Source organism: Pseudomonas sp. 5Vm1k (assembly GCF_056161485.1).
Genome location: NZ_JBSPCZ010000001.1, coordinates 455,243 through 511,296, shown reverse-complemented (window position 1 = coordinate 511,296; position 56,054 = coordinate 455,243). Strand labels below are relative to the sequence as shown.

Below are 56,054 nucleotides of genomic sequence, written 5' to 3'. Positions count from 1 at the left end.
TGATGCCTTCTTTCTCGCGGCTGTTGGCCGACAGGCGCATTTCTTCGAGGGCGTCGTGGACCAGCAGATGGGCGAGGGTGCCTTGCTTGGTCGCGGTGGCGCTGGCTTCTTTAAGGGTGGTGGCTTTCTTCAGGTGGACAATTTCGTTACGCAGGCGACGTTTGGCGCCCATCAGTTCGAAGCCTTTGGCGATCCAGATGGTCCAGGTGATGATCGAGGCGATGGCCAGGCCGATCATCACGATTTTCACGATAATATCGGCGTTCTGGTACATGCCCCAAGGCGACAGGTCGTGGGCCATGCCCAGGGTGTTGTCGGGTTCGAGGACTTCAGGTGCGTCTTCAGCTGTGGCGTCCACGGCGTGAGCCGGGTCGGTAGCGGCCGGTGCAGCAGTCGGAGCAGCGTGATCAGCAGAGGCCGGAGCAGTCGCGGCGGCTGGAGTGACGGGGGCTTGTGCATCAGCGAAAGCGGCGGTCGGCGCCAGCATCAGGCTGAGCAGCAGGGCGGCCACAGCGCTCCAGGCGCGAGGTCGTTTGGTTGGCGAAGCGGGAAATAGATTGCGTGTCATGCTGGCCGGACCTGAGAGAAAAATAGGGTAAATGTTCTTCCAGGCCTCGTAGGGCCGAGAACAAAAGTGGCTGGCATTATTGCAAGTAATTCTTGTTAACAAAAGTAATGGCTTCTCTTTTTTTCTTCCATTACTAGCCGCTCGTCCTTTACGGGCGCTAGTCTGTACCTTTCCTGAGGGAGTTTTCTGATGTCCGCGCCATCTGTTTTGATCGCCGGCTGCGGTGATGTCGGCAGTCGTCTGGCCACGCAATTGCTGGCTTCGGGGTGGGAGGTTCACGGCTTGCGGCGTGACGTCTCACGCTTGCCCGAAGGGGTGATTGGCGTTGCCGGCGACTTGTTCAATAAGGACTGTCCGGAAACCTGGCCAATCGGTGCGGTGGATTACCTGGTGTATTGCGCAGCGGCCACCGATCACGATGAAGCGGGTTATCGCGCCGCTTATATTCAGGGGTTGCAGCACGTGCTGGAGTGGCTGGGCGATTACGGGCAGGTGCCCAGTCGGCTGTTGTTCGTGTCCAGCAGCAGTGTTTATGGCCAGCAGGAGGGCGAGTGGGTCGATGAGACCTCGCCGACCGTGGCGGCTGGTTATTCAGGGCGGGTGATGCTGGAGGCCGAGCAAATTGCCCTCAACAGCGGCATCCCGGCGAGCATCGTGCGCCTGACCGGCATTTATGGCCCGGGCCGAGAGTTTCTGCTGACTCAGGTTCGACGCGGTTATCGCGTGGCGATTGATCCGCCGTTATATGGCAACCGCATTCACTCGGACGACGCGGCGGGGTTGATGGCGTATCTGCTGGAGGCTGATCAGCGGGGGGCTGCGCTGGATGACGTCTATATAGGCGTCGACGACGCGCCTGCGCCATTGGCGGAAGTGGTGGGCTGGTTGCGTGAGTATCTGGGCGTGACCGAATGGGCCGAGGACGAGAGTGTGCGTCGCACGGGCAGCAAGCGTTGCAGCAATGCCAGGGCGAAAGCCTTGGGTTGGGAGCCGAAGTATCCAAGCTATCGCGAAGGCTACGCCGCGATTCTTGAAGGTCGCTGCTGACTCACCACCCCCCCCAAAACAACTGTGGGAGCGGGCTTGCTCGCGAAGGGGCCATAACATTCAACATCTTCGTTGACTGTTACACCGCTTTCGCGAGCAAGCCCGCTCCCACATGGGGTCTACTTTGCTGTCAGATCACGGTCACTGCTTCTCGAGCAACCACTGCCGCTGGCCCGGTGTAAACGAAGGCATTTCATCCGCCTGAGCCGTGTTCACAGCCTGGAAGATTTCCAGCTCTTTACCCTTGCGCGCAAAGATCCAGGTATTGCCCTGGCCGTTCAGTTGCAGCCACATGTTGTCGTTGCCGCCGCTCATCGACGCGCAATCGCCCGCCAGACACAGGGCATAACGGTCCGCGCCCGGCAGGCCGGCCACCTGGCCATCCGCCTGGAATTGCACCGTGCTGCCTTCACCCTGACCGTTGACGACTTTCCAGCTGCCGCCCATATAGGCCGAGTACAGCGCACGTTCGAAGCTGGCGCCAATCGGCGCGCCTTCCGGGACCGGAATCAAGGCGCGGTCGAAGACTTGCGCGGGCTCGTTGTCGTTCGCAACCTGGCTCAATTGCTTGCCGTCACGTCGCAGCTCGCTGGCGGAGCTGCCATAAAAGTCGACTTTCCAGGCGCCGGACTCATCGGCCAGCAGCTTGCCTTCGACGTTTTCAAAGCCATTGGTGTAGCGGGCCTGACCGGCCTTGGTATTGACGTCCCATTCCAGGTTCGGACCGTAAGCCTGGAGCGCTTCGCGCAGGGGGCCGCCCTTGGAGGCAGCATCGATGGCCACCTGGTTGATCCAGGTGCCGCTGATGTCGCGGTCGGCAGGATTGCTGGCGCAGCCGCCGAGGAAAACGGCGAGCAAGGAGAGGGCAAGCGCTTTGCGCATGGTGGAATCCTTTCAAAACGAAAACGGCGCAGCCTGGGAGGCTGCGCCGGATGTATTACTCGATGACCAGAATGGCGTCCATTTCTACCTGCGAACCCTTTGGCAGGGCTGCTACGCCGATGGCGGCGCGGGCAGGGTAGGGCTGGTCAAAGTATTTGCCCATGATCTCGTTGACCTTGGCGAAGTGGCTCAGGTCGGTGAGGAAGATGTTCAGTTTGACGATGTCCTTGAACGAACCGCCGGCAGCTTCGGCCACGGCTTTCAGGTTCTCGAACACCTGGACGGTCTGGGCTTCGAAGCCTTCGACCAGTTCCATGGTTTTTGGGTCCAGGGGAATCTGACCCGACATGTAAACGGTATTGCCAGCCTTGATCGCCTGGGAATAAGTACCGATGGCGGCCGGGGCCTTGTCGCTGGTGATAACAGTCTTGGTCATGAATGACTCCTTGTAATGGATGGGCTACGCACGCATGCGGGTGATGCGAATCACCCCGGTCAAGGCGCGCAGTTTCTTGATCACGCGGGCCAGGTGCACACGGTCGTGCACGCTGACCACCAGTTGGACCACGCTGATGCGACCATCGCGTTCGTCCATGCTGATTTTTTCGATATTGCCGTCGGCCGCGTTGACGCTGCTGGCCAGCAGGGCGATCAAGCCGCGCTGATGTTCCAGTTCGACGCGCAGCTCGACGTTGAATTCGCCGGTGACATCCTTGGCCCACGAGAGCTGGATGCATTTTTCCGGGTTGTGGCGGATTTCGCTGATATTGCGGCAGTTGTCCAGGTGCACGACCATGCCTTTGCCCGCGGACAGGTGACCGACAATCGGGTCGCCCGGGATCGGCGTGCAGCACTTGGCGTAGCTGAGTACCAGGCCTTCGGTGCCGCGAATCGCCAATGGGCCTTCGGCGCTCGGCAGTTGTTCGCCTTCGCCCAGCAGGCGGCGGGCGACTACATAGGCCATGCGATTGCCCAGGCCGATGTCTTCGAGCAGGTCTTCAATCAGTTCCAGGCGATATTCGGTGAGCATCGCCTTGATGCGCTCGGCCGGGATTTTGTCCAGGGTGCTGTCGAAACCGTTGAGCACCTTGTTCAGCAGGCGTTCGCCGAGGCTGATGGATTCGGAGCGGCGTTGCAGTTTCAGCGCGTGGCGGATGTGGGTCCGCGCCTTACCGGTAACCACAAAGTTGAGCCACGCCGGGTTCGGCCGCGCGCCGGGGGCACTGACGATCTCGACCGTGGAGCCGCTTTGCAGCGGTTCGGACAGCGGTGCGAGACGACGGTTGATCCGGCAGGCGATGCAGCTGTTGCCGACGTCGGTGTGCACCGCGTAAGCGAAGTCCACCGCCGTGGAGCCTTTGGGCAGCTCCATGATCCGGCCTTTAGGCGTGAACACGTAGACCTCGTCCGGGAACAGGTCGATCTTCACACTTTCGATGAATTCCAGCGAGTTGCCGGCGCGTTGCTGCATTTCCAGCACGCCTTTGACCCACTGGCGGGCACGGGCGTGAGTACCTTTCGGTTGCTCGTCGCCGCTGGATTTGTACAGCCAATGGGCGGCGATGCCGTTGTTGGCCATCTCTTCCATTTCACGGGTGCGGATCTGGATCTCGATCGGTACGCCGTGCATGCCGAACAGCGTGGTGTGCAGCGATTGATAGCCGTTGGCCTTGGGGATCGCGATGTAATCCTTGAAACGCCCCGGCAACGGTTTGTACAAATTATGCACAGCACCTAGCACGCGGTAGCAGGTATCGACCTTGTCGACGATGATCCGGAACGCGTACACGTCCATGATCTCGTTGAAGGCTCGACGCTTGCCGCGCATTTTTTTGTAGATGCCGTAGAGGTGTTTCTGGCGCCCGCTGACTTCGCCCTGGATTTCATCAATCGCCAGGCAGTGGCTGAGGGACTCTTCGATCTTGTTGACGATTTCCTTGCGGTTGCCCCGGGCGCGCTTGACGGCCTGGTTGATCCGCGCGGAACGCATCGGGTGCATGGCCTTGAAGCCGAGGTCTTCGAACTCTATGCGGATGGCGTGCATGCCCAGCCGATTGGCGATGGGCGCATAGATTTCCAGGGTTTCCTTGGCGATGCGTCGGCGTTTTTCGCCGGACAGCACTTCCAGCGTGCGCATGTTGTGCAGGCGGTCAGCCAGCTTGACCAGGATCACGCGAATGTCGCGGGCCATGGCCATGGCCATTTTCTGGAAGTTTTCGGCTTGGGCTTCAGCCTTGGTCTCGAAGTTCATCTGGGTCAGTTTGCTGACCCCATCGACCAGTTCGGCCACGGTTTCGCCGAACTGCGCTTGCAGCGCTTCTTTGGCAATCCCGGTGTCTTCGATCACGTCATGCAGCATGGCCGCCATCAAACTCTGATGGTCCATATGCATGTCGGCAAGAATATTCGCCACCGCAAGAGGATGCGTGACGTACGCCTCGCCGCTGCGGCGGCGTTGGCCGTCGTGGGCTTGTTCGGCGTAGAAATACGCTCGGCGGACCAGGTTGACCTGGTCCTTGCCGAGGTAGGTCGATAAGCGATCGGCGAGGGCGTCTATGCTCGGCATGATGACTCCTGCCGTTCGCTGTGACCCCGCGCCGTGCTACGTCGACCAGGCATAGGCTTAGACGGCCTCGTTGGACTCGTCCTCGAACGCTGCGAACAGCGGTTCGTCTTCGACGATTTCAGCATTGGCGATGAACTCATAGCTCATCAGGCCTTCAGCGATTTCACGCAGCGCTACAACGGTAGGCTTGTCGTTTTCCCACTGAACCAGTGGCTCTTTGCCGCCGGTGGCCAGTTGACGGGCACGTTTGGTGGACAGCATGACCAGCTCAAAACGGTTTTCCACGTGGTTCAGGCAGTCTTCAACGGTTACGCGGGCCATGGTATTCCTCGGAGCGAATGCAATATGCGCGCTGCCCGGTTGGGCGAGCGGACTCAACAGTTTAAAAAATCACCAGCGATTAGGGAAGCGCTGATTTTTTGACCAAGCCCTTCAACGCGCTGCAAGTGCCAATGTAAAGCCCTGGCAGCGGTTTTGGGAAGAGCTGTTTAGCCGAGCAATTCGGCCAAAAGTTTTCCGTTACGTTGCTGTTGACGCTTCTGATGCAGCTGATTGGCGCGGAAAATCGCCTTCAGATCGTGCAGCGCGTGGGCGAAATCGTCGTTGATGATCAGGTAGTCGTAGTCGACGTAATGGCTCATCTCGCTGACCGCTTCACGCATCCGGCCATCAATGATCTCGTCGCTGTCCTGGCCGCGATTGGTCAGGCGCTGGTGCAAGGCCTGCAAGGACGGCGGCAGAATGAAGATCGAGCGCGCCTGGGGCATCAACTTGCGCACCTGCTCGGCGCCTTGCCAGTCGATTTCCAGAATCAGGTCGTGGCCTGCGTCCAGGGTCTGCTGCAAGTGGCTTTGCGAGGTGCCGTAGAGATTGCCGAATACCTCGGCGCGCTCCAGGAAGTCACCATGCTCGCCCATCTTCACAAACGCTTCACGCGTGACGAAGTGGTAGTTCACGCCATCGACTTCACCGGGGCGCATGGCGCGGGTGGTGTGGGAAACCGAGACGCGAATCTCCTGATCGGAGTCGGTCAGGGCCTTGACCAGGCTGCTCTTGCCCGCGCCCGAAGGGGCGGAAATGATGTACAGGGTGCCGGTGCTATGGGTCATGTCGGGTTTGCCTTACTCAATATTCTGCACTTGTTCGCGCATCTGCTCGATCAACACTTTGAGGTTGACCGCAGCCTGGGTGCTGCGCGGGTCGAAGGCTTTGGAGCCCAGTGTGTTGGCTTCGCGGTTGAGCTCCTGCATCAGGAAGTCCAGGCGCCGACCGGCCGCGCCGCCGGACTTGAGCACCCGGCGAACTTCGATGATGTGCGTGCTCAGGCGATCCAGTTCTTCGGCGACGTCGCTCTTTTGCGCGAGCATGACCATTTCCTGTTCCAGACGCTGCGGGTCCATCTCGGCTTTCATGTCGGCAAAGCGGTCGAGGACTTTCTGGCGCTGGGTGGCGAGCATCTGCGGGACCAGTTCGCGCAGGGTCACGACGTCTTCTTCGATGGACGTCAGGCGCTCGCTGATCAGGCGTGCCAGCTCCGCGCCTTCGCGCTCGCGGCCGGCCTTGAGTTCTTTGAGGCCTTGATTGAATAGCGCCAGCGCCTCGGCATTCAAGGCTTGCGGATCAGTGGCGTCGCCCACCAGTACACCGGGCCAGGCCAGCACTTCCAGCGGGTTCAACGCCGCCGGGTTCTTGATCAGGCCGGCAATCGTTTCGGCGGCCGCAACCAGTTGCGCGGCGCGTTCGCGATCCACTTGCAGCGGTTTACCGGTGCTTTCTTCGGTGAAACGCAGGGTGCATTCCAGTTTGCCCCGGGAAATTCCCTGGCGCAGTGCTTCGCGAACCGCGCCTTCGAGGTCGCGAAAGGATTCCGGCAGGCGCAGGTGCGGCTCCAGGTAGCGGCTGTTGACCGAGCGCAGTTCCCAGCTCAGGGTGCCTTGGACGCCGGCTTTTTCGACGCGGGCGAAGGCGGTCATGCTGTGCACCATGGAGGTACCTCGCAATGCAGGCCGACGCGAAACCCTTGGGCTTCGCGGACCCGATATCAATGAATGTAAGCCGACTGGCAGCAAAGGCGCAGGATTGTAGCGCAGTGGGGCGGATGCGCCCAAACACACCCTGTGACAAACGGCTGCAGACTGTCGGTTAGGCACTTTTCGCGGCCTTCAGCCGTCGGCCGGATTTTTTAGAAGTGCCCAGTCGTGGCTGGCGGCTCTATAATGCTCCGCAGTTTTCCGTCCCCAGTACAGGTATTCCCTATGAAACGTCCAAGTGGTCGCGTTGCCGATCAGCTCCGCTCGATCCGCATCACCCGCAACTACACCAAGCATGCCGAGGGATCTGTACTGGTCGAGTTCGGTGATACCAAAGTCATCTGCACCGTCAGCGTCGAGAACGGCGTGCCGCGTTTCCTTAAAGGTCAGGGCCAAGGCTGGTTGACCGCTGAATACGGCATGCTGCCGCGCGCCACCGGCGAGCGTAACCAGCGTGAAGCGAGTCGCGGCAAGCAAGGTGGCCGCACCCTGGAAATCCAGCGCCTGATCGGCCGTTCCCTGCGCGCTTCGCTGGACATGTCCAAGCTGGGCGATGTCACCCTGTACGTCGATTGCGACGTGATCCAGGCTGACGGCGGCACTCGCACTGCCTCCATCACTGGCGCCATGGTTGCGCTGGTCGATGCCTTGAAAGTGATCAAGAAGCGCGGCGGCCTGAAAGGCGGCGACCCGCTCAAGCAAATGATCGCCGCTGTTTCGGTCGGCATGTACCAGGGCGAGCCTGTGCTTGACCTCGACTACCTGGAAGACTCGGCTGCCGAGACCGACCTGAACGTCGTGATGACCAGCACTGGCGGCTTCATCGAAGTCCAGGGCACCGCCGAAGGCGCACCATTCCAGCCGGAAGAGCTGAACGCCATGCTCGAACTGGCGAAGAAAGGCATGAACGAAATATTCGAATTGCAAAAGGCTGCACTGGCTGACTGATCGTTTCGACGTCCGGCAAAGGAGAGCGCCATGAGTGATGAGCAGCAGCTACTTCCCACCCCGAACCCCGAGGTTCGTCAGTGGGCAATGTTTTGTCATCTCTCGGCGTTTCTCGGGGTCTGGTTGCCGTTCGGTCACTTGATCGGGCCGTTGATACTCTGGCAATGGAAGCGGGAAACCGACCCGTTCATCGACGCCCAGGGTAAAGAAGCGCTGAACTTCCAGATCACCGTGGCCCTGGTCTCGGGCATCTGTTATCTGCTGATGCTGGTGTTGATCGGTTTTGCGCTGCTGCCGCTGGTGTTGATCGTGGCGATGGTGCTGTCGATCATTGCCGGGCTCAAGGCCAATGATGGGGTGCCTTACCGTTATCCCTTCACCTGGCGATTGGTGAAGTAAGCACGCCGAAAATCCCCTTGTGGGAGCGGGCTTGCTCGCGAATGCGGTGGATCAGTCGAGGTAGTTGTTGCCTGACACGACGCCTTCGCGAGCAAGCCCGCTCCCACATTGAGGAATCAGCGGGCACAAAAAAGCCGACAGCGATGTCGGCTTTTTTGTATCTGCGAAACGACGCTTAGATGGTCAGCGTCCAGTCGTAGTCCACGATCAGCGGTGCGTGTTGCGAGAACCGCGGCTGACGTGGCAGGCGTGCGCTACGTACAAAGCGGCGCAGACCCGGTGTCAGCAACTGGTAGTCAAAACGCCAGCCCAGGTTGAGCATCTCAGCCTGTTCGTTGTCCGGCCACCAGCTGTACTGGTCGCCTTCACGGCTGACTTCACGCAGGGCATCAACATAGCCCATGTTGCCGACAATCTCGTCCATCCAGGCACGTTCAGGTGCCAGGAAGCCCGGTGATTGCTGGCTGTCGCGCCAGTTCTTGATATCCAGCTTCTGTTGCGCCACGTACAGCGAGCCACAATAAATGTACTCGCGACGTTTGCGTCGCTGTTTATCCAGATAACGGGCGAAATCGTCCATTAGCTTGAACTTCTGGTTCAAGTCTTCATCGCCATTCTGCCCCGAAGGGAGCAGCAAGGTCGCGATGCTGACCTTATCGAAATCGGCTTGCAGGTAGCGCCCGTAGCGGTCGGCCGTCTCGAAGCCGAGACCGCTGATGACTGCCTTCGGTTGCAACCGCGAGTACAAAGCCACGCCACCCTGGGCGGGAACTTCGGCTTCGCAGGCATAAAGGAAGTAGCCATCCAGTTGGAAGGCTGGATCGTCCAGTTCAAAGGCGGAGGCGCGGGTGTCCTGCAGGCAGATGACGTCGGCATTCTGTGCTTGCAGCCAACTGAGCAAACCTCGCTCCACTGCAGCCTGAATACCATTGACGTTCACACTGATGATCCGCATAAATGGCCCCAAAAATCGCGTGCGTGTATGATACACGGCGTCAACCTAATTAGCTAAATCCGTGGTATTTGGGGTTTTTTTCATGCAAGCGTATCAGCGCGATTTCATTCGTTTTGCCATCGATCGCGGCGTTTTGCGCTTCGGTGAGTTCACCCTGAAGTCCGGGCGTACCAGTCCTTACTTCTTCAATGCCGGCCTTTTCAACAGCGGTTCGGCCCTGGCGCAACTGGGTCGTTTCTACGCGGCAGCCATCGTCGAAAGCGGTATTCCCTTCGACGTTCTGTTTGGCCCCGCGTACAAAGGCATCCCATTGGCGGCGACTACCGCAGTGGCATTGGCCGAACATCATGACCGTGACCTGCCATGGTGTTTCAACCGCAAGGAAGCCAAGGCCCACGGCGAAGGTGGCAGCCTGGTCGGCGCCCCGTTGACCGGCGATGTGCTGATCATCGATGACGTGATCACTGCCGGCACCGCTATCCGTGAAGTGATGCAGATCATTGCTTCCCAGGACGGCGCCAAGGCCGCAGGCGTGCTGATCGCCTTGAATCGTCAGGAGCGTGGCAACGGTGAGTTGTCGGCGATCCAGGAAGTGGAGCGTGATTTCGGGATTCCGGTGATCAGCATTGTTTCGCTGAATCAGGTGCTGGAATTCCTGGCGGACGATCCACAGCTCAAGCAGCATCTGCCGGCGGTTGAAGCCTACCGCGCACAATTCGGCGTTTGATGCCAAGACCCGGCCAGTGACCGGGTCTTGTCATTTCAGCACTAGTGGAAAAGCCCATCCATCTTGTCAGGTCAAGGGCTTGCGCAGCAGGATATCGATCGCAAATACGCCCAGGACAGTCCCGGACACCCAGCGTTGGGAGCGCATTGCCAAGGGGCGCGTGGCCAGGAAGTTGCTGACCCTGGAGGCGGCCAGGACGATGATGCCGTTCACCGAGACGGCAATCACGATCTGTACCAGCCCGAGTTGAATGAACTGCTGTAAGGTCGATCCTGCGGAAGGATCGATGAACTGGGGAATCAGGGCGGAATACATCAACGCAATCTTTGGATTCAGCAGGTTCGTCACCAGCCCCATACTAAACAGCCGTTTCGGCGAGTGAGGCGGTAGCTGGCGCGCCTCGAAAGGGGAGGTACCCTTGGGTTTGAGCATGTTCCAGGCCAGGTAGCCCAGATAGAACGCGCCCGCGATCCTGACTACGTCGTAGGCCATCGGCACGGCCTTGAACAAAGCAGCCAACCCCAATGCCGAAGCCAGCAGGTAGCACACAAAGCCTAGGGCCACACCCGCCAGGGAAATCACCCCCGCCAGTCGTCCTTGGGAAATCACCCGCGAGGTGAGGTAAACCATATTAGGTCCGGGTGTCAGCACCATGCCCAAGGCAATGATGGCGACACCCGCCAGGTTTTCCAGCGCAACCATTAGCGTGCTCCTTCGTTTACAGGGGTATGGGCCGCCGGCTGCTGCTTGAGCCAGCCGAGACTGCCGCGAAACAGCGCATGCTGGGCGCGCTGGGCCACTGGCCGAACGACGATCTCGTCGACATTGACATGGGCCGGCATATCGGCGATCGAGGCCACTATATGGGCGACATCCTCGGCGCTCAAAGGCCTGTCGACATTCTCGTAGATGCCCTTGACTCGCTCGGCATCGCCGCGAAAACGATTCAAGGAAAACTCCTGCGTATGCACCATGCCGGGTAGCACTTCGGTGATGCGCACCGGCAGGCCCGCCATTTCCAGTCGCAAGGACTGTGTCAGGGCTCGCTGAGCGCTTTTGGCCGCGCAATAACCACCGCCCCCTTCATAGCCGGCGAGTGCCGCCGTGGAGGTGACATTGACGATGCACCCTTGGGATGCGATGAGCCGAGGCAATAGCAGTTGGATCATCCGCAAGGTCCCGAGCACGTTGCTGTTGAACATGTCAGTCCAGTCCTCGGTAGTCGCCGTGCCTACCGTATCCAGGCCAAGGGCTCCGCCCGCACAGTTCACTAGAAGATCGCAGCTGGCGACCTGTGCAAGGTTCTCTTCCCGCGCTTGGGTCACGTCCAGCACGATAGCGTGCCCGCCGGTTTCTCCGGCGATCCGCTCAAGCCGATCTCCCCTGCGCGCCACCAGGAATACCCGCCAGCCACGACTGGCCAAAGTACGGCCGCATGCCTCTCCAATGCCACTACTGGCCCCCGTAATAACGGCTGTTCTCACGATTGAACGCTCCATGATTTGGATAACTGTTGGAAGATCTTCCCTACGTCGCGTGCCAGCGCGCAACCCTCGAAACTGCGCAGGCGAAGGCGGGTCCTGGCGCCCTCATAGACACCGCTGGCGCTGTGCTCCAGATCCTGAGGCTGGGCCCAATATAGGGTTCCCAGGCTCTCGCGCGGCGAGCTGGCGCGCCGGGCGATCACCCACGCACCCCGCTCGCGGTGTAAGGGGCGGCCCTCATTGCTGCGTCCGCGAGCAAGGTCCCTGTAGCGGGTGGACGCCCCTGTCTGGAGCTCCCAGGCGATCCCCAACAGGTCAATATCCCTCACCTCCCGCCAGAGGAACGGAATTTCGGCACCGCCAACCCGGGCACCAATTTCCAGAAACAGCAATTCGTCACCCTGCTCGAACAGTTCGAGGTGGAAGACGATTTCCCGCGCTGGAGCGAAGGCCATGAGCAATTGCCCGACGCGCCGGGCAATCCGTTGCTCGTCCTCACCTTCCTCCAGCTCAATGCTGCCCAGAGGGCTGTCCGGGCCGAAGTCGGCGCAACTATTCACATAGCGCGATGCCGTGACTACCACGATCCGTTCCCCATCCCACCAGCCGTCTACGTGCAGGATGGGGGCGGCGCAGTAGACTTGAACCATCATCGGCTCCATTGCCTGCTGCAACTGATCAAGATCCCCGGGACCGCGAAGGATCTTTACGCCGCGACTCGCCGTTCCATAGCGCGGCTTGAGCACCAGCGGATAGCCGTGACTGGCCGCTAGTCGCTCCACGGCTTCGCAGGAATCGGCGGCCACTGCGGGCAACACGCTAATCGACGTCTGCCGGCCAGCAAATTCCAGCATGGTGAGCTTGTCGCGAAACCGTTCGGTCCAGGCAACGGAATCTCCCGGTATTCCCCATTGCTCGCGAATCGAAGCAGCGTTAAGCAGGTCGCCTTCATTGAGGGCGACCACTAGCGCCGGAACGCCGTACTGCAGGATCAAGCGCCCGGCCTCAGCCTTTACGCCCTCGGCATCGTCCAGAGAGGCCAGCGTCGAACTCGACGCCAGTCGCTCGCTCGGCAGCGATGCGAGGGATTCGGGTGTGCAGATCGCCCGAATCATCATCCCATCAGGCAACTCGTATCGGTCGTAGAGGGCTTGGCAGCCGACCCAACGATGCAAGCAGAGCACGTAGCTCATGCCTTGGACTCCACGATGAAGTGAACCGCCTCCACCAGTTCGTCTCCAATTCTGACGGCTTCTTCACGCGTGGAGCCCGTTGCCAGTACATACCCTGAGACACAGTCGGCAACGGTGTCGAGCGGTGGAATCTGGTCGCCCTTGTGCTTCTGGATGACCACGGCACGCTCGGACTTGCCCAGTTCGAACAAAAACGGCAGGAACACCAGTGGGGTCTCGCCCTGCCTGGTGTGACGTACGTCTACGTCGGGCTTGAGGTCGAGCTCAACCTTCGTCACCTTGCCAGGCGTCGGGACGAAGAATTGAATCGCGGCACCGGCCTTCGGTTCGGGCGACACCTCTGGCAGAGTGTCGATACCCAGGGGCACGGTCAGGAACATCCGGTTCAGGTCCAGGCCAAACGCGCGCCTCACCAGTTCCGGGGCACCCGAGCCGGCCAGACGGGCGTGGGATTCAAGTACCCGAGGGCCTTTCGGGGTAAGCACGAACTCGCTGTGGGACGGACCTTCCTCCAGCTCTACGGCGTCGAGCAGGCGGCAGGTCATTTCCTTCAGCTCTTTCAGCCATTTCTTGGCTTCAGTGCTCGGAGTGCTGACCTCCCACTCGACGTACTTGTCGTTCATGCGGTACTGGGAATAGCCGATCGGCAGGTGGCGGCGCTTGAAGGAGAAGGAGTCCACGCTGACGACCGGCCCCTCCAGATATTCCTCGATGATGATGTATTTGACGTCAGCGTTCTGTAGCGCCTGCCAGGCCTTCGTGGCGGAAACTTCGTCATCGCAGGGATGGATATGCAGGCTGGCCACACCTTCTGCCGGCTTGAGTACCGATTTGCCATGCTCTTTAACGAAGGCAATGGCGTCCTGCGCACTGGTCACATGACGGTAGGCTACGGGGCTCAGGTCATGTTTGGCCAGCAGATCACGCATGGCCACCTTGTCCTTGAGCAGGCGCGCGGTCTTGTAGGAAACCCCGATGAGACCGAAGTGTTCGACCACCTTGCCCGTCGATTCGCCTGCCACTTCGGTGGTGGTGATGATGCGATCAAACGGACGTTCGCGATGTAGGGGTTCCAGCACCTTGATGATCGCGTCAGCGTCATCGATCCTGGCATGCACCACCTGTTCGCAATGGGCGACGATTTCCTGTTCGTAGTCCCCCTCTTGGTGCACCAGGACTACGTCGATGCCCAATTCCTTGGCGCCATGAATGGGCGCGGGGCGGCCACCGATTACTGCGATACGCTTGTTCATGCGTGAACTCCATGTTTGTCGTGATGGGTCTTGAAGAAAGGCTTAACTGCCGTACACCCTGCGCAGCCAGCGTACGTTGCTGTCAGGCATGGGTTTGAACGCCTTGCGTCGGTGCAGCACGCGGGCGTTCTTGAAAATGAAAAAGTCACCTGGCTGTAGCACCACCTCTATACCCTGGGCATCGCGCAGGCATTGGCGCAGGATCCCAAGGGCTTCGGCGCTGTCCGGGTCGAGCGCCGCCACGATGCCGTCGTCGAAGCGCAGGCGATTACCGCTATTGCCCTGTTCGAGGATCGGCAGCACCCTCTGCTGGCCATCGAAACCCTCGTTGGACGCAGGGGCACCGAAGGTGTAGGCAGGCTTCTGCAATTGGGTGATCGCCCAAGCGGGCAGCTGTGAAAGGACGTGATCCACACAGACGATATCGGTGGAGGCGCGTTCGAGGTTGCGCACGGCGGTAAAGGCCAGGTAGTTCGGTACGGATGCCGTGACATCCTGGCCCTGGTTCTCGAAGGGCCAATTGGGATTATCGGTGTGCCAAAAAAACTCGACGTCCGCGCCCCACGAGCTCGTGGTGCCTGCGGCCTCCGGCACCGGAACCACGTTCCTGACCAGCTTGCCGAGGTTCTCGTACTCAACTGCATGCGGCCGGACACCCAGCAATCGCAGCATGCCGAACTGCAGCAGATCAAAATCCAGGATGCACTGGGCATTGGCCAAGAAGCCATTGCGCGGCGTGACGACATCCGTGGAGATCGAAATGCCCCGCAGTAGCAGCGCCTTGTGCGGGCTGGTGGGGAACGCACGGATCGCTTTGACAATATCGCCGTCCAGCACGGTGCTCAGCCAGCCCTCACCGATCTCTCCCACGCTGTCAGCGCGGTGCGGCGTTTCGGCCAACCTTTCGCGACAAGCCTCCAGTCCGGTCAGGTCGGGGTCATCGATGATCATGACCTGGACCACCGAAGCCTGCTGAACATCCATGGCCATAATGCTCATGATTTGCGTTTCAGGTATGAGCTGGCCTTGGGGTCCGGCCGGTGTGCGAACGCAGCGGTTCGGCGTAGATACATTCCCAGCGGCAGGATCAGATAAAGCAGAACGTAATTCATGGTGCACCTTCCCTAGTGAATGAATTGATCAGTCCAGCGGCACGGTCTCGCGCCAGTCGACCGTTTCCTCGAACTGAGGCTGCTCCGACTTTTCCAGGTAGAAGTCGCCGATCGCCAACACATCCATGTTGGTGCGCATGAAGCAGCGGTAGGCCTCGAACGGGGTGTTCACGATAGGTTCGCCACGCACGTTGAACGAGGTGTTGACCAGTACAGGGCATCCCGAATGCTGGTAGAAGCGCTCAAGCAGCGCGCGGAACCGCGGGTTGCGTTCCCGGTCCACGGTCTGCACCCTGGCCGAGAAGTCCACATGGGTAATCGCCGGCAGATCGCTGCGCGCCACCTTGAGCAGGTCGATGCCGGTCAGCCGCGCATGCTCCTGTGGGATCGCCTTGCGAATGCCCTCAGCCACAGGTGAGACCACCAGCATGTATGGGCTCTCCTCGACAATGTCGAAGTACTCCGCCGCTTTTTCCTCAAGCACCACGGGCGCGAAAGGGCGGAAGGACTCGCGAAACTTGATGCGCAGATTCATGGTCGACTGGGTGTCCAGGCGGCGCGGATCTCCGAGGATCGAACGGGCGCCCAGCGAGCGTGGACCGAACTCCATTCGTCCCTGGAACCAGCCGATAACCCCGCCGCCCTCGATGCTGGTGACCACGCGGTGGTCAACCTCCTTCTCCGAGAGCCTGTGGAAAACGGCACCGCAGGCTTCCAGCTCGTCCCTGATCTGCTCTTCACTGTATTCGGGGCCGAGCAAGGCTCCGCTCATGCCATCGAGGACGCCAGTGGGCAGTTCGCGACGGGTCACCCCGCGATGTTTGCGGTCGGTCAACAGCGCGGCGCCCAGCGAGCCACCCGCATCGCCCGCCGCCGGTTGAATCCACAGCCTATCGAAGGTTCGTTCGCGAGAGATCACGCCATTGGCCACACAGTTGAGGGCGACACCCCCGGCCATGCACAGTGATTTCTCGCCTGTGAGCTCACGGGCAGTCTTGGCCAAACGCGATACCACTATTTCGGTGACTTTCTGCACGGACGCAGCCAAGTCGAATTCGCGTTCAGTCAGTGGCGCCTCGGGCAAGCGCCGGGCGCCACCGAACAGCTGTTCGAAGGCCTCGCCCGTCATCACTTCCCCCTTGATGAACTCGAACTTCGTCCAATCGAGCCTGAAACTGCCGTCGGGCTTCACGTCGATCAGGTGCGAGAGGATCGTGTCGACGTAGGTTGTCTTGCCATAGGGCGCGAGTCCCATGAGCTTGTATTCGCCGGAGTCCACCTTAAAGCCGCAGAAATAAGTGAACGCCGAGTAGAGCAGGCCTAGCGAATGGGGGAAGGACAGCTCTGCGACCAGTTCGATGCCGTCTGCTTTGCCGTGCCAGAGGGTGGTCGTTGCCCATTCGCCGACACTGTCGATGCACAGGATCGCGGCGCTCTCGAACGGGCTTGGGAAGAAGGCCGAAGAAGCGTGGGACGCATGGTGGCCGTGCACTTCGACGCGGCGGTCGTCCCGGTCACCCATTGTTTTCAGATGACGCACGACCTCGCGGTCCATCCGTCGTTTGGTTGACAGCCAGTCGCCAAGCACCGGCGCGTAAGTGCGCGCGGCCGAAAATCCCGCCACGGCGGTTGTCGAGAGCACCCGGCGGAACTTGAGCGCCGGGTCTTCGTAATAGGCGACATGGTCAACTTCCGCCAGTTTGATGCCGGCGTGCGCCAGGACATACTCAATGGCCCGTTGTGGAAGGCCCGGGTCATGGCGGACCCGGCTAAAGCGCTCTTCCTGGGCGGCGGCAACGATCTTTCCGTCCACCACCAAGGTCGCCGCGCTGTCGTGATAGAAGGCAGAGATGCCAAGCGTGCACGTCATAGCAGCGACCTCACTTTCTCGCGAAACTTGTCCAGCATTGTTTGCTCCTTGGGTGGATTGAGCGCGACGAATCCAGTACGGATACGCGCCCATATTTCGTCACGGTCACTTCTAGGAAATGCGCCGAGGTAAGCATCGAGGCTCGCGGCAGCCCATGCCGTATGCCCGGTGGAGATATTGTCGATGGAGTTGTGCAGATCGACGAACATCGTCGGGTAGCCATAGGCGATCAAGGCTTTGTGGGTGCGCCGATAGCCACCTCCGACACCGGACAGCTCCATCGCCAGGTTCAGCCCGAGGATCTCCGGGCAGTAGGTTTGGGGATATCGTCCGATCGACAACCAGAACACCGGCAGTCCGAAGTTTTCGCCGTTGAAGCAGGCTGCATTGGCGTAGTCAGGGTGGGCGGTGGCCGGCAATTCGCCATGTACCGCCGTGAGCAAATGGCGGTAGATGACGGGATGGTTCAGACTCTCAATACCGTTGCCCAGCTCATCGAAAAGCGTCTCGAACAGTCGGCTGCCGTACGCTGTGGAGGCCACCGCCGGATGGGCGAACCCGGCCAGCCATGCACCGTCGATCATCGTCAACGGTGCCAGGGACAGGATATCGGCGACCACCTCTTCGCGGGACGGTAGCTCTTCGTCCTGTTCCAGCGCTTGATTGGACGCCTCGTGTTGGCCTTGCAACCACTGCCGCAGGACACCGGGAGCCCATTGCTCCGGCAAGGGGCAATGCCCCTCGGCGACCCCGCGCGAGGCCTTGGCCAGCCAGCGCGTCACGTAGTGTCGGCTATAGCATTCTTCTGCAGGCGTGAGTTCCACGCGCAGCATGCGCGGGTATGCCTGTCGTGGGCTGAGGCTGGCGACCAGGATCGGCGCATCGTTGTCCTCCCGAATGGCCCCGATGAGCATGCCGTCGTCTTTCCATATCTGGCAGGCTGCCGATTGCAAAGGCGCATCGGCGTAGGGCAGGCCGGCGATCCAGCGATGAAGAATGGCAATGTCGTCGCGACTGAAGATGCGGAACATCTTGCCCCGAGGCGCAATCAGGCTGGTGAGCAGCGGACTCGACTCCGGTTGGCCCGCCCTCACGTAGGCGCTGGCGGCGAGGTGGTCGAGAAACTTCAAGGAGTCGTCGACCTCCAGCAAGGGCTTCATTGGCACCTTGTTCAGTCGCGTCTTCTCATGATATTGACAAGCATCCAGCCGACGAAGACTGATCAGGTGACGCGCCGCCTCCCTCGGATCGAGCCAGCGCTCAAGCACATTGAGCAGAGCCTCGCTCATCACCTCGGTTTGCCAACGCGCCCACAGGTAACCCTGGCGTACGCCCGTGTGGCCGGACTCTCCCGCGTGCATGAGGAATTCCCGCACTGCCGTTTCGGCGAGCGCGGCGAGGTCATCGGTACCACCGGCAGGGTCGCGACGCAGATCGAGAAACTGGCAAGCGGACGGCTCATCGTCGGCGATGAATTCGAACGAGGGCAGTAGCCCGCAATGACGCAAATATAGGTTTGCACCCAAGACCTGAGCGATCAGCGACTCCGGAAAGTGCCCGAGCACGGCCAGGGTCGAGGCAAAGTTGAAGGCCCCATCCGAGATCCTTGGGTCAGCTACCGCCCGCAGGAGGTCTTCGCCGGCATCTGCCAGCGAATACTGACGCAGCAACTCCTGGTAGCGCTGGATGCGACTGGCCCCCGGCTGACCGACACCAACATCCGCCGCATGGACTCTCAGCGCTGCCATCGCATAACGCGCTTCGTTGTTCCAGCTGCCACACACTCCATGAATCAGGTACTGGCTGCCGATCAGTAAGGGCATCGCCTCCAGCGCCGCCTTGGCACGCAGCGCCCGGGCATCCGCTTCGTTAGCCTTGATCGCCTCAGCCAACCTGCGGAATCCGTCGCGCATGGGCCTAAGCCGCTCGAATGCGACGCCCGGCAGCGCGGCCAGGGCCGTCTCACTGGCGAAGTCGGCGTCTGTCGTGTCTCCTCCAGGTACCGCGTCGAGGCAGGTACGCAGAGTGGCCGACGTAAACATGCGCCTAACCTCTTCCCCAGCCTGAGCCCCAAGGAAGCTAGAAAAGATCTGCCTATTAGTCTTCATTAGTGCATCGGATAGATGGAGGAATTGTTCTTCTTTTTCTTGGCTTTTTTATTTTTCTTAAACAGTGAGCCAAGTGCTTTGCGAATTCGCTTTAACATACAGTCTCCTCAATGCTTAATGCAGGTTTCGATGAATAGCGCGTGCCACAACATCATTACCAAGGTCAGTAAAGTGTGCACGGTCGACGAAAATCCACTCATCGGACGGACGCTCACGCAAATCATCGACCAAGTTTGCAAATCGAATGCCCAGCGCATAACAACCGTTAGCCAACTTATCGGCATAACAATCAGCGACGGCGGCATCAGATATATCGCCATACAAGTGTTGCCAGGTGCCCAGTTGGGAAATCCGGTCAAGCTCATCGAACAGTTTCTGCTCTTCGGCGCACGGCTTTCTTACCCAAGTCGCCAAGGGCTGCATAACGAAGGAGAGTTCCGCACCCAAAGAGTCCGCAAGCCGTTTCCAAGTGGCCAGGCAATTGAGGGTATCTTGAGTGGCGCGCGCTAGCGTTTGGTCAATCGGTGGTACTGAGGTGGTTTCAGCTGGCCACTTTGGAAGTTTGACAGGTGGTAGTTCGGCGCCATGTTCCTCAGCGACTTCATCAAACTTTTCGTAATACTCTCCGCAGAAATAGAACGGCGGTAGATCGCCGCGGATGAACTCAGGAAGGCGGGCCATAACCAGCGTGTTGAAGCCCCCCATGACCACGATCCGGCGCACTTTGGGCAAGCGGTGGACATGCAGCATGAACAACATCAGTTCCTGGGTCGCATTGAAGCAATGTCCCGCGAAATTCAGCCATGGCGTAGCGTCGGGATCATGCAAGGAAAGGCGGCTCACCACAGAGGCGGCATCGCTGGAGGCCCCGTAACCCAAGGCTGGCGAAGCCCCGACGAGCAAGTTGACCTCCGGTGTCGTACTGGCCTCTAGGCTGCCGACACTGATCGGCCGGCCTTCGGCATCATGTGCGAAACGAAATCCCAGCCGATCGGTATTGATCGACGCTGATCGATAGTCGGCGGCATTGAAGCTCATGACATAAGGCAGGTACTGGGAACGGCCACGGCTTGCGAATCGATCATAGTCGATCATCTGCGGCGTCAGCTTCACACGTTCCAGGCTGGAATCATCAAGTGCAATGCGTTTACGACTTTTGAACATGACCAGGCCACTCCTTGATTAAGAATCGGAATTCCATTTGACCAGGGAAACTTTTTTCAGGGCAAACGCCAACATACAATTATCGAAGTAATAATTGCGAAATTACGAAATTTCTAACAGCGAACAACGGCCACTACTGAGCCGCACCGTTCAATGTGAAAATCGAAATTAATATAGATGAGATACGGGAGCGGAAATCGCGCCGCTATAAGGTGCGGTGCAATAAGAAGGGATTGGGTGGGTATTCAATATCGCCCAGAGGCGTGATATGGAAGCGTTGTATTCTGCAACGTGGCGTTGCCGAGAGTTCCCAAGCATTTGTATATCCCTATACTTTATTCCCTCCGGTCCTCGGAAGGTGCAATCATTGTCTCGATTCTAAGCGTTAAATCTTTGGTGTCAATACGTAACAACTCGTATTTCATCGATGAATATTCATGCGGGGCGGTAAGGCCAATTGCCATATGAATAGTTACTGCTCGGTTATGCATACGCATGGATACAATGTATGGAGTGACATGACGCACTTTTACGAGAAATCCAAACAAATAAGTCAATAAAGTCTGATAACTGGCGCGTTCGCCATTGGACTTCTGAATAGGAATGTGATTCGCGATATTTTTGCTTTCCGCAGGTCAGCATGCCAACTTCGACCTCATCCGACATCCCGCCGGTATTGGTCCGTGGTCAGGTATTCGTGCGCGCAAAAAAAATCGCAGGCTTCGTCAGGTCCGACGGATTATTCATACGTCCGTAGGAGCTGCGAAGGCTGCGATCTTTTTAAGGCGTTACTCAGGGACGCTTGCGATTACTGATCAAAGTACCTACACCCGTATCGGTGAAGATCTCGAGCAGAATCGCATTCGGAACCCGACCGTCAATGATCAGCGCACTGCCCACGCCGCCTTGCACCGCTTCCAGCGCGCAACGGATCTTTGGCAGCATGCCGCCGTAGATCGTGCCGTCGGCGATCAGATCGTCGACTTGCTGGGTGGTCAGGCCGGTGAGGACCGTGCCCGACTTGTCCATCAGGCCGGCGATGTTGGTCAGCAGCATCAGCTTTTCAGCTTTCAGCGCTTCGGCCACTTTACCGGCCACCAAGTCAGCGTTGATGTTGTACGACTCACCATTGGCACCCACGCCAATCGGCGCAATCACCGGAATGAAATCGCCTTTGACCAGCAGGTTCAGCAGGTCGGTGTTGATCCCGACCACTTCACCCACCTGGCCGATGTCGATGATTTCCGGCTGGGTCATCTCCGGCGTCTGCCGGGTCACGGTGAGCTTCTTCGCACGAATCAGCTCGGCATCTTTACCGGTCAGGCCGATGGCGCTGCCGCCATGACGGTTGATCAGGTTGACGATGTCCTTGTTGACCTGGCCGCCGAGGACCATTTCCACCACGTCCATGGTTTGCGCGTCAGTCACGCGCATGCCATCGATGAAGTGGCTCTCGATCGAGAGGCGCTTGAGCAGGTCGCCGATTTGCGGGCCGCCGCCGTGAACGACCACCGGGTTAATGCCGACGGCTTTCATCATCACGATGTCGCGGGCGAAGCCGGTTTTCAGCTCCTCGCTTTCCATCGCGTTGCCGCCGTATTTGATCACCAGCGTCTTGCCGACATAGCGGCGAATGTAAGGCAGCGCTTCGGACAGGACCTTGGCGGTGTTGGCGGCGGCTTCGCGTTCGAGGGTCATTCAGGGCTCCGGTGCATCAAAAAATCAGAACGGTAGTTGGAGATCAGGGGCAACACGCTTCAACTGGACTTTGAAAACGTCCTTGATGCGCTGCAATTCAGCCTCGTCATCAGCCTCGAAGCGCAGCACCAGCACCGGCGTGGTGTTGGAGGCGCGAACCAGGCCCCAGCCTTTGGCGTAGTCGACTCGCACGCCGTCAATGGTGGTCAGGTCAGCGCCTTCGCCCCACTTCGCGTCGTGCAATGCATCAATGATGCTGAATTTGCTCTCTTCGGTCACATGGATATTGATTTCAGGCGTAGAAATATCGTTCGGGAAGGTCGCAAACAACTCTTCCGCAGTGGATTTTTCCTTACTGAGGATCTCCAGCAGCCGCGCGGCGCTGTAAATACCGTCGTCAAAACCGAACCAGCGTTCCTTGAAGAAGATGTGCCCGCTCATTTCGCCGGCCAACAGGGCGCCGGTTTGTTTCATTTTCTTTTTGATCAACGAGTGACCGGTCTTCCACATTAGCGGACGACCGCCGTATTCCTTGATCAGCGGCGTCAGGCGACGGGTGCATTTGACGTCGAAGATGATCTCCGCGTCCGGGTTGCGTTCCAGTACGTCGCGGGCGAACAGCATCAGCAGGCGGTCTGGGAAGACGATGCTGCCGGTGTTGGTCACGACGCCGACGCGGTCGCCGTCGCCGTCGAAGGCCAGGCCCAGGTCAGCGTTGGTTTCCTTGACCTTGGCGATCAGGTCGACGAGGTTTTCAGGTTTGCCCGGGTCCGGGTGGTGGTTCGGGAAGTTGCCGTCCACGTCGCAGAACAGCGGGATCACTTCGCAGTTCAGTGCTTCGATCAGCTGCGGGGCGATGACGCCGGCCGCGCCGTTACCGCAATCGACTACCACTTTCAGGCGGCGGGCCAGTTTGATGTCCTGGACGATTTCGGTGTTGTAGCGATCGAGGATCTCGACCTTGGTGATGCTGCCCTTGCCGCTGCTCAGGTTGTTGGTCTTGAGGCGTTCGTGCAGGGCCTGGATCTGTTCGTTAGCCAGGGTATCGCCGGCGATGACGATCTTGAAGCCGTTGTAGTTCGACGGGTTGTGGCTGCCGGTGAGCATTACCCCGGATTTGCCAGCCAATACGTTGGCGGCGTAGTACAGCGCCGGAGTGGGCACCAGGCCGACGTCGCTGACGTGGCAACCGCTGTCGGCCAGGCCTTGAATCAGGCGTTCGACCAGTTCCGGGCCGGACAGGCGACCGTCGCGGCCAACGCTGACGTTTGGTTCATCCTGGGCCAGGCTTTGGGCGCCAATGGCGCGGCCGAGCCAATAAGCGGTTTCACCGTTCAAGAATTCCGGGACGGTGCCGCGAATGTCGTAGGCGCGGAAGATGCTGTCGGGGAACTTGGGTGCGACTTGGGCTGGGCTGCTCATCTGTGGGAATGCTCCATTTCTAAAGTGACTGGACTTGCCCCCGAAGTGTTCGTGGGCAGGCTCAAACTGAAGGGTATGACGGCGTTTTCCACAGAGAGTTCGTGGTGTGCAAAGGCCATGACCCCGATGCCAGCAAGCATTTTGCCTGCCAATACCTTGATTTTCAGTGGTAAACCATCCAGATGACGTCTGTGCAATTTTCATCCTGAAATGCAAAACGCTGACGTGCGGCCGGGCAGGGTGCCGAGCCGCACCGCGGTGTATCAGTGACTGCCGGAATGACCGAAACCGCCGGCACCGCGCTCAGTTTCGACGAACTCTTCGACCATCTCGAAGTGCGCTTGAACCACCGGTACGAGAACCAGTTGAGCCAGGCGTTCACCGACCACCATGTTGAAGTCGGTCTGGCCGCGGTTCCAGCAGGAGACCATCAGCGGGCCTTGGTAATCGGAGTCGATCAAGCCGACCAGGTTGCCCAACACGATGCCGTGTTTATGGCCCAGGCCGGAGCGCGGCAGAATCAGTGCGGCCAAACCTGGATCGCCGATATAGACGGACAGGCCGGTCGGGATCAGCACGGTTTCGCCCGGCTTGATCACGGTGTCTTTTTCCAGCATGGCGCGCAGGTCGAGGCCGGCGGAGCCAGGGGTGGCGTACTGCGGCAGCGGAAAGTCGGTACCGATGCGGGGGTCGAGGATCTTGGCTTGCAAAGCGTGCATGTAAATTAAACCTGGTTCAGACGGTCGGCGATAAAAGTGATCAGCTGGCGAGCAATCTTGCTCTTGCTGGTCTGGGCGAAAAGTGTGGCGTGCAGGTCACGGTCGATCACGCTGCAGGCGTTTTCTTCGCTGTTGAAGCCAATACTCGGGTTGGCGACGTCGTTGGCGACGATCAAATCGAGGTTCTTGTCTTTCAACTTGCGGGCTGCGTAATCGAGCAGGTGTTCGGTTTCAGCGGCGAAACCGACACTGAACGGACGGTCGGGACGAGTGGCGATGGTGGCCAGGATGTCTGGGTTACGCACCATCTGTAGCAACAAGCCGTCGCCGTTCGTAGGGTCTTTCTTGAGTTTTTGTGGGGCGACGACTTCCGGGCGGTAGTCCGCGACCGCTGCCGAGGCGATAAACAGGTCGCACGGGATCGCGGCTTCGCAGGCGGCGAGCATGTCGCGGGCGCTGACTACGTCGATGCGGGTGACACGATCCGGGGTCGGCAAGTGCACCGGGCCGGTGATCAGGGTCACGCGGGCGCCGGCTTCTACCGCAGCTTCGGCCAGGGCAAAGCCCATTTTCCCGGAGCTGTGGTTGGTGATGTAGCGCACCGGGTCGATGTTTTCCTGGGTCGGGCCGGCGGTAATCAGCACGTGTTTGCCAGTCAGCGCCTGACGCTGGAAGCAGTCCGCCGCGCACTGGGCGAGGTCGGTGGCTTCGAGCATGCGACCCATCCCGACGTCACCGCAGGCTTGGCTGCCGGAGGCTGGGCCGAAGGATTTGATGCCGCGGCTTTCGAGCAGTTGCAGGTTGGCTTGGGTCGCCGGGTCGCGCCACATGGCCTGGTTCATCGCCGGGGCCACGGCGACCACCGCGTCGGTGGCCAGCACCAGAGTGGTCAGCAGGTCATTGGCAATGCCTTGGGCCAGACGGGCGATCAGGTCCGCAGTGGCGGGGGCGATCAGCACCAGGTCGGCCCATTTAGCCAGCTCGATGTGGCCCATGGCAGCTTCCGCCGCGGGGTCCAGCAGGTCGAGGTGAACCGGGTGCCCGGACAAGGCCTGCATGGTCAGCGGGGTGATGAACTCGCTGCCGCCACGGGTCATGACCACGCGCACTTCGGCGCCCTGGTCGATCAGGCGGCGAACCAGGTCGGCGCTCTTGTAGGCAGCAATGCCGCCGCCGACGCCCAGAACGATGCGTTTCCGATACAGCCGCTGCATAGGTCTGCCTTTCATTTCGTTGATGACTGCATGGCGAAACCCCCTCCCCAGGGATGCATTCGCCCGCAAAAAAGATGGGCTACGATATCACAGCGACCGCTACGGAACAGCGGCGCCCACAGACATGGAGGTGCTATGAGTATTCGCGATTGGCCGGCGGCGGAACGGCCGCGGGAGAAGCTTCTTGAACAAGGTTCGGCGAGTCTTTCTGATGCTGAACTGCTGGCAATCTTTCTACGGACCGGCGTGTCCGGCAAAAGCGCAGTAGATCTGGCGCGACACCTGTTGAGTCAATTCGGCAGTCTGCGCACGTTGCTGGAGGCTGATCTACGGGCGTTCAGCAGCCAATTGGGCTTGGGCCCGGCAAAGTTCGCTCAGTTGCAGGCGGTGTTGGAGATGGCCCGGCGGCATCTGGCCGAGCGATTACGCCGAGATTCGGTGCTGGAGAGTCCTTTGGCTGTGCGCGACTACCTCAAGGCAATGCTGCGCCATGAGCCCCATGAGGTGTTCGGCTGTCTGTTTCTCGATTCCAAGCACCGGGTACTGGCGTTTGAAGCGCTATTTCGCGGTTCCATCGATAGCACCAGCGTTTATCCACGGCAGGTGGTCAAGCGCGCCCTGGCGCACAACGCCGCTGCGCTGATCCTGTGCCACAACCACCCGTCGGGTAACACCGACCCCAGCCAGGCCGACCGAATGCTCACCAAGCGACTTCAAGAGGCGCTGGAGTTGGTGGACGTGCGGGTGCTCGACCATTTCATTGTCGGGGATGGTGAGCCGCTGTCGATGGCGGAGTATGGGTGGATGTAAGCCTTAGCAAGCCTGCTCCCCCGTAGGAGCTGTCGAGTGAAACGAGGCTGCGATCTTTTGACTTTGATTTTTTAAGATCAAAAGATCGCAGCCTCGTTTCACTCGACAGCTCCTACGGGAGGCGGGGCAGTTACTTGAGGCTGACTTTGGAGTAATCCTGCCGACCGAACGGGCTCACCGAGTAACCCTCGATATCCTTACGGGTCAACGCGAACGCCGTCGGGTGCGCCAGCGGCAGCCACAATGCCTGCTGCTGAATCTGCGCCTGGGCCTGTTCATACAGCTTGGTGCGCACGCCTTGTTCGCTGGTGGTCTTGCCGGCGCTGATCAGCTTGTCCAGGTCCTGGCTGCAGTAACGGGCGAAGTTGGTGCCGGACTTGACTGCCGCGCAGGAAAATTGCGGCGAGAGGAAGTTGTCCGGGTCGCCATTGTCGCCAGCCCAGCCCATGAACAGCAGATCATGCTCGCCAGCCTTGGCGCGACGGATCAGCTCGCCCCACTCGATCACCCGGATCTCGGCTTGAATGCCGATTTCCGCCAGATCAGATTGCAACAGTTGCGCGCCGAGGCTCGGGTTGGGGTTCAGCAAACTGCCGGAAGGGCGGGTCCAGATGGTGGTCTGGAAGCCATCCTTGAGCCCGGCCTTGGCCATCAGCGCCTTGGCTTTTTCGACGTCGTGCGGGTAACCCGGCAAGCCTTTGGCATAGCTCCAGGTGTTCGGTGGGTAGGGGCCATTGGCGGGCTCGGCGGTGTCTTCGAACACGGCTTTGATGTAGTTGGCCTTGTCGAACGCGAGGTTGATCGCCTGGCGGACTTCAGGCTTGTCCAGCGGCGGATGCTGACTGTTGATGCCGACGAAAGCGGTCATGAAGGCGTCAGTCTTTTCCACTTTCAGCGTCGGCTCTTGCTTGGCGGCCACCACATCCAGTGGCTTGGGCGACAGGGCGATCTGGCACTCGTTGCGGCGCAATTTCTGCAAACGTACGTTGGCGTCCGGGGTGATGGCGAAGATCAGCGGGTCTACCGATGGCTTGCCGCCGAAGTAGTCAGCGTTGGCCTTGTAGCGAATCGACGCGTCTTTCTGGAATCGCGTAAAGACGAACGGGCCACTGCCGATCGGCTGGCTATTGAGCTTCTCCGGGGTGCCGGCCTTCAGCAGTTTGTCGGCATATTCAGCCGAATAAATCGAGGCGAAGCCCATGCTCAAGGTCGCGAGGAAGGTCGAGTCCGGGTGATCGAGGGTGAAGCGCACAGTCAGCGGGTCCAGAGCGTCGATCTTTTTGATCAGCGCCGGCAGTTGCATCGACTGGGCGTGGGGGAAGCCGCTCTGGGCGACTTTGTGCCACGGGTGGGCCGGGTCGAGCATGCGGTCAAAGCTGAACTTGACGTCTTCGGCGCTCAGATCGCGGGTCGGGCTGAAGTACTCGGTTTTGTGGAATTTCACTTGCGGGTGAAGTTTGAAGACGTAAGTCAGGCCGTCAGGCGTGACCTCCCAGCTGTCCGCGAGGCTGGCGACCACTTTGCCGCTGGCGGTATCGAAGTCCACCAGGCGATTCATCAGCACATCGGCCGAGGCATTGGTGGTGGTCAGCGAGTTGTATTGCACCACATCGAACCCCTCAGGGCTGGCCTCGGTGCAGACGGTCAGGGCGGCGGCTTGGGCCAGCGGGCTCAGTAACAATGGGGCAAGCAGCAGCGGTAGGGCAGCGAGGCGCATGGTCGGATTCCTTTACAGATCGAAGGCCCATCTGCAAGTGCAGTCTGGAAAAGGCCTACCCTAGTGGGCTCTTTTGCAAATGACTATCCCCATTTTCATTTTGCGGTGACTATAGGCGCCTGATTTGGGTGTGCGCGGTTTCACAAAGCCCTGGATTGGCGTGTTGGCCGATGCTCTGCGACGAGCGGTCGCCATCGACGATAGCCTTTGTCCAAGGCGCTCGTAGCCCGAAAAATGGGCTTTTTGTGAATTCATCGCACACTGAATGTTGTTGCTCTCGGGTCTTTCTGGTATAAAGCAGCGCTCTTTTCTAGGGGCCCGGTTCCTTCACTGTAGGTGTAGCCGGTAAGACCTCTAAAGAAACGCGGCGCCTGGCGCCAAATGACTGAGAGATTAAGCGGCCAACCCATGCCGGGTTGGGCATGTGGTTTTAGAGGGCTGAGGCATGTCGAGAGTATGTCAAGTTACCGGTAAGGGTCCGGTGACTGGGAATAACATTTCCCACGCAAACAACAAAACCCGTCGTCGTTTCCTGCCGAACCTGCAGCATCACCGCTTTTGGGTTGAAGAAGAGAAACGTTTCGTGCGTCTGCGCGTATCTGCCAAAGGCATGCGTATCATCGACAAGCGTGGCATCACTGTCGTGCTGGCCGAAATCCGCAAAGCTGGCAAGATCTAAGGGAGCTAATCATGCGTGAATTGATTCGTTTGATTTCGAGCGCCGGTACTGGTCACTTCTACACTACCGACAAGAACAAGCGTACTACCCCGGACAAAATCGAGATCAAGAAATTTGATCCGGTTGTTCGCAAGCACGTGATCTACAAGGAAGGCAAAATCAAGTAATTGATTTTTCCGACTTATGAAAAAGGCCCGTATCGCGAGATACGGGCCTTTTTTATTGCCTGCAGGTTTTGCGTTGCCTGTTCGGGCCCCTTCGCGAGCAAGCCCGCTCCCACATGGGATCGCGGTCTAATGTGGGAGCGGGCTTGCTCGCGAAAGCGTCGGCCCAGACAACAAAATCCTCAAGCCTTCTGTTCAAACACCACATAAATCTTGCGGCACGCTTCCAGCACTTCCCAGGTACCACGGAAACCCGCCGGGATCACAAAGCGATCACCCACCCGCAACGTCTTGCTGTTGCCATCGTTATCGCGCAGCACCGACACGCCCTGAACGATTTCGCAGTATTCATGCTCGGTGTAATTCACTAGCCACTGGCCGATTTCGCCTTCCCACACGCCGGCGCTCATCTGCCCGCACGGGCTGTTGTAGTGGTTGTACACGGCTTGCTCGGGGTCGCCCTTGAGCACTTTCGCCGGGTCCGGCCGATAGCGATCGGGCTGGGTGGTGGCCTGGCTGAAGTCGACGACGTCCTGGATGTTCATTTTGTTGTAATCCCCCGTGATTGCGGCGTATGTGACTGGAAAGGCCAAAGTCTATGTTTATTAAAATGAACACCGCAAGGCCGTTTACCGACCTTGTGTCAAATATATTGAAACAACCCCGGCCACTGGTTTAGGGTGGCAGGTGCCTTGGGCCGATAGCAGGCTGGCCGGGCAGAATTCCTGACAGCGCCCGCGAATAACGCGGGGCACTCGTATTCAACAAGAGGAGGACACTCGTATGACCACCCTGACTCGTGCCGACTGGGAACAGCGGGCTCGCGATCTGAAGATCGAAGGCCGCGCCTACATCAATGGCGAATACACCGATGCCGTCTCCAGTGAGACCTTCGAGTGCATCAGCCCGGTCGATGGCCGTCTGCTGGGCAAGATCGCCAGCTGTGACGCCGCCGACGCCCAGCGCGCTGTGGAAAACGCTCGCGCCACCTTCAATTCCGGCGTGTGGTCGCGCCTGGCGCCGACCAAACGCAAAGCCACCATGATTCGTTTCGCCGGCTTGCTCAAACAGCACGCCGAAGAGCTGGCCCTACTTGAAACCCTGGACATGGGCAAGCCGATCAGCGACTCCCTGTACATCGACGTTCCAGGCGCGGCGCAAGCCCTGAGCTGGAGCGGCGAGGCCATCGACAAGATCTACGACGAAGTCGCCGCCACCCCGCACGATCAACTGGGTCTGGTCACTCGTGAGCCGGTTGGCGTCGTTGGCGCTATCGTGCCGTGGAACTTCCCGTTGATGATGGCGTGCTGGAAACTCGGCCCGGCACTGTCCACCGGTAACTCGGTGATCCTCAAGCCATCGGAAAAATCGCCGCTGACTGCCATTCGTATCGCTGCGCTGGCCGTTGAAGCCGGTATCCCGAAAGGTGTGCTGAACGTCCTGCCAGGCTACGGCCACACCGTCGGCAAGGCCCTGGCCCTGCACAACGACGTGGACACCCTGGTGTTCACCGGTTCGACCAAGATCGCCAAGCAACTGCTGATCTACTCCGGCGAATCGAACATGAAGCGCGTCTGGCTCGAAGCTGGCGGCAAGAGCCCGAACATCGTGTTCGCCGATGCTCCGGACCTGCAAGCCGCCGCTGAATCCGCCGCCGGCGCCATCGCCTTCAACCAGGGCGAAGTCTGCACCGCCGGTTCGCGTCTGTTGGTCGAGCGCTCGATCAAGGACACCTTCCTGCCGCTGGTGATCGAAGCGCTGAAAACCTGGAAGCCAGGCAATCCGCTGGATCCGGCGACCAACGTCGGTGCGCTGGTGGACACCCAGCAGATGAACACCGTGCTGTCCTACATCGAATCCGGTCACACCGACGGCGCCAAACTGGTGGCCGGCGGCAAGCGCATTCTTCAGGAAACCGGTGGCACTTACGTTGAGCCGACGATTTTCGACGGCGTGAACAACGCGATGAAAATCGCTCAGGAAGAAATTTTTGGCCCGGTGTTGTCGGTCATTGCTTTCGACACCGCCGAAGAAGCCATTGCGATTGCCAACGACACGCCATACGGCCTGGCCGCTGCGGTGTGGACCAAGGACATCTCCAAGGCACACCTGACGGCCAAAGCGCTGCGTGCCGGTAGTGTGTGGGTCAACCAGTACGACGGCGGCGACATGACTGCACCGTTCGGTGGTTTCAAACAATCGGGTAACGGTCGCGACAAGTCGTTGCATGCGTTCGACAAGTACACCGAGCTGAAGGCGACCTGGATCAAGTTGTAAGCACCACACAACGCAGATCCCCTGTGGGAGCGGGCTTGCTCGCGAAGACGGTGTAACAGTCAACATTGATGTTGAATGTACTGGCCTCTTCGCGAGCAAGCCCGCTCCCACATTTGTTTTGTGCCGTCTGAAAATAATATCCACAGGAGCGTGGAACATGCGTTGGGCGACTTATTTCGCCGTGTTGGCGTCTGTCTTGAGTGTCGGCCTGGCCCTGGGCGTCAGCATGCCGCTGGTGTCGTTTCGCCTGGAAAGCTGGGGTTACGGTTCGTTTGCGATTGGCGTGATGGCGGCGATGCCGGCCATTGGCGTGTTGCTGGGGGCGAAGGTCTCCAGTCACTTGGCCGCGCGGTTTGGCACGGCCAACCTGATGCGGCTGTGCCTGTGGGGCGGGGCGGTGTCCATCGGTTTGCTGGCGTTGTTGCCGAGCTATCCGATCTGGCTGGTGTTGCGGCTGATGATCGGGGTGATCCTGACCCTGGTCTTCATTCTCGGCGAAAGCTGGATCAACCAACTGGTGGTCGAGCAGTGGCGCGGGCGGCTGGTGGCGTTGTATGGCAGCAGCTATGCCTTGAGCCAACTCGGCGGGCCGTTGCTGTTGGGAGCCTTGGGCACCGAGCACGATTACGGCTTCTGGGTCGGTGTCGGTTTGCTGCTCACGGCTCCGTTGCTGTTACTGGGGCGTAGCGGCGCACCGTCCAGTGAAGCCAGCAGCGTGACCTTTGGTGATTTATGGACTTTCTGCCGAGGCCTGCCGGCGATTGCCTGGGCGGTGTCGCTGTTCGCTGCGTTCGAAGCGATGATCCTGACCTTGTTGCCGGTGTATTGCCTGCGCCAAGGATTCACCGCCGAGATTGCCCTGGCGATGGTGAGCACCGTGGTGGTCGGCGACGCGTTGCTGCAATTGCCCATCGGCGCCTTGGCGGATCGACTGTCACGGCGCAGTTTGTTCACCGGGTGCGCCGTGGTCCTGTTGCTGTCGAGCCTGGCGATTCCGCTGCTGATCGATACGTTGTTGATCTGGCCGTTGTGGGTGCTGTTCGGCGCCAGTGCCGGTGGCTTGTTCACCTTGTCGCTGATCCTGATCGGCGAGCGCTACCGTGACGACGCGCTGGTGCGGGCCAATGCCCATATCGCGCAGTTGTGGGGGATTGGTTGTCTGGTCGGGCCGCTGGCGGCAGGGGCGGGCAGTCAGTGGGTCAGCGGGCATGCGTTGCCGTTGTTGATGGCGGCGGGGGCGTTGGGGTTAGTGATTCTGTTGATGCGCCAAGGGGCATTTGGCGCGGTGCAGCCAGCCTAGGTGTGAACACAAAACTGTGGCGAGGGAGCTTGCTCCCGCTGGAGCGCGAAGCGGTCCCAGCATTCTTTCAGTCATACCTTGCCTTTAGGTTACGACTGCTGCGCAGCCGAGCGGGAGCAAGCTCCCTCGCCACAGGGACATGGGTTGCTCCTAAAGCATCCGCTCCAATCCTACGGTGGTGCTCATCCACGCATTAAACCGGCGCCACCAACTCCCCGGTTCCTTGGTCAGCGTATGCAGTTTGCCGTTGTCCTCGGTCACCCAGACAATCTGCCCATTCTCCAGTTTCGCCTCATAACTCAGCGGTGGCGCCATGCCCTGCAGGGCCAGTTCGCGCACGTGCGCGGCCAGTTCCGGGCTGTCGACCAGCACGCCGACTTCGGTGTTCCACAGCACCGAACGCGGGTCGAAGTTGAATGAGCCGATAAACGATTTCTGCTGATCAAAAATCATCGCCTTGCTGTGCAAGCTTGAATCCGAGCCCTGATAGGCCGAGCGCCGGAACAGATGCGGACCACTGCCGCTCCCCGCGCCGGGCTGGCGCCGCAATTCGAACAGCTTCACGCCATGCTCCAGCAACGCCTTGCGATACGGCGCGTAGCCGCCGTGTACTGCCGGTACGTCGGTGGCTTCCAGCGCGTTGGTCAGCAGGCTGACCGAGACACCCGCATCGGCGCGTCCGGTCAGGTACACCAACCCTGGTTGGCCGGGCACAAAGTAGGCGGAAATCATGATCAGTTCTTTGCTGACGCCGTTCAGTTCGGGCGCCAACTGTGTGGTCAAAAGCAATTGCGGATCAGGTTCGCCCTTGGACAGCACCTTGCTCGGCGCGTCCCACAACGCCTGGTTCCAGGCCCAGATCAGCTCTCGGCGCCAGATTTCCAGGCGCGGGTGTTTGTCGTAAATCATCAGCTGTTGATACAGCGCGTGGTTCTGTTTGCGGGTTTCTTCCAGGGATTCTTCCAGGCGTGTGCGGGTGTTTTGCAGGTCCTTGGCCGTCGGTTTGCTGGAGAGGAATTCGTCGATCGGCTTGCTTAGGGCGCTGTTCCAGTACTGGTCAAAACTATGGCCCAACTGCTCGGCCACCGGTCCGACGCTGAGCATGTCGATATCAGTGAAATTCAGGTTCGGCTCGGCATCGAAATACTCGTCCCCCAGGTTGCGCCCGCCGACAATGGCCGCGCTGTTGTCCGCCAGCCATAGTTTGTTGTGCATGCGCCGGTGTTGCAGCGACAGGTCGAACAAGCGGCCCATGGTCCGTGTCACCCCGGTGCTGCGCCCCAGGTGCAGTGGGTTGAACAGCCGAATCTGAATCTGCGGATGGGCCGCCAGGGTCGCGATGATCTGGTCCAGGCCATCGCTGGTGGTGTCGTCGAGCAGGATCCGCACCCGCACGCCACGATCGGCAGCCTTGAGCAATTCCTCCACCAGCATCCGCGTGCTGATGCCGTCGTGGACGATGTAGTACTGCAAGTCGAGGCTGGTTTGCGCGTTGCGAATCAGCTCGGCGCGGGCCATGAAGGCTTCGGTGCTGTTGGAGAGCAGGCGAAAGCCCGATTGCCCCTGATGGGGCGCGGCTTGGGCCTGGATTGAGCGGCCAAAGCTTGAATCCGCCGCTGGCAAGGCCTGGCTCGGTTCGCGCGGCACGTCGAGGCTGGCGCAACCACCGAGGAACGAGGTGAGTAACAGAAAAGCGAGCAGGGGCTGTCTGAGGCTCACGTGGGATCGTTCCGATTGGCGGCAGTTGTCGGCATATGGACGCGCGATTCCGGATAAAGGTCAGTCGGTGATGTAATCAGTTTCCGCCAGCAACTTGATTGCCGCTGCGCCAACCTTGCGCACGGCGTCCTCGATCTGCGCTGTCGGTTTGGCAGCGTAGTTCATGCGCAGGCAATTGCGGTATTTGCCCGAGGCCGAAAAAATGCTGCCGACGGCAATCTGTACGCCTTGATCGTGCAGCGCACGATTCAGTTTCAGGGTATCGAAGCCCTCCGGTAGCTCGACCCACAGCATGAAACTGCCCTGTGGACGACTGGCCCGGGTGCCAGCGGGAAAATAGCGCGTGACCCAATCGATCATTGCATCTCGATTGCGCTGGTATTGGGTGCGCATCCGCCGCAAATGCGGTTCGAAGTGACCGCCCTTGAGGAAGTCGGCGATAGCGATTTGCGCTTGTGGCGCGGTAGAGCCGGTGCTGATGTATTTCATGTGCAGCACCCGTTCCAGATATCTACCCGGCGCCACCCAACCGATGCGCAACCCTGGCGCCAGGGTCTTGGAAAAGGAACTGCAGAGCAGCACGCGGCCGTCTTCGTCGAAGGATTTGATCGTGCGTGGGCGCGGGTAGGTGTAGGCCAGTTCGCCATACACATCGTCTTCGATGATCGCCACATCGAAGCGCTGTGCCAGGTTCAACAACGCCCGTTTACGCGCCTCCGGCATGATGTAGCCCAACGGGTTGTTGCAGTTGGGGGTCAACTGTATGGCCTTGATTGGCCATTGTTCCAGGGCAAGTTCGAGCGCATCGAGGCTGATGCCGGTAATCGGGTCGGTCGGGATTTCCAAGGCCTTCATGCCCAGGCCCTTGAGGGTCTGCATGGCGCCGTGAAAGCTTGGCGAGTCTACGGCGACGATATCGCCAGGCTCGCAGATAGAGCGGATGCTGGTGGACAGTGCTTCATGGCAACCGGTGGTCACCACCAGGTCCGCGGCGCTCAACTGGCAGCCGGAGTCGAGCATCAGGCGGGCGATTTGTTCGCGCAGTTCGAGGTTGCCGTGGATGTTGTCGTAATACAGGCCGGGCATGTCCTGACGTCGGCTGATCCGCGCCAGCCCGCGCAGCAGCGGTTTCATGGTCGGCGTGGTGACGTCCGGCATGCCCCGGCCCAGTTGCACCACGTCTTTGCGCGGCACGGCGCGGATCAATTCCAGCACCTGATCCCACTGGGAAATATCCACCGGGCGTTGCGCCGGGCGACCGATGGCGGGCAGCTCCGGCAGCTCGCGGCCAACCGGTACGAAATAGCCGGATTTCGGTTTCGGTGTCGCCAGTCCGCTGTCTTCCAGCACCCGATAAGCCTGCTGCACCGTGCTCAGGCTGACCCCGTGTTCAACGCTCAACGCCCGCACCGACGGCAGCCGGTCGCCGGGGCGATAGAAGCCCTGTTCGATACGCGTGCCGAGCAATTCGGCGAGATTGACGTAAAGGGTCATGGCACTGCCTCGGTATGAGTGATTCGGTTAACCAGTACAGATTGGGCAAAAATCCGCGATTCAGAGCATTAAGCGGCGAATCTGTATGGAGATAATACAGTTGCTTTGAATCTGTAATGAATTTCGCCGTCCGCGCATCATGAAACCTCTGGCTACCCAAGTAAACAGGAGCAATCAAAATGAACGGCTTGAGCGATGTGCGGCTGACATTACGCAGTCAGGAACTGGCAGCAGAGCAGAACCACGGCACCCGTGAGGCGCGCATGCGCAACGCGCCGTCCTGCCTAGGGCGCTGGGGCCTGTTCTGGCATCGTCTGCACTCGCGCAAGGCGTTGCTGAACCTGACCCCGGAACAGCTGCGAGATGTGGGGTTGAGTCGGGAGCAGGCGGTAGAGGAGGGGCTTAAGCCGTTCTGGTGGATCTGATAGGTGCCGCGTTCTTCAGGTCCATTCGCGGGCAAGCCTCGCTCCTACAGGTACCCAGCGCATAACCTGTAGGAGCGAGGCTTGCCCGCGAAGGCGTCCCTAACAGGCGCCAAAAATCCTTCAAACCAACTCTTTAAGCCGATGCCAAAGCATTCCCAGCGCCAACAACGGCGAACGCAAATGCCGGCCACCGGGGAAGGTGATGTGCGGCACCTGCGCAAACAGATCAAACCCGCCACTGTGCTGGCCACTGATGGCCTCGGCCAACAACTTGCCCGCCAAATGCGTGGCATTCACCCCGTGACCGGAATACGCCTGGGCGTAATACACATTCGGCTGATCCTTGAGCCGGCCGATCTGCGGCAAACGGTTGGCGCCGATGCCGATCATGCCGCCCCATTGATAATCGATCTTCACCCCGGCCAGTTGCGGGAACACCTCCAGCATCTTTGGCCGCATATAGGCTGCGATGTCTTTCGGGTCCCGACCGGAATAATGGCAGGCGCCACCGAACAGCAAGCGGCGATCCGCCGAGAGCCGGTAGTAATCCAGCGCCACGCGTTGGTCGCAGACCGCCATGTTCTGCGGCAATAGGGCGTGGGCCTGTTCTTCGCTCAACGGCTCGGTGGCGATGATGTAGCTGCCGGCGGGCAGCACTTTGCCACTGAGTTCGGGATTGAGATCGTTGAGATAAGCGTTGCAGCCCAGCACCAGAGTCTTGGCGCGCACAGAGCCTTGGGCGGTGTACACCTTCACTTCGGTGCCGTAATCGATGCGGGTGACTGCGGATCGTTCGAACAATCTTACGCCCAATTGCTGCGCGGCCGCCGCTTCGCCCAGTGCCAGGTTTAGTGGGTGTAAGTGCCCGGAGCCCATGTCGATCAAGCCGCCGACGTAACGTTCGGAACCCACCACACTGTGCATTTCGTTGGCTTGCAGCAGACGGGTTTCGTAGCGGTAACCGAGGCTGCGCAGTTCTTCGGCATCTTCGGCGAAGCCTTCGAGGTCGCGAGGTTTATTGGCGAGGTCGCAGTAGCCCCAGGTCAGGTCGCAGGGGATCTGAAAACGCGCGACTCGCTGTCGGACGATTTCTACCGCTTCCAGGCCCATGAGTTTCATCTGACGCACGCCGTCGGTGCCGATGACGTTGGCAAACTGATCGAGACCATGGCCAACGCCGCGAATCAATTGCCCGCCGTTGCGCCCGCTGGCACCCCAGCCAATCTTATGTGCTTCCAGCAGCACCACGCTGAGGCCGCGCTCCGCCAACTCCAGCGCTGTGTTCAACCCGGAAAACCCACCGCCGACCACGCACACGTCCGCAATCAACTCACCCTGGAGCACCGGATGATCGGGCTGCGGCAGGCTGCTGGCGGCGTAATAAGAGGCGATGTGCCGGTGGCTCGGGGCAGGTTGCTGAACACGGGCGTTCATGTGCGTCATCCAGAGGCGTGTGTTTGAAAAAGTTGACGGAGCATAAGCCGGACCTTCCGGCGTGGGCAACATTGGTCGGGCGGTGCTGTCTGGATCGAGGCTTTTGCGTCAGAATCGCGCTCTATTCCGCTTTTGGTCACCGCTTCGATGAGCTGCAACAGTCAGAAAATTCGCACCTTGCGGCAACAGATTCCCTCGTTCGAGTGCGTGCCCGGCTGCCATGATTGCTGCGGCCCGGTGACTACATCGCCGGAAGAAATGTCGCGCCTGCCGCGCAAAACCCGCGCCGAACAGGATGCGGCGATGGATGAGCTCAATTGTGTGCACCTGGGGCCTGACGGCTGCACCGTGTATGACGAGAGGCCGCTGATTTGCCGGCTGTTCGGCACCACCAAAACCTTGCCCTGCCCCAACGGGCGCGGGCCGGTGGAGCTGATTCATCCGCGGGTGGAGAAGCAGATTCATGAGTACATGGCTTCGACCCGACAGGTGTTGGTTTAAATCCGGTATTCATTCAGTTGGACCGAGGCGCGGCCTTCGCGAGCAAGCCCGCTCCCACAGGGGAACGCATTTCAATGTGGGAGCGGGCTTGCTCGCGAAGACGTCCGCCCAGGCACCGCTGGACTCAATCCGGAATCGGCAAACTCAAACTCTCTTTCACTTCTTCCATCACGATATAGCTCTTCGACTCCCGCACATGCGGCAGTTTAAGCAGAATATCGCCCAGCAATTTGCGGTACGAAGCCATCTCGGAAATCCGCGCTTTCACCAAATAGTCGAAATCCCCTGACACCAAATGGCACTCCAGCACGTGGGGCAGTTTCAGCACCGCGCGTCGGAACTCTTCGAAAGTATCGCCGGATTTGTAGTCGAGACTGATCTCGACGAACACCAGCAGACTACCCTTGAGATGCTGCGGATTGAGCCGGGCGTTGTAGCTCATGATGATCCCTTCGCGCTCCAGGCGCCGGACCCGCTCGGTGCAAGGCGTGGTCGACAGGCCGACCTTTTCCCCCAGCTCGGTGAAGGAGATGCGCCCGTCCGCTTGCAGGATTCGCAGGATGTTGCGGTCGATCTTGTCCAGCTCACGTTTGGTCTGAGTGTTGGTACGCATAGGGGATGCGCCTCCGTGAAAAGGGTTATTGCCGAGAATTGTCGCCAAATATAGGCACTTATATAGTGAAAAGCACTGGCTAATCTTTTTTAAACTGCCCACAACTTCGGTCTGAACAACAAACGTCAGCGGCATGCCGCGATGAGGGACACAAAAATGCGCGTTATGGTCTTGGGTAGCGGCGTCATCGGTACCGCCAGTGCTTACTATCTGGCACGTGCCGGATTTGAAGTGGTGGTCGTGGACCGTCAGCCGGCTGCGGCCATGGAGACCAGTTTCGCCAACGCCGGGCAAGTCTCTCCAGGTTATGCATCGCCGTGGGCTGCGCCGGGTGTGCCGCTCAAGGCCATCAAATGGCTGCTGCAACGTCACGCGCCGCTGGCGATCAAGGCCACTGCCGACATCGACCAATACCTGTGGATGGCGCAGATGCTGCGCAACTGCACCGCCAACCGTTATGCGGTGAACAAGGAGCGCATGGTCCGCCTGTCCGAGTACAGCCGTGACTGCCTCGACGAATTGCGCGCCGAAACCGGCATTGCCTACGAAGGCCGCAGCCTCGGTACGACCCAATTGTTCCGCACTCAGGCTCAGCTCGACGGCGCCGCGAAAGACATCGCCGTACTGAAAGAGTCCGGCGTGCCGTTCGAACTGCTCGACCGTGCTGGTATTGCTCGGGTTGAGCCGGCCCTGGCCGCCGTCACCGATATCCTCGCCGGTGCCCTGCGCTTGCCGAACGACCAGACCGGCGACTGCCAGATATTCACCACCCGCCTGGCCGAAATGGCCGTGAATCTGGGTGTGGAATTCCGTTACGGCCAGGACATTCAGCAACTCGACTTCGCCGGTGATCGCATCAACGGCGTGTGGATCGACGGCAAGCTCGAAACCGCTGACCGTTACGTCCTGGCACTCGGCAGCTACTCGCCACAACTGCTCAAGCCACTGGGCATCAAGGCCCCGGTGTATCCGCTCAAGGGCTACTCCCTGACCGTGCCGATCACCAATGCCGCGATGGCCCCGACTTCGACCATTCTTGACGAGACCTACAAGGTCGCGATCACCCGTTTCGACAACCGTATCCGCGTCGGCGGCATGGCTGAAATCGCCGGTTTTGACCTGTCGCTGAACCCGCGTCGACGCGAAACCCTGGAGATGATCGTCAACGACCTTTATCCTCAGGGCGGCGATCTGGCCCAGGCAAGTTTCTGGACCGGTCTGCGTCCGACCACCCCGGACGGCACGCCGATCGTTGGCGCAACGAAATTCAGCAACCTGTTCTTGAACACTGGCCACGGCACGCTCGGTTGGACCATGGCTTGTGGTTCCGGTCGCTTGCTGGCTGACCTGATGGCGAAGAAAACGCCGCAGATCAGCGCCGAAGGCCTCGATATTTCTCGTTATGGCCGCAAAATCAAGGAGTCCGCAAAACATGGCAATCCAGCGCCAGCTCACCAATGAACGCATGAGTCAGATCGTTGCCCACAACGGTACGGTGTACCTGGCAGGGCAGGTCGGCGATGACATGAGCGCCGGGATTGAACAGCAGACCCGTGAAACCCTCGCCAACATCGAGCGTTTGCTCGATCTGGCTGGCACCGACAAGAGCCACATACTGTCGGTGACGATTTACCTGAAGGACATCGACGCGCATTTCGCGGGCATGAATTCGGTGTGGGACAAGTGGCTGCCAAAAGGCGTCGCGCCAGCCCGTGCCACCGTTGAGTCGAAGTTGTGCGAACCGGAAATCCTGGTTGAGTTGTCGGTGGTTGCCGCGCTGCCGTAAAGCGCCGCAACGACCTGTTAGAAACGATCCCTCTCCCGGTGCTGTTGGCGGTTCACGCCGCCAGCCAGCGCCGGTTTTTTATTCCCATGACCGCCTAGAAGTCTGCCGCCATGCGTCCTGCCCGTGCCCTGATTGACCTTCAAGCCCTGCGTCACAACTACCAAATCGCCCGTGAAGTCACGGCGGGGGCCAAGGCCCTTGCGGTGATCAAGGCCGATGCCTACGGCCATGGCGCGGTGCGTTGCGCCCAGGCGCTGGAAGCCGAGGCGGACGGGTTTGCGGTGGCCTGCATTGAAGAGGCCCTGGAGCTACGCGCCGCGGGTATTCGTGCGCCGGTGTTGCTGCTCGAAGGCTTTTTCGAAGCCGATGAGCTGTCGCTGATCGTCGAGCATGACTTCTGGTGCGTGGTGCATTCGCTGTGGCAGCTCGAAGCGATCGAGAAAGCCACGCTGAGCAAGCCGATCACGGTCTGGCTCAAGCTGGATTCGGGCATGCACCGGGTCGGTTTGCATCCAAAGGATTATCAGGCGGCCTATCAACGGCTGCTGGCCAGCGGCAACGTCTCGAAGATTGTGCTGATGAGCCACTTCGCCCGGGCCGATGAGCTGCACGAGCAGGCCAGCGCCGAACAGGTTGCGGTGTTCGAAGCGGCGCGTCAGGGTTTGGCCGCCGAGGTCAGCTTGCGCAACTCGCCGGCGGTGCTCGGTTGGCCGCAGATCCCGAGCGATTGGGTGCGTCCGGGCATCATGCTCTACGGCGCCACGCCTTTCGAAGAGGCCAACGCCGTGGCGTCGCGCCTGCAACCGGTGATGACCCTCGAATCCAAAGTGATTTGCGTGCGTGAACTGCCAGCCGGCGAGCCTGTTGGCTATGGTGCGAAGTTCATTACCCAGAAGCCGATGCGCATTGGCGTTGTGGCGATGGGTTACGCCGATGGCTATCCGCGTCACGCGCCCACCGGCACGCCAGTGTTGGTTGCCGGGCAGCGCAGCCAATTGCTCGGCAGGGTGTCGATGGACATGCTCTGCATCGACCTGACCGATGTGCCGCAAGCCGGCCTCGGTTCGACCGTCGAGTTGTGGGGCAAAAACATCCTGGCCAGTGAAGTGGCCATGGCCGCAGACACGATTCCTTACCAGATATTCTGCAACCTGCGCCGGGTGCCGCTGCTCTATTCCGGGGCCTGAGCCAAAGCGCTGTAAACCGGAAGTCGCCTCGCTGAACAGGATTCAGGCCCAAGTGTTGTAAATACTGAACGCTGTCGCCATGATAACGCTCAATATTCCTACAACCTGAATCCCTGGAGGCTCCAGCATTGGACGTCGGTGAACGACTGCAATCCATCCGTAAGCTCAAAGGTCTTTCGCAGCGTGAACTCGCCAAGCGCGCGGGCGTCACCAACAGCACCATTTCGATGATCGAGAAAAACAGCGTCAGCCCCTCGATCAGTTCGCTGCGCAAGGTTCTGGGCGGGATTCCCATGTCCATGGTCGAGTTCTTTTCCGAAGAGATCCTGCAGGAAAAACCGACTCAGATCGTCTACAAAGCCAACGAGCTGATCGATATTTCCGATGGTGCCGTGACCATGAAACTGGTCGGCCGGGCGCACCCGAGCCGGGCCATCGCATTCCTCAATGAAATCTACCCGCCTGGCGCCGACACGGGTGACGAGATGCTTACCCATGAGGGCGAGGAAACCGGGATTTTGGTCGAAGGGCGGCTAGAGTTGGTGGTCGGGGCTGAAACTTTTGTGCTCGAAGCCGGCGACAGCTACTACTTTGAAAGTACCAAGCCGCACCGTTTCCGGAATCCGTTTGACGCGCCGGCGCGACTAATCAGCGCAGCCACGCCAGCGAATTTCTAAGAAAAGAGGCGTCCTGCCAGCACTGCCGAGGCGCCCGAGCTGTTTTCCACCGCACAACAAGACCCCTTCGACTTTGGGGTTGTTTCAGTGTGGCGGGCTTGCCGTTATACTTGCGCCCGCCTGCGAACCGTGGCCGTGGGCGTGAATAGCCACCATTGAGGGTGAACGCGTGAACCTAATTATGAAAATGCTGGCTGCACCAGCAACTGTATTGGCCCTTTGGGCTGTGAGCGCACAAGCTTCCACCACTGACGACATTGCCAAACGCCTTGAGCCAGTTGGCCAGGTCTGTGTAACGGGTCAAGAATGCAAAGGGATGGAAGTCGCTGCCTCGACAGGCGGCGGAGCAGCAAAAACCCCTGACGAAATCATTGCCAAGCATTGCAATGCTTGCCACGGCACCGGCCTGTTGGGCGCACCGAAGATCGGTGATGCCGCCGACTGGAAAAAACGCGCCGATAAAGAAGGCGGCACCGCTGCCGGCTTGGCAAAAGTCGCGTTGGCAGGTCTGAATGCCATGCCACCAAAAGGCACGTGCAGTGACTGCGAAGTGAAAGACCTTGAAGGCGCCATCCAGAAGATGTCCGGCCTGAAATAAGCTTTCAGCTTCAGCAAAAAGCCGCTTGCGAGCGGCTTTTTTGTGCCTGCTGTTTCCCGTAGGAGCTGCCGCAGGCTGCGATCTGTTGATCATTTTTTTAGCAATCAACATCAAAAGATCGCAGCCTGCGGCAGCTCCTACAGAGGTTTTGGTGTTGGCCGATCAGCTTTTTTGTGGCCAATGCAGCAAAGACCCGGCAAGCTCGGTCCAACCCCAATTCACGGAACGTGCGGGAGGATCAGATGGTGCAGTTGTGTTCTATCGAACAAGCGGTCGATGACGTACTGGCGCGGTTACCGGCGCATATTCACATGGGCTTGCCCTTGGGCCTGGGTAAACCCAACCACTTCGTCAACGCGCTGTTCCAACGCATCGTGCAGCTGCCCGAACGGCGACTGACGATCTATACCGCCCTGTGCCTCGGTCGTCCGTCCTTGGGCGATGGTTTGCAAAAGCGCTTCCTCGAACCCTTCATCGAACGGGTCTTCGGCGATTACCCGGAGCTGGATTTTCTCGCGCAGTTACAAAAAGACAGCCTGCCGGCCAACATCCACATTCAGCAATTCTTTATGCAACCCGGCAGCCTGCTGCACAGCGCGCAGGCCCAGCAGGACTATGTCAGCAGCAATTACAGCCACGCCGCCCGTGACATCAACGCAGCCGGCCTGAACCTGGTGGCGCAACTGGTGGCCAGCCATGCCGATCACCCGGATCGCCTGAGCCTCAGTTGCAACCCGGACATCACCCTCGACCTGTTCCCGATGATCGCCAAACGCCGCGAAGCGGGGGAAACGGTCCTGATCGTCGGCCAGGTGCACAACGATTTGCCCTACATGCCGGGGGATGCGGAAGTCGGCATGGACGCGTTCGACCTGCTGATTGACGCGAAGGACAGCACCACGCTGTTTTCCACGCCGAACATGCCGGTGGGTTTCCAGGATCACTTCATCGGCCTGCACGCCAGCACGCTGGTGCGCGATGGCGGCACGTTGCAGATCGGCATTGGCTCCATGGGCGATGCATTGACCGCAGCGTTGCTGGCGCGCCAGGCCGATAACGTCGGTTACCAGGCGTTGCTGGCGGATCTGAATCTGAGCCAATGGGCGCAGCTGATTGATCGTGAAGGTGGCGTCGAGCCGTTCGCCAAGGGCCTTTACGGCTGCAGCGAAATGTTCGTCAACGGCTTGCTGGTGCTGGCGGACGCCGGAATTGTGCGGCGCAAGGTCTACCCTGACGTGCCGACCCAGCAACAGGCTAATGACGGCAGCCTCGACGAGGCGGCACAAACCGACGGCATCTCGGTGCACGGCGGGTTTTTCCTCGGGCCGCGAAGTTTCTATGAACGCCTGCGCGAGTTGCCCCAGAGCAAGCGCCTCGAATTCAACATGACCCGTATCAGCTACATCAACGAGCTCTACGGCCAGGAAGAACTCAAGCGCTTGCAGCGCCTCGATGCACGGTTTATCAACACCGTGTTCACCATGACCCTGATGGGCGCTGGCGTGGCGGATCAACTGGAAGACGGGCGGGTGCTCAGTGGCGTCGGCGGGCAGTACAACTTCGTCGCCCAGGGGCATGCCCTGGAAGGCGCGCGATCAGTGCTGATCCTGCGCAGTTGGCGTGAGTCGGGCGGCGAGGTCAATTCGAACATTGTCTGGGAGTACGGCCACTGCACGATTCCACGGCATTTGCGGGACATCGTGGTCACCGAATACGGCATCGCCGACCTGCGGGGCAAGAACGATGCGGCGGTGATCGAGGCGTTGCTCAACATCAGCGACTCACGCTTCCAGCCGGGGCTGATCGAACAGGCTCAGGCGGTCGGCAAGTTGCCGAAGAGTTTCCGCATTGACCCACGGTTTGCCGACAACCATCCTCAGCGTTTGCAGGACATCAAGGCGCGGCACCCGAACCTGTTTCCGGAGTATCCGCTGGGCTGTGATTTCACTGAGGTGGAGCGGGATTTGCTGCGGGCGCTGAACTGGCTGAAGAGCAAGTTCAAGCTCACGGAGATTCTGGAGTTGGGCAAGGCTGCGCTGGATGCGCCGGAGGCCGCGCAATACCCGGAACATCTGGAGCGGATGCAACTGACCAATCCGGAGGGGCTGAAGGAGGATTTGTTTCAGCGGCTGCTGCTCACGGGCCTCAAAGCCACCGGGCAGCAGTGAGGACGCCTTCGCGGGCAAGCCTCGCTCCTACAGGTTTCGCGCGTTATTTGCGGTCGCGTATAACCTGTAGGAGCGAGGCTTGCCCGCGAAGAACTATGACGCGGTCCATCATGAAAACCGCATCGCCTGCATCGCGAGCAAGCTCTGCTCCCACAGGGGGATGTGCAGTGTTGCGGGTTATTCGATGAAGGTCACAACGCCGCCAGCCAGGGATTGCACCCGAGCCAACGATTCAACCCGATAACCCTGCGCATCCAGCTCCGCACGCCCACCCTGGAACGACTTCTCGATCACGATCCCCAAACCGGCGACGGTCGCGCCGGCCTGTTTGATGATCGAGATCAGCGCCTGCGACGCCTTACCGTTAGCCAAAAAGTCATCGATGATCAGCACGCGATCGCTGCTGGTCAGGTGGCGCGGGGAGATCGCCACGGTGCTTTCGGTCTTCTTGGTGAACGAGTAAACGGTCGCCGACAGCAGGTTTTCAGTCAGGGTCAGGGACTGCTGCTTGCGGGCGAAGATCACCGGCACGCCGAGGTTCAGGCCGGTCATGATCGCCGGGGCGATGCCCGAGGCTTCGATCGTGACGATCTTGGTGATGCCCGAATCCTTGAACAACGCAGCGAACTCGTCGCCGATCAGCTTCATCAGGGCCGGGTCGATCTGGTGGTTCAAAAAGGCGTCGACCTTCAAGACCTGATCGGAAAGCACGATGCCTTGTTCGCGAATTTTCTGGTGCAGTGCTTCCATGAAGCGTTCCTCTACTGGCGCCGTATGCGCCTAGCTTGTCAAAAAGAGTTCGGTTAAAAAGTATTCGGTTAAAAAGTGCTCAATTCTAGCGCTTTAACATCGCCCGTATATCCGCCAATGCGGTATTGCCGCGAACGGCTTTGACTTCAACAGGCGTGTCGTCGTTGCCTTCCCACGCCAGGTCGTCCGGCGGCAGTTCATCGAGGAAGCGACTTGGCGCGCAATCGATGATCTCGCCGTATTGCTTGCGCTTGGCGGCGAAGGTGAAGGCCAGGGTCTGACGCGCCCGGGTAATCCCGACGTAGGCCAGTCGGCGTTCTTCTTCGATGGTGTCGGCTTCGATGCTGGAACGGTGCGGGAGGATTTCCTCTTCCATGCCCATGATGAACACGTAGGGGAATTCCAGGCCCTTGGAGGCGTGCAAAGTCATCATCTGCACACCTTCGGCGCCGTCTTCCTCTTCCTGCTGACGTTCCAGCATGTCGCGCAAGACGAGTTTGCCGATGGCGTCTTCGACGGTCATCTCGCCTTCTTCGTCTTTCTCCAGGGTGTTTTTCAACGCCTCGATCAGGAACCAGACGTTACCCATGCGGTAATCGGCAGCCTTGTCGCTGGAGCTGTTGGTGCGCAGCCAGTTCTCGTAGTCGATGTCCATGACCATGCTGCGCAGGGCCGAGATCGGGTCTTCGCCGGCGCACTGCTCGCGGACCTTGTCCATGAAACGCTTGAAGCGCGACAGGCGATCGGTGAAGCGCGTGTCCAGATGCTCGCCCAGACCGATTTCGTCGGTGGCGGCGTACATCGAGATTTTGCGTTCGGTGGCGTAGTTGCCGAGCTTTTCCAGGGTCGTCGAACCGATTTCCCGGCGCGGCACGTTGATCACCCGCAGGAAGGCGTTGTCGTCGTCCGGGTTCACGATCAGGCGGAAGTAGGCCATCAGGTCTTTCACTTCCTGACGTCCGAAAAAGCTGTTGCCGCCGGACAGTCGGTAAGGAATCTGATGGTGCTGCAACTTCAGCTCGATCAGTTTGGCCTGGTAGTTACCGCGGTACAGGATCGCGAAATCGCTGTACGGCCGGTCGGTGCGCAAGTGCAGGGTCAGCAGTTCCACGGCCACGCGCTCGGCTTCGGCGTCTTCGTTGCGGCAGCGGATCACGCGGATTTCATCGCCGTGACCCATCTCGCTCCACAGTTGTTTTTCAAACTCGTGGGGGTTGTTCGAGATCAGCACGTTGGCGCAGCGCAGGATGCGGCTGGTGGAGCGATAGTTTTGTTCGAGCATCACGACTTTCAAGGACGGGTAATCGTCCTTGAGCAGCATCAGGTTTTCCGGACGGGCGCCGCGCCAGGCGTAGATCGACTGGTCATCGTCGCCTACCACAGTGAACTGATTACGCGTGCCGATCAGCAGCTTCACCAGCAAATATTGGCTGGCGTTGGTGTCCTGGTATTCGTCCACCAACAGGTAGCGAACCTTGTTCTGCCACTTTTCGAGGATGTCGGCGTGTTCCTGGAACAGCTTCACCGGCAACAGGATCAGGTCGTCGAAGTCCACCGCGTTGAACGCCTTGAGCGTGCGCTGGTAGTGGGTGTAGACGATGGCGGCGGTCTGTTCCTTGGGGTTGCGCGCGTTCTCCAGGGCTTCGGGCGGCAGGATCAGGTCGTTTTTCCACGAGCCGATCATGTTCTTGATCTCGTCGACGCCGTCGTCGCCCGAGTATTCCTTCTGCATGATGTCGGTCATCAAGGCTTTGACGTCGGTCTCGTCAAAGATCGAGAAGCCCGGTTTGTAGCCCAGCCGCACGTGTTCCTTGCGGATGATGTTCAAGCCCAGGTTGTGGAAGGTGCACACCGTCAGGCCACGGCCTTCGCCGCCCTTGAGCAGGGTGCCGACCCGTTCCTTCATCTCCCGCGCGGCCTTGTTGGTAAAGGTCATGGCGACGATGTACTGGGCACGGATGCCGCAGTTCTGGATCAAATGCGCGATTTTACGCGTGATCACGCTGGTCTTGCCGGAGCCTGCACCGGCGAGCACCAATAGAGGGCCGCCGACGTAGTTCACGGCTTCTTGCTGCCGGGGATTGAGTCGGGACATACGGAATCAGGGAGTCGTTTATGAAATGGGCCGGCATTTTAACAGGCTCAGCGAATTGTGCTGCTCTCTCCGACTTGTGACGCAGCACGCGATCTCTATTTGCCGGTTTTGCTACTTTCACGCAGGATGCGCGGAGAATTTGCGGCTAATGTACGTAATTCCAGATACACAGCCGTGTTTGATAACCGATGTCATTTGGTCATTGGTTACCGGCGCGGCATAATGCCCGCCGCCTACATCATTGCAGAGTCTAGGGAGCTAGCTTGTCTACGCCTGTCGAACCCTTGCGTTTGCTGCTACTGGCCGAAGAGCCAGCGTGGGCAGCGTTGTTGCGCGAGTGTCTGGCTCCAATGGGGAGCTCGGCAGTGCTGATCAGCGCGCCGAGCTGGGAGTCGGTCAGCAGTCTGTTTGAAGACAACCGCAGTGCGGTGTTGTTGACGATCCCGGCGCTTCAGCCTCTGCCTGGCCGTTGCAGCCTGCCGACGGTGTTGTTGCTCGAGCACGAGCCGCTGACCCCGCCCGACGGTGTGAGTGACTGGCTGGTGCGCGATGTGCTCGATCCCGGCATGTTGCGCCGCTGTCTGCGTCATGTGCGCGAGCGCGGCGTGCTGGAAAACACCCTGCAACGCCTGGCCGAGCAAGACCCGCTGACCGGCATCGCCAACCGCCAGGGTTTCCAGACCTTGCTGGCGGCGCGTCTGGCGGAAAACGACGGCCGCGGTCTGGCCCTCGGTCACCTTGACCTCGATAACTTTCGTCACGCCAACGACGCCCTCGGCCATCAGGCCGGCGACCGTTTGATCCTGCAAGTGGTCGCGCGGCTGAAAAGCCAACTCGAGGCCGGCGATCAACTGGCACGCCTCGGCAGCGATGAATTCGCCCTGCTGATCGACACCCGCCGCGCACCGCAACGTGCGGAATGGATGGCCGAACGCATTACCGAAGCCTTGTCTGAACCTTATTGGGTCGACGGCGAAAGCCTGTTGATCGGCTCCAGCCTCGGCATTGCCCATGCGCGAGCCCAGGCTGGCGCCGACCCTTTGATGTGGCACGCGCACATCGCGATGCAGCAGGCGAAGAGCACCCAAGGCTGCACCTTTCACATCTTCAACGAACGCATCAATCGCAATGCCCGCAGCATCGCCGACCTCGAAAGCGAGCTGCGCCGGGCCTTGCGTCGCGACGAACTGGAATTGCATTACCAGCCACGCCTGAACCTTGAGGACGGCCAGATCGTCGGCCTCGAAGCGCTGGTGCGCTGGCGTCACGCCGAACGCGGCTTGCTGCCGCCGAGCGAATTCGTGCCGCTGGCCGAGCAGAGCGGCTTGATCGTGCCGCTGGGTTACTGGGTGATTTCCCGGGCGCTGCGCGACATGCAGGCGTTGCGTGAACGGGGGTTACCGGCGCTGCACATGGCGATCAACCTGTCGTTCCGGCAGTTTCAGGACAGCCAGTTGCTCTCGACCCTGAGTCGCCTGATCGCCGAGCGCGGTGTGGAAGCGCAATGGCTGGAATTCGAACTGACCGAAACCGCCGTGATGCGCCGCAGCGACTTGGTCAAACAGACCATGGACGCCCTCGGTCGCCTCGGGGTGCGCTTCTCTCTCGACGATTTCGGCACCGGGTTCTCATCGTTTGTGCACCTCAACAGCCTGCCGATTACCTTGCTCAAAGTCGACAAGAGCTTCGTCGGCGGCATGGAAGAGCGCGAAGAGAACCGCAAGCTGGTGCACGCGATGATCAATCTGGCGCACAACCTCAATCTGGAAGTGGTGGCCGAAGGTGTGGAAACGCCGGAGCAGCTGGATTTGTTGCGTGGGTTTGGGTGTGATCAGGTGCAGGGTTATCTGATCAGCAAGCCGTTGCCGTTGGCGGAGTTGGTTGAGTATTTGACGTTTGGCTCCAGCCAGCAGCCCGCCATGGAAGTCGTGAGCTAACCCAGTACCCAATGTGGGAGCGGGCTTGCTCGCGAATGCGGGGTGTCATTCAGCATTGTTGTGACTGACACTCCGCATTCGCGAGCAAGCCCGCTCCCACAAGGGATCTCATTCCCACAGAGGGATCTCAGTCAGGTTGGGCGACCTGAAAACGCTGCTGCGGCGCAGGCTCCCGCCGAATCATCCGCTTCATCTTCCACTCAAACGCCAGCGTCAAACTCACCGCCGCGCACGCCAGCCCCAGCGCCAAACCCCACCAGACGCCCGTCGGCCCCCAGTTCAAATGGAAGGCCATCATCCACGCGGCTGGCGCGCCGATCAGCCAGTAGCAACCGAGCCCGACCAAGAAAGTGGTCTTGGCGTCCTTGAGCCCACGAATGCAGCCCATGGCGATGGTTTGCGTGCCGTCGAACAGCTCAAACCACGCCGCCACGGCCAACAGGCTCACAGCCAGATCGATGACCGGGCGGAAGGCCGGGTCGTTATGGTCCAGGAACAAGCCGATCAGCTGATTCGGCAGCAGCCAGAAGACCATGGCGAAGGCCAGCATCGAAGCACCACCAAACGCAATCCCGACCCGACCGGACAGCCGTGCATCGAGCAATTGCCCGGCGCCATAGTGCTGGCCGATGCGCATGGTGATCGCATACGACAACCCCGCCGGCACCATGAACGCTACCGAAACGATCTGCAGGGCAATCTGATGCGCCGCCAATTGCGTGCTGCCCATGGTGCCCATGCACAGCGCGGCGAACGCGAACAGCCCGACTTCCACCGCATAAGTGCCGCCAATTGGCAGACCCAGGCGCCACAGTTCTTTCAGGTACTGGCGGTTCGGCCGCGACAGGCCCTGGCGCAGAGGGTATGCGTCATAGGCCGGGTGCCGACGAATGTGCAGCGCCAGCGCCACGGCCATCAGGTTGGCGACAATCGCAGTAACCAGGCCAATCCCCACCAGACCCATTTTCGGCAAGCCGAACATCCCGGTGATGAACGCGTAGTTGAGAACGAAGTTGGCCACAGTGCCGCCCAGGCTGATGACCATCACCGGCGTGGCTCGGCCGATGGCGCTGGTGAAACCGCGCAGGGCCATGAAGCTCAGATAACCGGGCAGGGCGAACGGCAGGAACGTCAAGAACAGCCCGGCAGAGTGGACGTTGGTTTCGGTCTGGCCAAACATCAGCAACACCGGTTTGAGGTTCCACAGCAGCAACCCCGCCACCAGCGCCATCAGCCAGGCCAGCCACAGTCCGGCTTGGGTCAGCCGCGCCGCGCCGACGATATCGCCCGCGCCCTGACGGATCGCCACCAACGTGCCGACCGCCGCAATCACACCGATGCAGAAAATCGACACGAACGAGTAAGTCGCCGCGCCCAGACCGCCGCCGGCCAGCGCCTCGGGACTCAGGCGCGCCATCATCAAGGTGTCGGTGAGGACCATCAACATGTGCGCCAACTGCGAGGCAATCAACGGCCCCGCCAGCCGCAGGATGGCCCAGAGTTCGGTACGTGCTGGATGCTGCATGGTCATCACGCTCCCTTATGAAATGAACTGGAAAGGCTCGATTCTCGGCGCTTGGCGGGGTTTGCACAAAGGGATAAAAAGGATGGGTGGCATGATTAAAACTCATCCAGCGGACTTTCTGATAAGTTTGCCCAATCCCGCTGCCCCATCCCACGATAGGAGCTTTCTGCATGTCTCGTCGGCTTCCTCCCTTGTATGCCCTGCGCGCATTCGAAGCGGCGGCGCGGCACAGTTCGTTTACCCGGGCGGCCGAAGAACTGTCGATTACCCAAAGTGCGGTCAGTCGGCATATTCGTACGCTCGAAGAGCATTTCGCCTGTCGGCTGTTTCACCGCAGTGGGCGCAACCTGCAATTGACCGAGTCGGCGCGGCTGATCCTGCCCGGCATCCGCGAAGGCTTCACCGCGCTGGAGCGTGCCTGCAACACCTTGCGCGCCGAAGACGACATCCTGCGTATGAAAGCCCCGTCGACCCTGACCATGCGTTGGCTGCTGGCGCGGCTTAGCCGCTTTCGGCACTTGCAGCCGGGCAACGAGGTGCAACTGACCAGCGCCTGGATGGACATCGATACGGTGGACTTCAACCACGAACCGTTCGACTGCGCCGTCATCCTCAGTAACGGGCGCTTTCCACCGGATTGGGAGGCGACTCTCCTGTTTCCCGAAGAGCTGATTCCCGTGGGCGCGCCGAATCTTCTGAAGGATCAGCCGTGGGACGTTGCGCGCCTGGCCAGCACCGAGTTGCTGCACCCGACCCCGGACCGCCGCGATTGGCGCAGTTGGCTGGAACGCATGGGTTTGACCGATCAGGTGTCGCTCAAGGGCGGGCAGGTGTTCGATACCCTGGAGCTGGGCATGATCGCGGCCGCCCGAGGTTACGGCGTGTCGATGGGGGATTTGCTGATGGTGGCCGAGGACGTGGCGCAAGGTCGCCTGAGTTTGCCGTGGCCGACCGCCGTCGCCAGCGGTGAGCATTATTACTTGGTGTGGCCGAAAACCCGCCCCGGTGGCGAACGTTTGCGCCGGCTCAGCGATTTCCTGCAAGGGGAAGTCCGGGCCATGGAATTGCCGGATGTTGAACGCTTGAGCTGAAACGATATAGTGGCGATGCGCTATAACCTGGCTAATAACTCAAGTATTGAGTTTTGCCGCCGAAAATCTGCAGGTGGAACCTTCGTGCAGGTTTCGCGTTGTTCCCATTATTCGAAATTTTGCTGAGCGTAGAGCCGGATCAAGGAGGATCCGGTCGCTCGGCCAGGAGCTGTCATGTCTCAACCCCGTGCCCGGATTGCCTCACAGCTTGGTCTTGCGCTCGCCGTGATTCTGGCGATTGTCATCAGCGGCAGCACTGTGTTCGCCCTGCGCTCGCTGGACACCGCCAACCTCGCCACCCGCGAAGAGCACCTGGCCAGTGAGGCGCGGTTGCTGGCGGATCAGCTCAGTACGTTCCACGGCACGTTGCGCGAAAGCACCCAGCGCCTGAGTGGTCTGTTCGAGAAGCGCTTCAGCGCGGGCATCAGCGTGCATCCGGACGAGCCGGTGACGGTGGCGGGCGTGCAGACCCCGGGCCTGCACCTGGGCAGCGAAGTGTTGAACAACAACTTCAAGGAAGTCGACGAGTTCAAGCAAATGACCGCCGGCGTGGCCACGTTGTTTGTGCGCAGCGGCGAAGACTTTGTTCGTGTCAGCACGTCCCTGAGCAAACAGGACGGTACCCGGGCCATCGGCACTTTGCTGGACCACGCTCACCCAGCCTATGCACGCTTGATCGCGGGGCAGAGCTACGTCGGTCGCGCCTTGTTGTTCGAACGTTCCTACATGACTCAGTACACCCCCGTAAGGGACTCGGGCGGTAAGGTGATTGCCGTACTGTTCGTAGGATTCGATTACACCGACGCGCAGAACGCGCAGTTCGAGAACTTGAAACGCTTCCGCATCGGCAAGACCGGCTCTTTGGCGTTGCTGGATGAGCAGGGCAAATGGCTGGTGCCGATTGCTGGCGTGCAAGCACTGGATAAAGCCGCCCCGACCATCACTGCTTTGGCGAAGACACCGGGTAAAGGCGAGTTCTGGAGCGACAAATCGGAAGACTTCTACAGCCTGGCCGTGCCCTTTGAAGGCGGGCCTTGGTCGGTGGTAGCGAGCATGCCGAAAGCGGAAATCAGCGCCGTGACCTGGAGCGTCGGCATTCAACTGGCCATCGGCAGTCTGTTGGCGATGTTGATCGCGGTGGGTTCGGCGGTCTGGTTGCTGCGCAGCAAACTGGCGCCGTTGGGCGACCTGGTGCGTCAGGCCGAAGCCTTGGGCGCCGGTGATTTGAGCGTGCGCCTGAACGTGTCGAGCAATGATGAAATCGGTCAGTTGGCCCGCGCCTTTAATCAGATGAGCCAAGCGCTGTCGACCATGGTCGAGCACATCCGCAAGGCTTCGGTAGAGGTCAACAGCCGTGCCCAAGCCTTGTCTGGTTTGTCCGGCGGTGCTTATGAAGGGATGGAGCAGCAGTCTGGCGAAATCACCAGCATGGCTGGCGCCGTGGAAGAATTCAGCGCCACGTCCCTGAACATCGCCGACAACATGAGCAATACCCAGCGCATGGCGCAGGAAAACGCACAGCAAACTCAGATCGGTCGTACATCGATGCAGGAAGCGTCCTCCTCCCTGGAGCAAATTGCCGGTGCGCTGAACAGCACAGCGACGGTGATCAACACCCTTGGCCAGCGCTCCCAGGAAATCGGCGGCATTGTCGGGGTGATTACCGCGATTGCCGATCAGACCAACCTGCTGGCGCTCAACGCCGCCATCGAAGCCGCCCGTGCCGGCGAGCAGGGCCGTGGTTTTGCGGTGGTGGCCGATGAGGTGCGCAACCTGGCTTCGCGTACTCGTGAGGCGACCGATGAAATTTCCGGCATGATCCAGAGCATCCAGCAGGAAACCGGCAACGCCATCAGCACCATGGAACAAGGCAATGTGTTGATGCAGGAAGGCTTGTCGCGCAACGCCAACGTCGCGTCGGCACTGGCGCGGATCGATGAGCAGAGCCGCTCGGCGGGCCAGCAGTTTGCGGCGATCACCACCGCGACTCAGGAGCAGAGCAGCACGGCCACCTTGCTCAGCAGCAACCTGCAAAGCATTGCGCTGGCCAACAGCGAGCAGCGGGAGGTTGTTTCCAATCTGGCCATCACCGCCAAAGAACTGGAATCGCTGGCGGCAGACCTGCGGCATGAGGTTGACCGGTTTCGTTGAGACGCCGCTGAAATAGCTTTCGCGAGCAGGCTCGCTCCCACATTTGATCTCGGATGTTCACAAATCCTGTGTTCGCCGCTGAACTAATGTGGGAGCGGGCTTGCTCGCGAAGGGGTCACCCTGATTTTCGTTCTAATCCCTTCCTTCGCATCAACCCCCTCCCAACCCCTCAGCAGCATTTCTTGCGATATCTCCATTTTTAAGCTTGATGAATCGTTTCAGCAAGACTATAAAAATGGCACAACTCCAAGAAAGGCTTCAGCCATGACCCCGCTTAAACTCATCGTTGCCCTCAGCGCACTGTCCGCTGCCTCCCACGCCATGGCCTGGGATTACGTCCTGCTCGACACCGACAAAGCTGCGCAGAACTGGCAGATCACCAGCCAACAACTGGGCGTGAAAACCGACCAACCTTTCTCCGTGACCCTGCGCACCCTGCACGGCGGTCGGCAGGAGGGCGTCAGCATCGTCGACATCGATAACGGCAAGATGAAACTCTCGGTGGTGCCGACCCGCGGGATGAACGTCCTACAGGCGTCTGTAGGCAATGTGCGCATGGGTTGGGATTCGGCGGTCAAGGACGTGGTCAATCCGTCCTTCATCGAACTCAACGGTCGCGGTGGCCTGGGTTGGCTCGAAGGCTTCAACGAACTCGTCGCCCGCTGCGGTTACGAATGGGTCGGCCATCCGGGCATGGACAACGGCGAACTGCTGACCCTCCACGGCCGCGCCGCCAACATCCCGGCCAGCAAAGTCACCCTGCACATCGACGACAAACCACCCTACGCCATCAGCCTGCGCGGCGAGCTGAAGGAACAGGCATTCAAGAAAGTCGACTTCTCGGTGCAGACCGAACTGGTCACCGAACCCGGTAGCGTCGCGTTCGCCCTCAACGATACGCTGACCAACAACGGCGACTATCCGAAGGAATATCAAGCGCTGTACCACAGCAACTTCAGCACCCCGTTCCTGGAACAGGGCGCCCGGTTTGCCGCGCCGGTGAAACAGGTTTCGCCATTCAACGACAAGGCCAAGGGCGACCTGCCCGACTGGCAGACCTACCGCGCACCGACCAAGGATTACGACGAGACTGTTTACAACGTCGTGCCGTATGGCGATGCCAAGGGCGATACGCTGACCGTATTGCACAACAAGGCGGGCAGCCTCGGGGTTTCGGTCGGGTTTAATACTCAGCAGTTGCCAGTGTTCTCGTTGTGGAAAAACACCGATACCCAAGGGCAGGGCTATGTCACCGGCCTGGAGCCGGGCACGAGTTTTTCCTACAACCGCCGGTATCAGCGGCCGCTTGGATTGGTGCCAACGATTGGGGTGAAAGAGCAGAAGCAGTTCCAGATCCACTACAGCTTGCTGGCGGATAAAGGGGCTGTGGATAAGGCTTTGACGCGGGTCAGTGATATTCAGGGCGGGCGGGCGACTGAGGTCAGGCAGGCGCCGTTGGTGGATTTGAGCAAAGAGTAAGCAGCCTTACGAAATGAGCAGTGGAAGTCTGTGTTCACTGCTCATCAAAAGGCTAAAAGGGAAGTCTCATTTCTGAGGCTTGTGCAGCATCGAACAGACGCCGGATGAAATCGAAGTC

At 59.9% G+C, this 56,054-nt stretch carries 49 protein-coding genes and 1 pseudogene (1 of these 50 cut by a window edge); 21 read left to right on the top strand and 29 right to left on the bottom strand.

Going from position 1 to position 56,054, the window contains the following annotated elements:
• Window positions 1-568 carry the 5' portion of a tonB-system energizer ExbB gene (exbB, locus tag ACWIKB_RS02325; protein ID WP_475265150.1) on the bottom strand. It extends 407 nt beyond the left edge of the window, so only the first 568 of its 975 coding nucleotides appear in the window; it begins with the start codon at window positions 566-568; its stop codon lies beyond the left edge, outside the window.
• A gap of 189 nt (window positions 569-757) precedes the next feature.
• On the opposite strand from exbB, the gene ACWIKB_RS02320 reads away from it, so the two are divergent.
• Window positions 758-1,615 (top strand): SDR family oxidoreductase, encoded by an 858-nt coding sequence (locus ACWIKB_RS02320; RefSeq protein ID WP_475265149.1) that lies wholly within the window; start codon window positions 758-760, stop codon window positions 1,613-1,615.
• Between the two features lie 141 nt (window positions 1,616-1,756).
• On the opposite strand, the gene ACWIKB_RS02315 is transcribed toward ACWIKB_RS02320, so the two are convergent.
• From ACWIKB_RS02315 to ACWIKB_RS02290, 6 genes are all read right to left on the bottom strand, one after another.
• Window positions 1,757-2,497, bottom strand: a complete 741-nt coding sequence (locus tag ACWIKB_RS02315) for a hypothetical protein (RefSeq protein WP_475265148.1) — start codon at window positions 2,495-2,497, stop codon at window positions 1,757-1,759.
• A 55-nt stretch (window positions 2,498-2,552) separates the two neighbouring features.
• The gene (locus tag ACWIKB_RS02310; protein WP_003229509.1) at window positions 2,553-2,933 is read right to left on the bottom strand and encodes a RidA family protein; all 381 of its coding nucleotides are present in this window, start codon (window positions 2,931-2,933) and stop codon (window positions 2,553-2,555) included.
• A 24-nt stretch (window positions 2,934-2,957) separates the two neighbouring features.
• The gene (spoT, locus tag ACWIKB_RS02305) at window positions 2,958-5,063 is read right to left on the bottom strand and encodes a bifunctional GTP diphosphokinase/guanosine-3',5'-bis pyrophosphate 3'-pyrophosphohydrolase (protein WP_475265147.1); all 2,106 of its coding nucleotides are present in this window, start codon (window positions 5,061-5,063) and stop codon (window positions 2,958-2,960) included.
• 57 nt (window positions 5,064-5,120) lie between these two features.
• Window positions 5,121-5,384 carry a DNA-directed RNA polymerase subunit omega gene (gene rpoZ / locus ACWIKB_RS02300; protein WP_007894670.1) on the bottom strand — a complete coding sequence of 88 codons (264 nt, stop codon included), beginning with the start codon at window positions 5,382-5,384 and terminating at the stop codon, window positions 5,121-5,123.
• Window positions 5,385-5,551: 167 nt separating this feature from the next.
• A complete protein-coding gene (gene gmk / locus ACWIKB_RS02295; RefSeq protein WP_475265146.1) occupies window positions 5,552-6,172 on the bottom strand; it encodes a guanylate kinase in 621 nt (206 codons plus the stop codon).
• Between the two features lie 12 nt (window positions 6,173-6,184).
• A complete protein-coding gene (locus tag ACWIKB_RS02290; RefSeq protein ID WP_475265145.1) occupies window positions 6,185-7,048 on the bottom strand; it encodes a YicC/YloC family endoribonuclease in 864 nt (287 codons plus the stop codon).
• Window positions 7,049-7,318: 270 nt separating this feature from the next.
• Here ACWIKB_RS02290 and rph point away from each other — a divergent pair, with 270 nt between their 5' ends.
• Both rph and ACWIKB_RS02280 read left to right on the top strand, forming a co-directional pair.
• Window positions 7,319-8,041 (top strand): ribonuclease PH, encoded by a 723-nt coding sequence (gene rph, locus ACWIKB_RS02285; RefSeq protein WP_163910644.1) that lies wholly within the window; start codon window positions 7,319-7,321, stop codon window positions 8,039-8,041.
• A gap of 30 nt (window positions 8,042-8,071) precedes the next feature.
• Window positions 8,072-8,440, top strand: coding sequence for a DUF4870 domain-containing protein (locus ACWIKB_RS02280; protein ID WP_475265144.1), 369 nt, complete (start codon window positions 8,072-8,074; stop codon window positions 8,438-8,440).
• A 175-nt stretch (window positions 8,441-8,615) separates the two neighbouring features.
• On the opposite strand, the gene ACWIKB_RS02275 is transcribed toward ACWIKB_RS02280, so the two are convergent.
• Complete coding sequence (locus ACWIKB_RS02275) at window positions 8,616-9,395, bottom strand: exodeoxyribonuclease III (protein WP_007934608.1); 780 nt, start codon at window positions 9,393-9,395, stop codon at window positions 8,616-8,618.
• 82 nt (window positions 9,396-9,477) lie between these two features.
• Here ACWIKB_RS02275 and pyrE point away from each other — a divergent pair, with 82 nt between their 5' ends.
• Complete coding sequence (pyrE, locus tag ACWIKB_RS02270) at window positions 9,478-10,122, top strand: orotate phosphoribosyltransferase (protein WP_008038033.1); 645 nt, start codon at window positions 9,478-9,480, stop codon at window positions 10,120-10,122.
• 66 nt (window positions 10,123-10,188) lie between these two features.
• Here the strand turns inward: pyrE and ACWIKB_RS02265 are convergent, their stop codons facing one another.
• The 12 genes and pseudogenes from ACWIKB_RS02265 to coaBC form a co-directional block, all read right to left on the bottom strand.
• The gene (locus tag ACWIKB_RS02265) at window positions 10,189-10,824 is read right to left on the bottom strand and encodes a LysE family translocator (protein ID WP_475265143.1); all 636 of its coding nucleotides are present in this window, start codon (window positions 10,822-10,824) and stop codon (window positions 10,189-10,191) included.
• Complete coding sequence (locus ACWIKB_RS02260) at window positions 10,824-11,621, bottom strand: SDR family NAD(P)-dependent oxidoreductase (protein WP_475265142.1); 798 nt, start codon at window positions 11,619-11,621, stop codon at window positions 10,824-10,826. Before ACWIKB_RS02260 ends, ACWIKB_RS02265 begins: the two co-directional genes overlap by 1 nt.
• Window positions 11,603-12,799 (bottom strand): ATP-grasp domain-containing protein, encoded by a 1,197-nt coding sequence (locus tag ACWIKB_RS02255; protein ID WP_475265141.1) that lies wholly within the window; start codon window positions 12,797-12,799, stop codon window positions 11,603-11,605. The genes ACWIKB_RS02260 and ACWIKB_RS02255 overlap by 19 nt, the downstream gene beginning before the upstream one ends.
• Window positions 12,796-14,052, bottom strand: a complete 1,257-nt coding sequence (locus ACWIKB_RS02250; RefSeq protein WP_475265140.1) for an ATP-grasp domain-containing protein — start codon at window positions 14,050-14,052, stop codon at window positions 12,796-12,798. Before ACWIKB_RS02250 ends, ACWIKB_RS02255 begins: the two co-directional genes overlap by 4 nt.
• Window positions 14,053-14,094: 42 nt before the next feature.
• On the bottom strand, window positions 14,095-15,051 hold the full coding sequence (locus tag ACWIKB_RS02245; RefSeq protein WP_475265139.1) for a TauD/TfdA family dioxygenase: 957 nt from the start codon (window positions 15,049-15,051) through the stop codon (window positions 14,095-14,097).
• Window positions 15,052-15,192: 141 nt separating this feature from the next.
• Window positions 15,193-17,034 carry a carbamoyltransferase family protein gene (locus ACWIKB_RS02240; RefSeq protein WP_475265138.1) on the bottom strand — a complete coding sequence of 614 codons (1,842 nt, stop codon included), beginning with the start codon at window positions 17,032-17,034 and terminating at the stop codon, window positions 15,193-15,195.
• On the bottom strand, window positions 17,031-18,947 hold the full coding sequence (locus ACWIKB_RS02235; protein ID WP_475265137.1) for an iron-containing redox enzyme family protein: 1,917 nt from the start codon (window positions 18,945-18,947) through the stop codon (window positions 17,031-17,033). The genes ACWIKB_RS02240 and ACWIKB_RS02235 overlap by 4 nt, the downstream gene beginning before the upstream one ends.
• 309 nt (window positions 18,948-19,256) lie before the next feature.
• Window positions 19,257-20,306, bottom strand: a complete 1,050-nt coding sequence (locus ACWIKB_RS02230; RefSeq protein ID WP_475265136.1) for a hypothetical protein — start codon at window positions 20,304-20,306, stop codon at window positions 19,257-19,259.
• A 792-nt stretch (window positions 20,307-21,098) separates the two neighbouring features.
• Window positions 21,099-22,004 (bottom strand): acetylglutamate kinase, encoded by a 906-nt coding sequence (gene argB, locus ACWIKB_RS02225; protein ID WP_475265135.1) that lies wholly within the window; start codon window positions 22,002-22,004, stop codon window positions 21,099-21,101.
• A gap of 24 nt (window positions 22,005-22,028) precedes the next feature.
• Window positions 22,029-23,405 (bottom strand): annotated as a pseudogene (locus tag ACWIKB_RS02220) (phosphomannomutase/phosphoglucomutase); the annotation flags it as partial.
• Between the two features lie 284 nt (window positions 23,406-23,689).
• A complete protein-coding gene (dut, locus tag ACWIKB_RS02215; RefSeq protein WP_462029242.1) occupies window positions 23,690-24,145 on the bottom strand; it encodes a dUTP diphosphatase in 456 nt (151 codons plus the stop codon).
• 5 nt (window positions 24,146-24,150) lie between these two features.
• Window positions 24,151-25,359, bottom strand: coding sequence for a bifunctional phosphopantothenoylcysteine decarboxylase/phosphopantothenate--cysteine ligase CoaBC (gene coaBC / locus ACWIKB_RS02210; protein WP_475265387.1), 1,209 nt, complete (start codon window positions 25,357-25,359; stop codon window positions 24,151-24,153).
• A gap of 135 nt (window positions 25,360-25,494) precedes the next feature.
• Between coaBC and radC the strand changes: the two genes are divergently transcribed.
• Entirely contained in the window at window positions 25,495-26,169 is a 675-nt protein-coding gene (gene radC / locus ACWIKB_RS02205; RefSeq protein WP_475265134.1) for a RadC family protein, read from the top strand.
• 130 nt (window positions 26,170-26,299) lie between these two features.
• Here radC and ACWIKB_RS02200 read toward each other — a convergent pair whose 3' ends face one another.
• A complete protein-coding gene (locus ACWIKB_RS02200) occupies window positions 26,300-27,886 on the bottom strand; it encodes an ABC transporter substrate-binding protein (protein WP_475265133.1) in 1,587 nt (528 codons plus the stop codon).
• Window positions 27,887-28,331: 445 nt separating this feature from the next.
• Between ACWIKB_RS02200 and rpmB the strand changes: the two genes are divergently transcribed.
• Window positions 28,332-28,565, top strand: a complete 234-nt coding sequence (gene rpmB, locus ACWIKB_RS02195; protein WP_007894701.1) for a 50S ribosomal protein L28 — start codon at window positions 28,332-28,334, stop codon at window positions 28,563-28,565.
• Between the two features lie 11 nt (window positions 28,566-28,576).
• The gene (rpmG, locus tag ACWIKB_RS02190; RefSeq protein ID WP_007894709.1) at window positions 28,577-28,732 is read left to right on the top strand and encodes a 50S ribosomal protein L33; all 156 of its coding nucleotides are present in this window, start codon (window positions 28,577-28,579) and stop codon (window positions 28,730-28,732) included.
• Window positions 28,733-28,911: 179 nt separating this feature from the next.
• Here the strand turns inward: rpmG and ACWIKB_RS02185 are convergent, their stop codons facing one another.
• Window positions 28,912-29,274 carry a cupin domain-containing protein gene (locus ACWIKB_RS02185; RefSeq protein WP_123403799.1) on the bottom strand — a complete coding sequence of 121 codons (363 nt, stop codon included), beginning with the start codon at window positions 29,272-29,274 and terminating at the stop codon, window positions 28,912-28,914.
• Window positions 29,275-29,512: 238 nt separating this feature from the next.
• On the opposite strand from ACWIKB_RS02185, the gene ACWIKB_RS02180 reads away from it, so the two are divergent.
• Window positions 29,513-31,006, top strand: a complete 1,494-nt coding sequence (locus ACWIKB_RS02180) for an aldehyde dehydrogenase (protein ID WP_133835398.1) — start codon at window positions 29,513-29,515, stop codon at window positions 31,004-31,006.
• Window positions 31,007-31,163: 157 nt separating this feature from the next.
• Window positions 31,164-32,306 (top strand): MFS transporter, encoded by a 1,143-nt coding sequence (locus ACWIKB_RS02175; protein WP_475265132.1) that lies wholly within the window; start codon window positions 31,164-31,166, stop codon window positions 32,304-32,306.
• Between the two features lie 150 nt (window positions 32,307-32,456).
• On the opposite strand, the gene ACWIKB_RS02170 is transcribed toward ACWIKB_RS02175, so the two are convergent.
• Both ACWIKB_RS02170 and ACWIKB_RS02165 read right to left on the bottom strand, forming a co-directional pair.
• Window positions 32,457-34,025, bottom strand: coding sequence for a phospholipase D family protein (locus ACWIKB_RS02170; RefSeq protein ID WP_475265131.1), 1,569 nt, complete (start codon window positions 34,023-34,025; stop codon window positions 32,457-32,459).
• A 60-nt stretch (window positions 34,026-34,085) separates the two neighbouring features.
• A complete protein-coding gene (locus tag ACWIKB_RS02165) occupies window positions 34,086-35,519 on the bottom strand; it encodes an aminotransferase-like domain-containing protein (protein WP_475265130.1) in 1,434 nt (477 codons plus the stop codon).
• A gap of 179 nt (window positions 35,520-35,698) precedes the next feature.
• Here ACWIKB_RS02165 and ACWIKB_RS02160 point away from each other — a divergent pair, with 179 nt between their 5' ends.
• On the top strand, window positions 35,699-35,944 hold the full coding sequence (locus ACWIKB_RS02160; protein WP_475265129.1) for a DUF1127 domain-containing protein: 246 nt from the start codon (window positions 35,699-35,701) through the stop codon (window positions 35,942-35,944).
• 120 nt (window positions 35,945-36,064) lie between these two features.
• Here ACWIKB_RS02160 and ACWIKB_RS02155 read toward each other — a convergent pair whose 3' ends face one another.
• On the bottom strand, window positions 36,065-37,378 hold the full coding sequence (locus ACWIKB_RS02155; RefSeq protein ID WP_475265128.1) for an NAD(P)/FAD-dependent oxidoreductase: 1,314 nt from the start codon (window positions 37,376-37,378) through the stop codon (window positions 36,065-36,067).
• 147 nt (window positions 37,379-37,525) lie between these two features.
• Between ACWIKB_RS02155 and ACWIKB_RS02150 the strand changes: the two genes are divergently transcribed.
• Window positions 37,526-37,879, top strand: coding sequence for a YkgJ family cysteine cluster protein (locus tag ACWIKB_RS02150; protein ID WP_064680422.1), 354 nt, complete (start codon window positions 37,526-37,528; stop codon window positions 37,877-37,879).
• Window positions 37,880-38,003: 124 nt separating this feature from the next.
• Here the strand turns inward: ACWIKB_RS02150 and ACWIKB_RS02145 are convergent, their stop codons facing one another.
• On the bottom strand, window positions 38,004-38,492 hold the full coding sequence (locus ACWIKB_RS02145) for an Lrp/AsnC ligand binding domain-containing protein (protein ID WP_123403812.1): 489 nt from the start codon (window positions 38,490-38,492) through the stop codon (window positions 38,004-38,006).
• Between the two features lie 156 nt (window positions 38,493-38,648).
• Between ACWIKB_RS02145 and dadA the strand changes: the two genes are divergently transcribed.
• The 6 genes from dadA to ACWIKB_RS02115 all read left to right on the top strand — a co-directional run bounded on the left by dadA (window position 38,649) and on the right by ACWIKB_RS02115 (window position 44,908).
• The gene (gene dadA / locus ACWIKB_RS02140; protein WP_475265127.1) at window positions 38,649-39,953 is read left to right on the top strand and encodes a D-amino acid dehydrogenase; all 1,305 of its coding nucleotides are present in this window, start codon (window positions 38,649-38,651) and stop codon (window positions 39,951-39,953) included.
• Window positions 39,925-40,278 carry a RidA family protein gene (locus ACWIKB_RS02135; RefSeq protein ID WP_475265126.1) on the top strand — a complete coding sequence of 118 codons (354 nt, stop codon included), beginning with the start codon at window positions 39,925-39,927 and terminating at the stop codon, window positions 40,276-40,278. The genes dadA and ACWIKB_RS02135 overlap by 29 nt, the downstream gene beginning before the upstream one ends.
• Before the next feature lie 110 nt (window positions 40,279-40,388).
• Window positions 40,389-41,465, top strand: a complete 1,077-nt coding sequence (gene alr / locus ACWIKB_RS02130; RefSeq protein WP_475265125.1) for an alanine racemase — start codon at window positions 40,389-40,391, stop codon at window positions 41,463-41,465.
• Between the two features lie 128 nt (window positions 41,466-41,593).
• Window positions 41,594-42,142 carry a cupin domain-containing protein gene (locus ACWIKB_RS02125; protein ID WP_047226150.1) on the top strand — a complete coding sequence of 183 codons (549 nt, stop codon included), beginning with the start codon at window positions 41,594-41,596 and terminating at the stop codon, window positions 42,140-42,142.
• A gap of 181 nt (window positions 42,143-42,323) precedes the next feature.
• The gene (locus ACWIKB_RS02120) at window positions 42,324-42,740 is read left to right on the top strand and encodes a c-type cytochrome (protein WP_123515808.1); all 417 of its coding nucleotides are present in this window, start codon (window positions 42,324-42,326) and stop codon (window positions 42,738-42,740) included.
• A gap of 242 nt (window positions 42,741-42,982) precedes the next feature.
• The gene (locus ACWIKB_RS02115; protein WP_475265124.1) at window positions 42,983-44,908 is read left to right on the top strand and encodes an acetyl-CoA hydrolase/transferase C-terminal domain-containing protein; all 1,926 of its coding nucleotides are present in this window, start codon (window positions 42,983-42,985) and stop codon (window positions 44,906-44,908) included.
• Between the two features lie 177 nt (window positions 44,909-45,085).
• On the opposite strand, the gene ACWIKB_RS02110 is transcribed toward ACWIKB_RS02115, so the two are convergent.
• Together ACWIKB_RS02110 and rep are read right to left on the bottom strand one after the other, a co-directional pair.
• A complete protein-coding gene (locus ACWIKB_RS02110; RefSeq protein WP_027926370.1) occupies window positions 45,086-45,658 on the bottom strand; it encodes a xanthine phosphoribosyltransferase in 573 nt (190 codons plus the stop codon).
• A gap of 85 nt (window positions 45,659-45,743) precedes the next feature.
• On the bottom strand, window positions 45,744-47,753 hold the full coding sequence (gene rep, locus ACWIKB_RS02105) for a DNA helicase Rep (protein ID WP_054048492.1): 2,010 nt from the start codon (window positions 47,751-47,753) through the stop codon (window positions 45,744-45,746).
• Window positions 47,754-48,016: 263 nt separating this feature from the next.
• On the opposite strand from rep, the gene ACWIKB_RS02100 reads away from it, so the two are divergent.
• Entirely contained in the window at window positions 48,017-49,690 is a 1,674-nt protein-coding gene (locus ACWIKB_RS02100) for a putative bifunctional diguanylate cyclase/phosphodiesterase (protein ID WP_475265123.1), read from the top strand.
• 127 nt (window positions 49,691-49,817) lie between these two features.
• On the opposite strand, the gene ACWIKB_RS02095 is transcribed toward ACWIKB_RS02100, so the two are convergent.
• Window positions 49,818-51,215, bottom strand: coding sequence for a NorM family multidrug efflux MATE transporter (locus ACWIKB_RS02095; protein ID WP_475265122.1), 1,398 nt, complete (start codon window positions 51,213-51,215; stop codon window positions 49,818-49,820).
• A 170-nt stretch (window positions 51,216-51,385) separates the two neighbouring features.
• Here ACWIKB_RS02095 and ACWIKB_RS02090 point away from each other — a divergent pair, with 170 nt between their 5' ends.
• The 3 genes from ACWIKB_RS02090 (at window position 51,386) to ACWIKB_RS02080 (ending at window position 55,936) form a co-directional block, all read left to right on the top strand.
• The gene (locus ACWIKB_RS02090; RefSeq protein WP_475265121.1) at window positions 51,386-52,306 is read left to right on the top strand and encodes a LysR substrate-binding domain-containing protein; all 921 of its coding nucleotides are present in this window, start codon (window positions 51,386-51,388) and stop codon (window positions 52,304-52,306) included.
• Between the two features lie 174 nt (window positions 52,307-52,480).
• Window positions 52,481-54,457, top strand: a complete 1,977-nt coding sequence (locus ACWIKB_RS02085; protein ID WP_475265120.1) for a methyl-accepting chemotaxis protein — start codon at window positions 52,481-52,483, stop codon at window positions 54,455-54,457.
• A gap of 264 nt (window positions 54,458-54,721) precedes the next feature.
• Window positions 54,722-55,936: an aldose 1-epimerase family protein gene (locus ACWIKB_RS02080; RefSeq protein ID WP_475265119.1), complete on the top strand. Its 1,215-nt coding sequence runs from the start codon at window positions 54,722-54,724 to the stop codon at window positions 55,934-55,936.
• The last annotated feature ends 118 nt before the right edge of the window (window positions 55,937-56,054 follow it).

Excerpts from the sequence above, each read along its gene's own strand:
- ACWIKB_RS02320 (WP_475265149.1), top strand. The coding sequence starts at position 758 with ATGTCCGCGCCATCTGTTTTGATCGCCGGCTGCGGTGATGTCGGCAGT.
- ACWIKB_RS02315 (WP_475265148.1), bottom strand. The coding sequence starts at position 2,497 with ATGCGCAAAGCGCTTGCCCTCTCCTTGCTCGCCGTTTTCCTCGGCGGC.
- ACWIKB_RS02310 (WP_003229509.1), bottom strand. The coding sequence starts at position 2,933 with ATGACCAAGACTGTTATCACCAGCGACAAGGCCCCGGCCGCCATCGGT.
- spoT (WP_475265147.1), bottom strand. The coding sequence starts at position 5,063 with ATGCCGAGCATAGACGCCCTCGCCGATCGCTTATCGACCTACCTCGGC.
- rpoZ (WP_007894670.1), bottom strand. The coding sequence starts at position 5,384 with ATGGCCCGCGTAACCGTTGAAGACTGCCTGAACCACGTGGAAAACCGT.
- gmk (WP_475265146.1), bottom strand. The coding sequence starts at position 6,172 with ATGACCCATAGCACCGGCACCCTGTACATCATTTCCGCCCCTTCGGGC.
- ACWIKB_RS02290 (WP_475265145.1), bottom strand. The coding sequence starts at position 7,048 with ATGGTGCACAGCATGACCGCCTTCGCCCGCGTCGAAAAAGCCGGCGTC.
- rph (WP_163910644.1), top strand. The coding sequence starts at position 7,319 with ATGAAACGTCCAAGTGGTCGCGTTGCCGATCAGCTCCGCTCGATCCGC.
- ACWIKB_RS02280 (WP_475265144.1), top strand. The coding sequence starts at position 8,072 with ATGAGTGATGAGCAGCAGCTACTTCCCACCCCGAACCCCGAGGTTCGT.
- ACWIKB_RS02275 (WP_007934608.1), bottom strand. The coding sequence starts at position 9,395 with ATGCGGATCATCAGTGTGAACGTCAATGGTATTCAGGCTGCAGTGGAG.
- pyrE (WP_008038033.1), top strand. The coding sequence starts at position 9,478 with ATGCAAGCGTATCAGCGCGATTTCATTCGTTTTGCCATCGATCGCGGC.
- ACWIKB_RS02265 (WP_475265143.1), bottom strand. The coding sequence starts at position 10,824 with ATGGTTGCGCTGGAAAACCTGGCGGGTGTCGCCATCATTGCCTTGGGC.
- ACWIKB_RS02260 (WP_475265142.1), bottom strand. The coding sequence starts at position 11,621 with ATGGAGCGTTCAATCGTGAGAACAGCCGTTATTACGGGGGCCAGTAGT.
- ACWIKB_RS02255 (WP_475265141.1), bottom strand. The coding sequence starts at position 12,799 with ATGAGCTACGTGCTCTGCTTGCATCGTTGGGTCGGCTGCCAAGCCCTC.
- ACWIKB_RS02250 (WP_475265140.1), bottom strand. The coding sequence starts at position 14,052 with ATGAACAAGCGTATCGCAGTAATCGGTGGCCGCCCCGCGCCCATTCAT.
- ACWIKB_RS02245 (WP_475265139.1), bottom strand. The coding sequence starts at position 15,051 with ATGAGCATTATGGCCATGGATGTTCAGCAGGCTTCGGTGGTCCAGGTC.
- ACWIKB_RS02240 (WP_475265138.1), bottom strand. The coding sequence starts at position 17,034 with ATGACGTGCACGCTTGGCATCTCTGCCTTCTATCACGACAGCGCGGCG.
- ACWIKB_RS02235 (WP_475265137.1), bottom strand. The coding sequence starts at position 18,947 with ATGCGCGACGGATTCCGCAGGTTGGCTGAGGCGATCAAGGCTAACGAA.
- ACWIKB_RS02230 (WP_475265136.1), bottom strand. The coding sequence starts at position 20,306 with ATGTTCAAAAGTCGTAAACGCATTGCACTTGATGATTCCAGCCTGGAA.
- argB (WP_475265135.1), bottom strand. The coding sequence starts at position 22,004 with ATGACCCTCGAACGCGAAGCCGCCGCCAACACCGCCAAGGTCCTGTCC.
- dut (WP_462029242.1), bottom strand. The coding sequence starts at position 24,145 with ATGCACGCTTTGCAAGCCAAGATCCTCGACCCCCGCATCGGTACCGAC.
- coaBC (WP_475265387.1), bottom strand. The coding sequence starts at position 25,359 with ATGCAGCGGCTGTATCGGAAACGCATCGTTCTGGGCGTCGGCGGCGGC.
- radC (WP_475265134.1), top strand. The coding sequence starts at position 25,495 with ATGAGTATTCGCGATTGGCCGGCGGCGGAACGGCCGCGGGAGAAGCTT.
- ACWIKB_RS02200 (WP_475265133.1), bottom strand. The coding sequence starts at position 27,886 with ATGCGCCTCGCTGCCCTACCGCTGCTGCTTGCCCCATTGTTACTGAGC.
- rpmB (WP_007894701.1), top strand. The coding sequence starts at position 28,332 with ATGTCGAGAGTATGTCAAGTTACCGGTAAGGGTCCGGTGACTGGGAAT.
- rpmG (WP_007894709.1), top strand. The coding sequence starts at position 28,577 with ATGCGTGAATTGATTCGTTTGATTTCGAGCGCCGGTACTGGTCACTTC.
- ACWIKB_RS02185 (WP_123403799.1), bottom strand. The coding sequence starts at position 29,274 with ATGAACATCCAGGACGTCGTCGACTTCAGCCAGGCCACCACCCAGCCC.
- ACWIKB_RS02180 (WP_133835398.1), top strand. The coding sequence starts at position 29,513 with ATGACCACCCTGACTCGTGCCGACTGGGAACAGCGGGCTCGCGATCTG.
- ACWIKB_RS02175 (WP_475265132.1), top strand. The coding sequence starts at position 31,164 with ATGCGTTGGGCGACTTATTTCGCCGTGTTGGCGTCTGTCTTGAGTGTC.
- ACWIKB_RS02165 (WP_475265130.1), bottom strand. The coding sequence starts at position 35,519 with ATGACCCTTTACGTCAATCTCGCCGAATTGCTCGGCACGCGTATCGAA.
- ACWIKB_RS02160 (WP_475265129.1), top strand. The coding sequence starts at position 35,699 with ATGAACGGCTTGAGCGATGTGCGGCTGACATTACGCAGTCAGGAACTG.
- ACWIKB_RS02155 (WP_475265128.1), bottom strand. The coding sequence starts at position 37,378 with ATGAACGCCCGTGTTCAGCAACCTGCCCCGAGCCACCGGCACATCGCC.
- ACWIKB_RS02150 (WP_064680422.1), top strand. The coding sequence starts at position 37,526 with ATGAGCTGCAACAGTCAGAAAATTCGCACCTTGCGGCAACAGATTCCC.
- ACWIKB_RS02145 (WP_123403812.1), bottom strand. The coding sequence starts at position 38,492 with ATGCGTACCAACACTCAGACCAAACGTGAGCTGGACAAGATCGACCGC.
- dadA (WP_475265127.1), top strand. The coding sequence starts at position 38,649 with ATGCGCGTTATGGTCTTGGGTAGCGGCGTCATCGGTACCGCCAGTGCT.
- ACWIKB_RS02135 (WP_475265126.1), top strand. The coding sequence starts at position 39,925 with ATGGCAATCCAGCGCCAGCTCACCAATGAACGCATGAGTCAGATCGTT.
- alr (WP_475265125.1), top strand. The coding sequence starts at position 40,389 with ATGCGTCCTGCCCGTGCCCTGATTGACCTTCAAGCCCTGCGTCACAAC.
- ACWIKB_RS02120 (WP_123515808.1), top strand. The coding sequence starts at position 42,324 with ATGAAAATGCTGGCTGCACCAGCAACTGTATTGGCCCTTTGGGCTGTG.
- ACWIKB_RS02115 (WP_475265124.1), top strand. The coding sequence starts at position 42,983 with ATGGTGCAGTTGTGTTCTATCGAACAAGCGGTCGATGACGTACTGGCG.
- ACWIKB_RS02110 (WP_027926370.1), bottom strand. The coding sequence starts at position 45,658 with ATGGAAGCACTGCACCAGAAAATTCGCGAACAAGGCATCGTGCTTTCC.
- rep (WP_054048492.1), bottom strand. The coding sequence starts at position 47,753 with ATGTCCCGACTCAATCCCCGGCAGCAAGAAGCCGTGAACTACGTCGGC.
- ACWIKB_RS02095 (WP_475265122.1), bottom strand. The coding sequence starts at position 51,215 with ATGCAGCATCCAGCACGTACCGAACTCTGGGCCATCCTGCGGCTGGCG.
- ACWIKB_RS02090 (WP_475265121.1), top strand. The coding sequence starts at position 51,386 with ATGTCTCGTCGGCTTCCTCCCTTGTATGCCCTGCGCGCATTCGAAGCG.
- ACWIKB_RS02085 (WP_475265120.1), top strand. The coding sequence starts at position 52,481 with ATGTCTCAACCCCGTGCCCGGATTGCCTCACAGCTTGGTCTTGCGCTC.
- ACWIKB_RS02080 (WP_475265119.1), top strand. The coding sequence starts at position 54,722 with ATGACCCCGCTTAAACTCATCGTTGCCCTCAGCGCACTGTCCGCTGCC.